The sequence below is a fragment of the Pseudoalteromonas lipolytica genome, assembly GCF_003515105.1.
GTDB lineage: Bacteria > Pseudomonadota > Gammaproteobacteria > Enterobacterales > Alteromonadaceae > Pseudoalteromonas > Pseudoalteromonas lipolytica.
Genome location: NZ_CP032090.1, coordinates 736,028 through 793,698 on the forward strand (window position 1 = coordinate 736,028; position 57,671 = coordinate 793,698).

Consider the following 57,671-nt stretch of genomic DNA (forward strand, 5'->3'; position numbering starts at 1 on the left):
CTGTGAACATCACAGCTTGAATACGCTCATCAGGTACAATTGTCTTACCTACTTCGCTACCACGTGCAATAACAGGCTGTACAACATGCTCAGGTAAGCCAACAGATAACATAAGGTCAATTGTACGAAGCGCAATTAAACTTGTTTGCTCAGCTGGTTTTGCAATCACCGTGTTACCCGTTACGATAGCAGCAGCAACTTGGCCTAAGAAGATAGCAAGCGGGAAGTTCCATGGGCTGATACATAAGATCACGCCACGCGCTTCAAAACGCTCATCTTCAGATAACTCTTCAGCACGAGCAGCGTAATAACGGCAGAAATCAACGGCTTCACGCACTTCATCAATGCCATCTTGCGCCACTTTACCCGCTTCTTTAATACAAAGAGCGACGAGTTCATCGTGGTGACGCTCTAAAATATCAGCGATGCGGCGAAGTAAGTTAGCACGTTCTTTAACCGGTGTTTGTGACCATGATTCAAACGCTTTTTCAGCATTTTCAAGAAGCGCAGTCATCTCGTCAGATGATTGTAGTTTCACATGACCAATGATTTCTTTGTGGTTCGCAGGGTTTTTAACTGCAATTGAACCTTCTGGTACATCATTTAACTCAATGCGATTTTCTGCAAACCAGGTGTCTAGGTTTTCTTTAAATGGTGTAATGGCATTGATGTCAGTTAAATCCATGCCTTTTGAGTTCGCTCGCTCGTCACCGTATAAATCGATAGGCATCTTGATTTGCGTGTTGTACTTATTACGCAGCCCTTGCAGTGTTTCAACTGGGTCAGGTAACAGTGCTTCAACTGGTTGAGTGGTATCAACAATCGCGTTAACAAACGATGAGTTAGCGCCGTTTTCTAATAAACGACGTACTAAGTATGCAAGTAAGTCTTCATGCTGACCTACGGGTGCGTATACACGACACTGAATTTTTTCTTGTTCAACGATTTGGTCGAACAGTGATTCACCCATACCGTGTAAACGTTGGAATTCGAAGCCTTCGTGATCGCCTTTTGCAACTTCTAAAATCGTCGCTGCTGTATAAGCATTGTGTGTTGCAAATTGCGGATATAGAACATCGCGTGCTTCAAGCAGTTTAATCGCACAGGCTTTGTATGATACGTCGGTAGTCGCTTTACGGGTAAATACAGGGTAGTGATCTAAACCATCTTGTTGTGTGGTTTTGATTTCGGTATCCCAGTATGCGCCTTTTACAAGACGAACCATTAATTTGCGGCCAACACGGCGTGCAAGGTCTGCAACCCACTCAACAACGAAAATAGCGCGTTTTTGGTAGGCTTGAACTGCTAAACCGAAACCTTGCCAGTTACCCAATTCTTCATCACTGAATACCGCTTCGATAATATCTAAAGAGATATCTAAACGGTCAGCTTCTTCAGCATCAACCGTAAAGCCGATATCGTAGCTTTTAGCTGCAAGTGCTAGTTCTTTTAGTTTTGGTACGATTTCAGCCATAACACGTTCACGATGCGTGAACTCGTAACGTGGATGAATCGCAGAAATTTTCACTGAAATACCCGGGCTCTTTATTGGGCCACGACCATTTGCAGCTTTACCAATTGCGTGAATGGCTGTCATGTAGCTTTGGAAATAACGCTCAGCATCTTTCATGGTGCGCGCGCCTTCACCTAGCATATCGTATGAGTATACGTAGCCTTTTTGTTCTTTATCAGCAGCACGTTCAATTGCTTCGTCAATGGTACGACCCATTACGAACTGCTTACCCATGATCTTCATCGCGAAGTTCACAGATTTACGAATAACCGGTTCACCTAAACGACCAATGGTTTTCTTAAGCACACCAAATTGTTGCTCTTTAGATTTGTCGCTGTAGTTAACCATTTTACCCGTTACTAACAGACCCCAAGATGAGGCGTTTACGAATAAAGAGTCACTGCTACCTAAATGCGAACTCCAATCACCCTTGGCAAGCTTGTCACGGATAAGCGAGTCTTGCGTTGCCTTATCAGGAACACGTAGTAATGCTTCTGCTAAACACATTAAAACAACGCCTTCTTCACTCGATAGTGAGAATTCGTTTAACAGTGCATCGACACCGCTTTGACCATCTTGGTCGCGACGGATATTTAAAACCATTTGACGAGCACGTTCCCACGCTCGGCTACGGGCTTTAACGCCTACTTCAGCCAAAGGCAAAATGTGATCGATAACCGCATTTTCATCTATACGGTAAAAGTCGCGGATCTTTTGTCTAATTGGACATTCAGTTGTCAAATCGCCATTAAATAGCATATGTAACCCTCTGGTATGTGGAGTCTAGAAATAAACTAAAAGTATTTCTTACCATTGATATAATCCGTGCATTCTAATTAAAATCCAGCAGAATATGCTGGTTATATTTTTCGATTTACGATAATTTACAGGGCATACCGTTAACTTAGCCGCATAAAATTCTGTTATGACTAACCCGAATAGATTACGCATGTTAGATCGTATCGATTTAGCAATTTTAGACGCTCTGCAAAAAAATGGCAGAATATCGAACGTAAACCTGGCAAAACAGGTCAATTTGAGTCCGAGTCCATGCCTTGACCGTGTTAAGCGCTTAGAGCAAGAGGGCTACATTGAGGGGTATTATGCAAAGTTAAGCGAAGCCAAGCTTAATCAAAGTTTGTTGGCTCATGTGCAAGTGTCGTTAGTGACCTCAAATACCTCAGTGTTTAAAGTGTTCAGAGAATATATTTTAAATATTCCACAAGTGGTCGAGTGCGACATGGTGGCAGGCGGATACGATTACCTATTAAAAGTGCGAGTCTCTGATATGGACGAATATCGCCAAGTTTTGGGTGATTTGGTTGATATTCCCGGTGTTGGTACGCACCACACCTATATGGTGATCGAAAAGATAAAACAAGATAGCGGTTTAAGATTCGATATCTAAACAAAAAAAGCACCAAACGGTGCTTTTTTTATGAAGATTTTTTGCTGGGTTATACCCACTCGCTTAATTAATCCCTAAAAATGATTAACTATTATTGCGAGTTGCTATTATTACGCCCAACCATCATAACGTTTACGGCGTGAAAGCATAATCGTTAAAATAATACCAAGTAATAAACCAATAAATGCAATAGCGCCGCCGTAAGTTAATAGTTGGCGTTTTTCTTTGGCACTGGCTAATTGTTTCACGTTGCGCTCAGATTCTATGGTACTTTTTAGTTTTTCAATTTGTTCGCTTAGCGCTTGGTTTTGCTCAGTGAGGGTTCTGTTTTGTTCTTGTAATTGCGGTAGTTCAATTTCTGCTTGGCGTAATTGCTCTTGCATCAAGGTCATGTCGTTATTCAGAGCTTGAAATTGCTGATGGATACCGGCGTTCTCGCTGATAAACTTCGTTTCTACCCAGCCTTCGCGGTCTTTGTCGTCGCGAATTTTAAAATAACCATTATCTTCTTCTGATAACAAGGTAATTTGAGTACCTGCATCAACTGACCCCAAAATACGGTAGTTTTTACTCGGGCCTGAATGCATAAAGGTATAGAGGTTGTCGACTATGTATGCGGTGTTTCCGTTGTCGCTTGTAGGCGCTTCTTCTGCATAGCTAATGAAAGTGGCGGCTGATAGGAGCAGCCCAAAAATACACTGTTTTAACATCAATCTACCTTGTTAATGTAACCTTGCCCAAAAATGGTCAAATTTTTAAATACGTAATGTATAGAGATAGTAGGGATTTCAACTATTAATAGCAAGGCTGATATTGTAATCCAAGACAGGGTTTGAGGGTAAAAATCAGGAAAAAGTTTGCATTAAGTAGCTGCTTTGTTTATTTTGAGCACTTATTTATTTTAAATGTACTCCGCAAAACGAATGGATACTGAGATAGAACTGAAGTTTTTGGTGTCAGATGCCGTTGTTCCACTGATCCCCGCATTAATTACTCAATTTGCAAAAACCGTTACAAATAAACCGTCACGCAGCTTACAAAATGCTTACTATGATACGCCAAGTCGTGAGTTACGCGCACTGGATATTGGTTTGCGTACCCGCTGCTGTGATAACCAGTGCGAGCAAACGATTAAACTCGCTGGCGAAGTTGTAGGTGGATTACATCAACGCCCAGAATATAACTTACCTTTAGAAGGTGGTCGCCCAGATTTAATGGCTTTTGATGCCACAATTTGGCCGCATGGCATGCAAGTTAATGCGATTGCCGACAACCTGTATCCTATTTTTAGTACTAACTTTATTCGTCGCACGTGGTTAATCGAAACCAACAGTGGAGCTAAAATTGAGGTTGTACTTGATAAAGGTGAAATTGCAGCGTCAGGTAAAGTTGAGCTGATCTCTGAGCTTGAAGTGGAATTAATTGAAGGCAGTCGCCACGAGTTATTTGCCCTTGCAGATAAACTGGTTAGCGAATGTAATGTGCGTCTTGGGCTATATTCGAAAGCTGCACGAGGTTATGGCTTAGCTGATAACATCCCACTAAAAGCAAGTAAATCGATTGGGTTTGTGCCTCTTAAAAAAGAGGCCACACAAGAACAAGCTTTGGTCGCAGGGATAAATTACGCGATTCGCTTTGTACAAAAGCATGAAGCCTGTTACTTCATCAAGCCGAGCTTAAAAACCTTAAAACGAGTCACTGATGGCATTCGATTAATTCGCCACACCTTTTGGCTGTTCGATGATATTGTTAGTAAGGATGATACAGAGTCATTACGTACTGAGTTAAAGTGGTTGCTGAGTGAGTTGGCGTGGGTAGAAAACGCCATTCAGTTAAAAACCTATACCTCAAAACGTCACGCCTATTATAAAAAAATTAATAGCGCACCAGAGCTAACTCAAGTGATTAACGACCTAAAAGAGCTTCAGCCGAGTATTGACGATGTAAAAGCGTTATTTCACAGCACCCGTTACAACCGTTTGCTGTTGCAATTGACCACCTGGTTGATTGAAAAGCAATGGCGTAAGTCGTGGGGGCAGGCAGAGTTCCAAGCTGCAGAAAAACCAGTAGCAGATATAGCCAAGCGCTTATTTGCAAAAGATTGGCACGATATGCATGAGCTTATTCCTGAACAACAAGCACTGAGTGATAAAGACTATTTATCGTTGCGTACTCGTCTAGAAAACTCTCTTTTAAGTGGTAACTGTTTGGGGGCATTATTCAATAAAGACGACAGAAGCGAGTTTCGTATTCCTTGGTTAGATATTTCGCATGGTATTTACGAGCTCAGTACTCTTGAGTATTTAAAGCAGTTGTGTGCAGGACAAGACGATCAGGAATTAGCAAAGATTCAAACGTGGCTTGAGCAAAAGTCAGAATTTTTAGTGAGCGCCATGGAACAAAGTCGTCATGCCTCATTCAATACTGATCCCTACTGGTTATAAATTTGTGAATCGTTGGCTATTCATTGGGTTAGCGTGGTTTAGTTGTTCAACTGTCGCGACCCCAATAGAATGGCATACTTACAAGCAGCAAGAAGGTATAAAGGTCACGTATCAAAAACATGACAGTGGCATTATCGAAATTAATGCATCTGTGGTTGTTGAAGATACCAAGGCAGATGACTTTATGGCCTTACTTAGCGATACCGACAACGCGCCAAATTGGCTCGAAAATGTTCAAAGTGTAACCTTAATAGAGCGGCTTAGCCCCGCAGAGACGCTCGTTTATACGCGCTTTAACTCGCCTTGGCCGGTTTCTGATCGTGATTTAGTGAGCTACTCTTGCTATCACACCTTAAGCGATAATAAAACCGAGCTTAAAATTACCAGCCAGCCCTACGTTAAACCTTTGGTAAAAGGGGTGGTGCGTATTAAAGAGCTCGCCGCTTATTGGCGCTTAGAGCAACAGCAAAATAACTTATTGATTACTCACCAAGCGTATGCAGACCCAAGCGGTGCTATTCCGCATTGGTTAAGTAATAAAGTATCTTTAAAAAGTGTGTTTAAGTCATTACAAGCATTGCGTGAACAGCTAAAAAAGAATGCGTTTTCACGGACAAATCCCCCAAGTGTGCCAGGAAAGTGCTTATCTTAGTAAAGCGAAGATGACATTTTAGGTATTTATGAATATTATCTGCGAAGTTTATTCGTACTAGGAACAGCATGAAAGAACCCAAAATCCCCTTGGTCAATAAACCCAACGGCATTGGTATTGGACGTATTTTAAAAGCCACAAGGTGCTCAATTAAAGGTTTTAAGGCCGCATTTAAAGAAGAGTCAGCTTTTCGCTCAGAAATTTATTTAGGGGTGTGTTTATTACCGTTATCGGTTTTTCTGGCGCAGTCACTGACTCATTGGCTCGTGTTGTTTATTCCGTATTTATTACTGTTGATTGTTGAACTACTCAATTCGGCCATCGAAGCGCTGACTGACAGAGTGGGGATTGAATATCATGTACTGTCTGGGCGCGCAAAGGATATGGCCTCGGCAGCGGTGACCTTGTCATTGGTTATTTTAGCACTGGTTTGGCTGGTGGCGATGTATGAAAAGATAATGACGTTACTGTAATTAATACCAATCGCAATAATACTTAATCATTTTGAGTGATGAAACCAGTCGCTATCTGCGTTAATAATATCTGATTTACGACTGCATGGATGCAGGAGGTAGAGCAATGCAGGAGCAATTGCAGAGAACAACTAAATAACTAAATTTTTGCCTTGTTATCAACGCGGTTTTATTGCCTTAAAGTAGATCCCTTAATTAAGCGCAATGGTATAAAAATTTAGAGTAAAAAATTAAACACAAAAAAAGCGCCAAAATGGCGCTTTTTCAGTCTGTATACCCTATTACAGGCCAGCAGCTGCGCGAAGTGCGTCTGCTTTGTCTGTACGCTCCCAAGGGAACTCTTCACGACCGAAGTGACCATAAGCGGCAGTCGGTTGATAGATAGGACGCTCAAGATCAAGCATTTGGATTAAGCCGTAAGGGCGTAGGTCGAAGTGCTCACGCACTAATTCGATTAGACGTGCTTCTTCTAATTTACCTGTACCAAATGTCTCGATGCTGATAGATGTTGGCTCTGCAACACCGATAGCGTAAGAAACTTGAAGTTCACACTTGTCAGCAAGACCCGCAGCAACCATGTTTTTAGCAACGTAACGTGCCGCGTATGCAGCGCTACGGTCAACTTTTGATGGATCTTTACCTGAGAAAGCACCACCACCGTGACGCGCCATACCACCGTATGTATCAACGATGATTTTACGGCCAGTCAGACCACAGTCACCCATTGGACCACCGATAACGAAACGGCCAGTTGGGTTGATGAAGAATTTCGTTGCGCTAGAGATAAGCTCTGCTGGAAGAACCGGCTTAATGATGGTTTCCATTACCGCTTCTACTAGGTCGTTTTGTGAGATTGAATCACAGTGTTGCGTTGAAAGAACAACAGCATCAATACCTACCGGCTTACCATTTTCATATGCAAATGTTACTTGTGATTTTGCATCTGGGCGTAACCAGTTAAGCTCACCGCTTTTACGAACTTGCGCTTGACGCTGAACTAAACGGTGTGAATACGTGATTGGTGCAGGCATTAAAACGTCTGTTTCGTTACATGCATAACCAAACATTAAACCTTGGTCACCCGCGCCTTGGTCTTCTGGACGTGCACGGTCAACACCTTGGTTGATGTCTGGAGATTGTTTACCGATAGTGTTTAGGATTGCGCACGAGTCAGCATCAAAACCCATGTCTGAATGCGTGTAACCGATTTCACGTACAGTTTTACGTGTAATTTCTTCGATATCAACCCACGCGCTAGTAGTGATTTCACCACCCACCATAACCATACCAGTTTTAACGTAAGTCTCACATGCAACACGGGCATGAGAATCTTGCTCTAAGATAGCATCTAGAACCGCGTCAGAGATTTGGTCCGCGATTTTATCCGGATGACCTTCAGATACAGATTCAGAAGTAAATAAATGTTTTGCCATTGTATTTCTGCTCACAAATATTGCGCTTCACTAACGTCGGTAATAGCGCTAAAAAATTAAGGGGCGTATTTTATCTAAAACAATTATGTTTGCATAGTTATTTTACGCCTAGACGTCTATTTTAAATTACTAATAACATTTCGTTCTTAATAAACAGTGGTAATAGACCCATTTAATACGGATTTTTAATTGCACTGCACCCATACAATAAGTAAGAATGGGGCTTAACAAACAACCAGCGCAAATACATTAAAGGTAGGAGAATTCATGCCATCTCGCAAAGAACTTGCAAATGCTATTCGCGTCTTATCAATGGACGCAGTACAACAGGCCAACTCTGGCCACCCTGGAGCCCCTATGGGCATGGCAGATATCGCAGAAGTACTATGGCGCGATTATCTAAAGCACAACCCGACGAACCCAGAGTGGGCAGACCGTGATCGCTTTATTCTTTCAAATGGCCACGGTTCGATGCTGATTTATTCTCTACTACATTTAAGTGGTTACGACTTACCACTTGAAGAAATTAAAAACTTCCGTCAAATGCATTCAAAAACACCAGGGCATCCAGAGTATGGCTATGCACCAGGTATTGAGACCACTACGGGCCCATTAGGCCAAGGGATCACAAATGCGGTAGGTATGGCAATTGCTGAAAAAGCGCTTGCTGCTCAATTTAACCGTGAAGGCCACGACATCGTTGATCACTTTACCTACGCGTTTATGGGTGATGGCTGTTTAATGGAAGGTATCTCTCACGAAGCCTGTTCATTAGCGGGCACATTAGGCCTGGGTAAACTTGTTGCGTTTTGGGATGACAATGGCATCTCTATCGACGGTGAAGTAGAAGGTTGGTTCAGCGACGACACACCTGCACGTTTTAAAGCATATGGCTGGCACGTGGTGAGTGATGTTGATGGCCATAACCCAGAGGCCATCCGCGCAGCAATAGAAGAAGCACGTAGTATTACCGACAAGCCATCATTAATTTGTTGTAAAACAGTGATTGGTTACGGTTCACCTAATAAGTCGGGTAGTCATGACTGTCATGGTGCTCCACTTGGTCATGATGAGATCAAAGCGGCACGTGAATTCTTAGGCTGGACAGGCGAAGCATTTGAAATCCCCGCTGATATCTACAGCGAATGGGACGCAAAAGAAAAGGGCCAACAGCTAGAATCAAACTGGGACGAAAAGTTTGCGGCATACGCAAATGCACACCCAGAGCTAGCAGCAGAATTTAAGCGTCGTACAAATGGCGAATTGCCAGCAGATTGGGCTGAAAAGTCACAAGCGTACATCGAAGAGCTGCAAGCAAACCCTGCAAACCCTGCAACACGTAAAGCTTCACAAAATGCACTGAATGCATTTGGTCCATTATTACCAGAGTTTATGGGCGGCTCAGCTGACCTTGCTGGTTCAAATTTAACAATTTGGGATGGTTCAAAAGGCGTAACAGCAGACGACGCAAGCGGTAACTACATCTACTACGGTGTACGTGAGTTTGGTATGTCGGCAATTATGAATGGTATTGCACTGCACAAAGGCTTTATTCCTTACGGCGCAACATTCTTAATGTTTATGGAATACGCGCGTAATGCGGTACGCATGGCTGCATTAATGAAGCAACCAAGCATTTTTGTATACACGCACGATTCAATTGGTCTGGGTGAAGATGGCCCTACGCACCAACCAGTAGAGCAAATTGCAAGCATGCGTTTAACGCCTAACCTTGTTAACTGGCGTCCGTGTGACCAAGTTGAGTCTGCAATTGCATGGCAACAAGCGATTGAGCGTAAAGATGGCCCAACGTCATTGATCTTCACACGTCAAGGTCTTGAGCAACAAACGCGTACTGCACAACAGTTAAGCGATGTGAAAAAAGGTGGTTACGTACTGAGTTGCGATGGTGAGCCTGAGCTTATCCTTATTGCAACGGGCTCAGAAGTACAGCTTGCACAAGACGCCGCTGCAGAGCTTCGTTCACAAGGCAAAAAAGTACGTGTGGTTTCTATGCCTTCAACTGACTTGTTTGATGAGCAAGACGCAGCCTACAAAGAAAGCGTATTACCAGCAAGCGTAACACGCCGCGTAGCTATCGAAGCGGGCATTACAGACTACTGGTACAAATACGTAGGCCTAAATGGCGCAGTAGTAGGTATGACGACATTTGGTGAGTCAGCACCTGCTGGTGAGTTATTCAAGCACTTTGGTTTCACGGTTGAAAACATCGTAAACAAAGCAAACGCTTTGTTCTAAGCTTTAGTCGCTAAAATTTAAAAGCCCGCGCGGTCTTAGCACTGCGCGGGCTTTTTTATGGATTTTTGCTGCCAGTCAAAAGATTCGATACATACCCGACAGATCAGCAATAATTATCACTGCTACTTGGGTACTTAATACCGTAGGGGGCGTTATTAGTGTTTTGGTGAACACATAGGCACTCTCTTTGTTTTTTTAATTGCTCAGTGTATAAAAGATAATAAAAAATCAGCTCACATATAGAGGTTAATTGAATAATCTTCAGTTGCTGCTTACTTAAAATTCGGGCAGGCTGAAATAAAGAAGATTATAAAACATAACAGGAGTGAGTATGACTCAGTTTGACAGTGTAAGTGTTGTAAAAAAAGCGAATGTCTATTTTGATGGTAAAGTTTCGAGCCGTGTTGTACTTTTTGCCGATGGCAGTACTAAAACATTAGGTTTTATGCAACCAGGAGAATTTGAGTTTGGCACAAATCAAAAAGAGCACATGGAGTTACTTGCGGGAGAGTGGCAAGTGTTACTGCCAGGCGAAACTGAGTGGCAAGCCATGAAGGCTGGAGATTCGTTTAATGTAGACGCCAATGTTACCTTTCGCGTAAAGGTAACTGACTTTGCTGATTATTGTTGCTCGTACACTTAATGAGCAGTTGATAACCTTTCTATAAAGCCCGTGTAATACGGGCTTTTGCATATTTTATCCGCAGAGCATGATCTAAATCATGTGTGGTTACAATCAATTACTAATTATCTTTGATTTTCGCTTGTGTTAATTCAAATCGCCCCCAATACTAACTATGAGGTAACAAGAAAAAAGGATACCCTATGAAGATTAATATTTCTGGTCATCATGTTGACGTTACTGAGGCTGTTAGAGCTCATATCAACGAGAAATTCTCAAAAATTGCTAGCCATTTTCCATCGTTAATATCTCTCGATATTATTCTTTCAAAAGAACATCACAAGTATCAAGCTGAGATCAGCACTATTTATGAAGGTGCACGTTTATCAGTTAAAGGAGAAGATGAAGTGATGTACCCAGCACTTGCAAATGCAGCTAAAAAACTCGATGCATCGCTAAAACATCGTAAAGGGCAAATGAAAGCTAAACTACATGAAAAACCGGTGAGCACAACGCCGGAAATCGCCCATGAGATTATTCAAGAAATGAATTTAAGCTAATAAATTAGACGCTAAGTGTTAGCCACAAAAATTTAGCGCAAAACCTCGAACAAGAGAAAGCCAAACATAAATATGTTTGGCTTTTTTGGTTTTATAAACTGACAACTTAATCTTAGAACTCAGAAGCGAGGAGTGTCTTCCAATCTCATCTAAAACGCTGTAAGTTGCTTGTAACTAAGAATAAAACACATAAAGCATATGCAATCAGCAGTATCACATTGGCAATCTAAACTTAATGCACTTGGCCCTGGCATATTAATGGCCACAGCGGCGATTGGTGGCTCACATTTGGTGGCGTCGACGCAGGCTGGCTCGTTATTTGGCTGGCAACTATTTTGGCTAATCATTGTTGTGAATGTACTTAAGTACCCATTCTTTCGATTTGGTATGGAATACACCCTTGCAACTAAACAAAGTTTAGTTGAGGGCTACAAGCAAAAAGGGCCGGGTTACTTTTACAGTTTTATTGCGTTAAATATTGTGGCAGCAATAGTGAATACCGCAGGGGTACTACTTTTAACAGCCAGCCTATTACATTACGCACTGCCGGTCACCATTTCGGTGACCTTGTTGTGTTGGATTATTTTGGCTGTCTGTTTACTTATTTTGTTGTTGGGGCATTTTAAGGCGCTCGATAACGTGTCTAAAATCATTATGGTGCTGCTTACTGTTACAACTGTGGCTGCTTTGGTGGTGGCAATTAATAATGGTCTTATGGCTCCAGTTGACTACGTGGGCCCGTCGCCGTATGAGCTTGCAATGCTAGGGTTTATGGTGGCGCTAATGGGCTGGATGCCAGCTCCTATTGAAATCTCAGCGATTAGTTCACTTTGGCTTAAAGAAAAGCAGCAGCAACAAGTTATTACTAAGCAGCAAGGTTTATTTGATTTTAATTTAGGCTACTGGCTTACCGCAGCCCTAGCTTTGGTGTTTTTTTCGCTAGGTGTATTAGTGCAATACGGACACGTACAAGCCGTGCAATTAGGCGGGGTGGCGTTTGCTAAACAGCTTATTGATATGTACGCCCTTACAATGGGGGAGTGGGCAAGGCCATTGGTGTCGGGTATCGCATTTTTATGTATGTTTGGCACCACGCTTACCGTGCTTGACGGCTACGCCAGAACCTTAAATGAATCGCACAAATTATTGCCTGTAAAACAGTCCAAACACAGTTTAAATATGTGGCTTTTACTGCAAGCATTTTCTGGCATGGCAATCATTTTATTCTTTAAATCGGCACTTGGCCCCATGCTTACGTTTGCCATGACTCTCGCCTTTGTTACCACCCCAGTATTTGCATGGCTTAACTTTAGTTTAGTGCGCTCAGAGCCAAGTATTGTGCATTCCCCCTTAATTCGCACTCTAAGCTGGCTGGGTTTGGTTTATTTAGTGGGTTTTGCGCTGGTGTTTTTGGTTTGGAAGTTTACCTAATTTGCCTGAGCGAAGTGAAATCCAGCATCATTGTGTGTCAGCAGTGGGTTTATCCCAAGTCAATTTTTAGTATTGCGCGATATAAAATCGCGCCTACAATCTAGGCTAACTCAATTCCCTAATCGCATTACTTATGCCATCTAAGGTGAGTGGATACATGCGGTTGTTCATTAACTGTTTTATAAAATCAATCGATTGATAGTAACGCCAGTGCTCAACCGGTTGTGGGTTGAGCCAAGCGACTTTATCAAAGTGATTTGTTATGCGGTTTAGCCAGGCGCTGCCGGGTTCCTCATTCCAATGTTCTATACTGCCACCAGGGTAGGCGATTTCGTAAGGACCCATGGTGGCATCGCCAACAAAAATGACCTTGTAGTCACTGGTGAACTTGTTAATCAAGGTCATGGTATCAATCACATTTGAGTGGCGGCGCTCGTTGTCTTGCCAAACACGCTCGTATAAACAATTATGAAAATAGTAAAACTCGAGGTGCTTAAATTCGCTGTGTGCAGCACTAAATAACTCCTCACAGGTATGAATGTAATCATCCATTGAGCCGCCAATATCAAACAACATCAGCACTTTTACAGCATTGTGGCGCTCGGGTGCCATTTTTACATCGAGCATGCCACCTTGCTTTGCAGTAGCACGAATGGTTTCGGTTAAATCGAGAGTGTCGCTAGCCCCGGTGCGGGCAAATTTACGCAGTTTTTTAAGCGCGAGCTTAATGGTGCGAGAGCCAATTTCGCGGTCACTGTCGAGGTTGCGGTATGTCCGTTTATCCCATACTTTTACAGCACGGCGGTTACGATTACCGTCTTGACCAATACGCACGCCTTCTGGGTTAAAGCCATACGCGCCAAACGGCGAGGTGCCGCCAGTGCCAACCCATTTGTTGCCGCCAGCATGGCGTTTTTGCTGTTCTTCAAGGCGCTGTTTCAGGACTTCCATAAGTTTATCGAGGCCACCCATCGCTTTTAACTGTGCTTTTTCTTCGTCTGTTAAGTGTTTTTCAAACTCTTTGCGCAACCAGTCGTTAGGCAGGTTATGCTGTTGTTTTAAGCTTTCGAGTAAATCAAGGTCAGCAACCCCGCTAAAGTAATCGGCAAAGGCTTTATCAAACCGGTCAAAGTGAGTTTCGTCTTTGACCATGATGGTACGCGCTAAGTAATAAAACGCGTCTACGTCGGCAAAAATGACCCCTTGCTTGAGCGCGTTGATCAAATCAAGTAACTCACGCAGACTCACGGGTAAGCGGTATTCACGTAACTTAAAGAAAAACGCAATTAACATCTTAACGACGACTCATAAAAGCAAGTTTTTCGATGAGGCTAATGTCTTGCTCGTTCTTTAATAGCGCACCAAACATTGGCATTAGGCCGCCTTTTTGGCTTTTATCATGCAGTGTTTTGGCATCGATATCTTCAGCCATCAATAATTTTAACCAATCGAGTAACTCGCTGGTTGAGGGCTTTTTCTTTATGCCATTTACATCGCGCAGGTTAAAGAATACTTCAAGTGCTTCGCGTACCAAGTCTTGCTTAACATGCGGGTGATGTACATCGATAATTTGCGCCATTTCGTCGCTCGATGGAAAGTCGATGTAGTGGAAAAAACAACGACGTAAAAAGGCATCAGGCAGCTCTTTTTCGTTGTTTGAGGTAATAATAACAATAGGGCGGTGCTTGGCAATAACGCGCTCACCGGTTTCATAAACATGAAACTCCATTTTATCGAGTTCTAACAATAAGTCGTTTGGAAACTCGATATCGGCTTTGTCGATTTCGTCAATCAGCAATACGGGGCGTTTATTATGTTGCTCTCCATAGGTGAAGGCTTGCCATAATTTACCTTTTACAATGTAGTTACTAATGTCGTGAACGCGCTCATCACCTAACTGGCTGTCGCGCAACCGTGACACTGCATCATATTCGTATAGGCCTTGCTGTGCTTTGGTGGTCGATTTGATATGCCATTGAATAAGCGTGGTGTCTAAGCTTTTTGCAAGCTCCTCGGCTAACATGGTTTTACCTGTGCCGGGCTCCCCTTTTATAAGCAGAGGTTTTTCGAGCAAGATGGCTGCGTTAACCGCTTGTTTTAATGAGTTACTGGCAATGTAGTTGTCGGTTGAATTAAAAAGCACGATGTCACCTTATCTGGTCTGAGCAGTGATTAATAATGCTATGATGCCATAGTTATTCTGCGTCTGAAAGGTATGCAAAGCGTGGGACTGTTTTGCCGTTTACCTCAACGGTTTCTAAAAACATGCTGAGTGGGCGTGCCCACATACCAAACTCACCATACAGTGCTTGGTAAATAACGAGTGGCTCTTCGGTTTCACTGTGAGTGGCGACATACTCTACTTTGTATTTTGGGCCTTTGTAATGCTGGTATATGCCTGATTTGAGAGGATGAGGTTTTATTGCTGTAGTCATGTTTTGATCTCTTGTATAATTACGTTTTGCACTTTTTAATGCTAAATAAACTGTCAACACTATGAATTATATTTCGTTAGATGAATACAAAAAAGCATGGGTTTTTCGCCATAAAGACATGCCAATTAACGCAGCAGATGCGCAGCAAATCAAACCAATGACCAGTGAACGTGCCGCTGTACTTTGGTCTACCATGGTGAGCCGCGAGCATGATCACCCAGATTTTTTCGATAAAACAGATTGGTGTGGCAAAGAAGACAGCTTTACCGAAACCATTAATTGGGAAAATGCGTGGGAAGCTGGTGAAGAACAACTCCCCGAGGCAATCTTGGCGCACCTTGATTGGGAAGCCAACACCACCGTGTATTTTTGTATGGCGCGCGACAATATTATTGAAACTAGCTTTGCAGTGTTTAAACGTTGCTGGCAAAACTTTATGTTTTTAGCCGATGGCAGTTTGTTAATGGGCAAAAAACGCGATGCAGTTGTGCAGTTTTTAGAAACGGGTAATGCTAAACTGGGTAAAAAAGGCGCAGTAAAGTAGCGCTCAATTAACGCTCTATGCTATAAAACAGTCAAGCAATTGTTTTATAAGAGCGGGCATTGTCTATTTCTAATCCACAGAGCGAACCGTCGCCACAAGCCGAAATTTGGCAAACTGATGCCGAACGGGCTTTGTATGCACAGTTATGTAATGCGTTTTATGCTCGAGAAATCCCGCGTTTGGTCGATGAACCTGATGCGGCAAGGCTTAGACGCTTATTGGCAAGTTTGCCTTATTACATAGAGCGACTAGCAATACGGATAGTCAGTGGTGATGCGCCTTTACAGCTTGATTCACAAAATGGCAGCTGGCTCGAAAAACAAAAAACTACGCCGCCTGTATATAGCAAAAGTGCATCAGAAGACTTTTATAGTCAATATGCTAAGCGTGGGTTAATTGTCCCCGTGCTAATTAATGACGGGCAATGTACCACCGTGCGCATAGACAGCTTAGATCAAGTAAGCGACAATAAGGTACATTGTAATGAGCTTGGTTGGTTTACGTTATCCGGTGAGTCATTAGAACACGCGCCAGCGCAGTTATTAAAACCGTCAAAAGCAGTGATGGCAGCAGCCTGTTGTGGCCATCAATGGCAACTTAATAAACGGATTACACCTAAGCGTTTGTCATTAAGAGAAATGCTACTAGCAAGCAATATAAATTGGCGTAATTTAAAACGCCCTTTGACTTAATTTAACCGCGAAGGAGTGTTCAATGCGGGTGTTTCAATTCGCCTTGTTATGTTTGGCTTTATTTATCCAGTATCGTTTATGGTTTGGCCATAATGGTGTGCAGGATTACACTCGTCTAAAACAAGCGGTCGCCTCTCATCAAGATACAAATGCTAAATTATTAAAACGTAACAAAGTGCTCAAAGCCGATATTAAAGATTTAAAACTCGGCCAAGAAGGCATAGAAGAACGTGCGCGTAATGAATTAGGAATGATTAAACCTGGTGAAACGTTTATTCGTGTATTGCCAGGCCAACAACAAAATGAAAACTAAACAGAAAATCACTGCAATAGTTCCCGCAGCCGGTGTTGGCAGCCGAATGCAACATTCTGCGCCAAAACAGTATATCGAACTGGCGGGTAAAACCATTTTAGAGCATACCCTTAGCAAGCTTGCTGAATTAGATTTTATTCACACGATAAAAGTAGCAATAAGTGACGACGATGGTTACTTTGACGTGATACCTCAAATCGATAGCCGCATAGAACGAGTGTCGGGCGGCACAGAGCGTGCCGACTCAGTCCTTAATGCTTTGCTGTCACTTGCTGATAACCCGCCAGACTGGGTACTGGTGCATGATGCAGCAAGACCGTTAGTGTGTTTAAGCGATATAACTCGTTTGGTCGATGAGTGCCTAGCAGCTAACGAGGGCGGTATTTTAGCCTCTAAAGTCAAAGATACTATTAAACGCGGCCATACTCATAGTGAGCAAACTGTGCCACGTGATGATTTATGGCAGGCGCTTACCCCTCAATTTTTCCCTTATCAGGCGCTTGTAGATGCACTTTCAAATGCCCTAGAGAACGGCGTGACTATCACCGATGAAGCTTCGGCGATTGAGTGGGCAAAGCAGCCAGTAAAATTAGTCGCTGGGCGCAGTGACAACATTAAAATAACCACCCCAGAAGATTTAGATTTAGCAGCGTTTCTACTGCAAAAACAACAAAACGAGAGAACCCCATGATTCGAATTGGCCATGGCTTTGATGTTCACAAATTTGGCGGCGAAGGCCCGTTGGTTATTTGTGGTGAAAAAATTGATTACCCACAAGGTTTTTTAGCGCATTCAGATGGCGATGTGGCTATTCATGCATTATGTGATGCTATATTAGGATCACTGGCAATGGGCGACATTGGTAAGCACTTCCCAGATACTGCGAGTGAATACGAAAACATCGACAGCCGTATATTATTGCGTCATGTGGTTAAGCTTGCAAAAGAGCAAGGCTATGAACTTGGCAATGCAGATGTAACCATTGTAGCTCAAGCACCAAAAATGCTGCCTCATATTCAAGCCATGCGTAAAAATTTAGCTGCTGATTTAGAAGCCGATATTTCGCAAGTGAATGTGAAAGCCACTACCACCGAAAAGCTGGGCTTTGAAGGTCGTAAAGAGGGCATTTCAAGCCACGCAGTGGTTATTATGAGTAAACAAAATTCATGAGTGAATTGAATTATTTATACGGAAAACCACTATCAAAAGCCGACTTTAAAACGTTTGCTGAAGACTTTATGGTTGACGAAGACCTCGGTATTGAATTCACTGGCAGCGGCGAGCATGTGTGCTTGCAGGTCGTCAAAAAAGGTGAAAACACCCAGTTTATAGCCAAGCGAATTGCCGAAAAAGCGGGCGTATCACCGCGTGATGTAAGCTATGCGGGTTTAAAAGATCGCCACGGTGTTTGTACACAATGGTTTAGTGTGCCTGTGCCGATTAAAAAGCACATTGAATTTAGTGAACTGAATAACGAGCAATTCTTTATTATCGCGCAGCAGCGCCACAACCGTAAATTAAGAACAGGCTGCCACAAGGGCAATCGATTTACGATTACCCTGCGTAATGTGACCGAGCCTTTAGATATTTTGTGTCGTATTAATGCAGTGCGTGCTGGGGTGCCAAATTACTTTGGCGAACAGCGATTTGGTCATGGAGGGCATAACCTTGAAATGGCTAAACGGATGTTTGCAGGAGAGCGTATTCGCGATAAAAAGCTGCGTGGTTTAGTGATTTCAGCGGCCCGTTCTTATGTGTTCAATGAAATAGTAAGTATGCGTGTAGCTGAGCATGGTCTTGCGAAAACCATGCACCGCGAAGTGTTTATGCTTAGCGGCAGTAATGCCTTTTTTGAAGACAATATAAGCGATGACAATATTGCACGTTTAGCCTCTGGCGATATTGTTATGTCGGCACCAATGGTGGGCAAAGGCGAAAAAGGCTTAACCGAAACCGAAAAGCAATGGTTGCTCCCTTATCAGTCTTGGATAGAGGGATTAGCTGAGCTTGGGCTTAAGAATGAGCGCAGAATGCTGCGCTTAATTCCCGAGTCTTTAACTGTTGAAACACTTGATGAGACAACGGTAAAACTGAGTTTTGGTTTACCAAAAGGCTGCTTTGCAACCGCGCTTTTGCGAGAGCTGGTGGACTATAAAGACGCCAGCCCAAGAGAACAAAAACAAAAGGATGCGTAAATGAAAATCTTATTAAGCAATGATGATGGAGTGCATGCAAAAGGGATTGCCGTTTTATATCATGCGTTAACGCAAATTGCCGATGTGACGCTGGTTGCCCCTGACCGTAACTGCAGTGGCGCCAGCAATTCATTAACCTTAATGAACCCGTTACGTGCGACCATGTTAGATAATGGCTTTATTTCTATTAATGGCACCCCCACGGATTGTGTTCACCTTGGCGTGAATGAGCTAACCGATGAGCAGCCTGACTTAGTTGTGGCTGGTATTAATCATGGGGCTAACTTAGGTGATGACACGCTCTATTCTGGTACGGTTGCAGCCGCAACCGAAGGCCGCCACTTAGGGCTGCCAGCGATCGCTGTCTCACTCTGTTCTAAAGAAGGGAATCATTTTGAAACGGCAGCAGCAGTGGCTGTCGGTATCATTAAAGAGCTTGCATCACACCCTCTACCGAAAGATCAGATCATTAACTTAAATGTGCCAGATATTCCTCTTTCAGAACTCAAAGGAGTAAAAGTAACACGCCTTGGCGCACGTCATAAAGCTGAAACCATGACCAAACAACAAGACCCGTGGGGGCGTGATATTTTTTGGTATGGCACGCTCGGCGCTGAAAGTGACGCAGGAGAAGGGACTGACTTTTACGCCATTAATAATGGGTATGCCTCAGTAACACCGTTAAGTGTTGATATGACAGCGAAGGAGAGTCTTCAAGCCGTCGATAGCTGGTTAGCGAAGATGGAGATTAATAGTGCTGACTAATTATAATCGCAGTGCGTTGGCATTGGCTGAATTATTAAAGCGGGATGGCGTAGAAGATGCCGCTGTACTTGAGGCGATTGCGACGACCCCGCGGCATGTGTTTGTTGATGATGTTTTACAGCATAAAGCGTATCAGAATACCGCTTTACCTATTGGTCAAGGGCAAACAATTTCGCAGCCTTATATCGTTGCGCGAATGACAGAGTTACTGCGACTTGCAGGAGTACGCGATAAGGTACTTGAAATTGGCACGGGATCAGGGTATCAAACCGCGATTCTTGCAAAAACGTTCACTAAAGTGTGTTCAGTTGAACGCATTAAAGCGTTGCAGTGGCAAGCAAAGCGCCGTTTACATAAGCTTGATTTATACAATGTAACGATGAAACATGGTGATGGATGGCAAGGGTGGCAATCGCAAGCACCATTTGAAGGGATTATCGTGACTGCTGCGGCAGCAACGATGCCGCAAGGGTTACTAGCACAACTTGCTGATGGCGGTGTGATGATAGCCCCCGTGGGCGAGCAAGATCAGCAATTAATGATGGTTGTCAGAAATGGCGACACATTCACAGAACATAAAGTTGCACCAGTACGATTTGTACCTTTAGTACCTGGTGATATTGAATAGGACGTTACACTTTGAAGTTGTTTACTAAGTTATATGATATGGCGCTTGTGTGGGCTAAGCATCGTCACGCAGAGCGTTATTTAGCAGGGATGAGCTTTGCTGAATCTGTTTTTTTCCCTGTTCCGCCAGATGTGATGTTAGCTCCTATGTCACTCGCTCAGCCAGATAAAGCATGGCGATTTGCCAGCTTTACTACTATTGCGTCTGTTATTGGTGGTATTTTAGGTTACTTGCTTGGCTTTTGGCTATTTGAGCCCGTCGTTGAGCCGCTAATTGCTCAAATGGGCTGGCAAGCAAAGTTTGATACTGCGCTAGGCTGGTTTGAAACATACGGCGTGTGGGTTGTATTTCTTGCTGGGTTTTCGCCTATCCCTTATAAAGTTTTTACTATTGGGGCAGGCTTAATGCAGATGGCATTTTTACCTTTCTTAATTGCGTCTGCAATTGGACGTGGGGCTCGGTTCTTTTTAGTGTCGGCTTTAATGAAGTGGGGGGGCGTGAAAATGGAGCAAAAATTACGTCAATATGTTGAAGCGCTTGGCTGGGGATTAGTTATTTTAGTTGTTGTTGCGTACTTTTTACTACGATAACCCCTAAAACTCACAGTTAGTATTATAAGGAGCATTTTACGATGAACAGACAGTTAGCAGTGTATGTTACTTTGTTTATTAGTATTTTGCTCTTTGGTTGCTCCTCCCGTAATGCTCCCGCTCCTGTTAGTAGTTTAGATAATCATACAAAACAAATTACCCGCAAAGTTAATATTTCTGGCTCAAGTTACAAGGTTAACAAAGGCGATACTTTATACTCAATCGCGTTTAGTGCTCAAAAAGACTTTCGTACTTTAGCAAAATTAAACGATATTCCAGCACCTTATACGATTTATCCTGGGCAACGCATTTTGCTCACAAAATCGGCACAAAAACAAAAAAAGACGAAAAAATATACGAATTCGAGTAAAAAGTCTACTGTTTTGATACAAAAAAATAACAAAAAATTAAAAAAAGAGCTTGATCAGCCAAAACAACGAGAGTATGTTCAAAAACAAGCCAACAAGAAAGTTAGTGCAAAAAATAGTAATCCTAATACAAAAGTCATATGGAGCTGGCCCGCTAAGGGTAAGGTCACGCGCCGTTTCTCTACAAAAGAAAATGGCTATAAAGGGTTACAAATCGCTAATAAACAGGGGGCATCTGTTTTAGCTGCTGCACAAGGAACTGTGGTATACGCGGGTAACGCATTGAGGGGCTACGGTAATTTAATCATACTGAAACATAATGATGATTACCTAAGTGCTTATGCACACAACTCAAAGTTGCTTGTAAAGGAAAAACAGGAAGTAAAGGCGGGGCAGAAAATAGCAGAAATTGGCAGTTCAGATTCGTCGGTTACGGCTTTAAGATTTGAAATTCGTTACCGAGGTCAAGCAGTCAATCCTGCTAAGTATCTACCTTAGCCAAAGGTATTGATAAAGTGATTTAGCTCAATCACATATTTGCTCGGGAGGACGCTTATGGGTCACACAGCAAAACTTGAGAAAACAACTGAAACAGTTGATGATAAATTTGATGACACGATGGTTGAAGATGATTCATCTGAGTTACTCGAAGAAGTCGACAACGATGATGAAATTTTTACAAAAGACGAAGTCGTCAAAAACCTAGACGCGACACAGTTATACCTGGGTGAAATTGGTTTTTCTCCTCTTTTAAGTGCAGAAGAAGAAGTATTTTTTGCGCGTAAAGCATTGAAAGGCTGTGAAGCCTCTCGCAAACGAATGATAGAAAGTAATTTACGTTTAGTGGTGAAAATTGCTCGCCGCTATAACAACCGAGGTCTTGCGCTGCTAGATCTTATCGAAGAAGGTAACCTTGGCCTGATTCGCGCTGTTGAAAAATTTGACCCAGAACGTGGTTTTCGTTTTTCAACTTATGCAACCTGGTGGATCCGTCAAACGATTGAACGTGCCATAATGAATCAAACACGAACAATTCGTTTACCTATTCATGTTGTAAAAGAACTGAATGTTTATCTAAGAACAGCTCGCGAACTAACACAAAAACTTGACCACGAACCAACCGCAGAAGAAATTGCAGAGTGTCTGGATAAACCCGTTGAAGACGTGACTAAAATGCTACGTTTAAACGAAAAAATCACGTCGGTTGATACGCCAATTGGAGGCGAAAACGACAAAGCCTTACTCGATATCATTGCTGACGAAAAAGGCTCTGGTCCTGAGGGCGAAGTACAAAATAATGACATCAACAAACACATTGTTGATTGGCTTGGTGAATTAAACCCAAAACAACGCGAAGTACTTGCACGTCGTTTCGGTTTACTTGGCTACGAGCCTTCAACGCTTGAAGATGTCGGTCGTGAAATTGGCTTAACACGTGAACGTGTAAGACAAATTCAAGTGGAAGCATTACGTCGTTTAAAAGATATTTTGCAACACGAAGGCTTAAGTACAGATAGCCTGTTTGACCAATTTACTTGAGTTGACAACAATATACCTGACTCAGGTATGAGGCCTTCGGGTCTCTAGAACACACAAAAAAGCTGACATATTGTCAGCTTTTTTTATGCACGCAATTAAAGTAAATCTTTTAATTGGTATAACAGCTGGTGTGCTTGTCTTGGTGTTAAACTGTCTGGGTCGAGCTGCTGTAAAGTTAGCTCAAGTTCAGAGGGTTCATTGTCAAACGCCAGTGCTTGCTGTTGTTGCACAGGGGCTGTAACAGGCTGATGATTTTCGAGCATTTTTAGTTTTTGCTTTGCTTGCTGAATAACGGCTTTTGGTACACCGGCAAGCGCGGCAACTTGTAAACCAAAGCTTTTACTTGCTGCACCTTCAAGCACGGTATGCATAAAGGCAATAGTGTCGTTATGCTCAATCGCATCTAGGTGAACATTAACCAATCCTTGCTGCTGCTCGGCCAGTTCAGTTAGCTCAAAATAATGGGTGGCGAATAAGGTTTTTGCGGCAATTTTTGAGGCTAAATAATCGGCCGTAGCATAGGCGAGAGACAGGCCATCATAGGTCGAAGTACCGCGTCCTATTTCATCCATCAAGACCAAAGATTGCGCCGTAGCATTGTTTAAAATGGTCGCTGTCTCTGTCATTTCAACCATAAAGGTTGAACGCCCTGATGCTAAATCATCACTTGCGCCAATACGCGTAAAAATGCGGTCAATATTGCCAATTTCTGCGCTGTCAGCAGGGACATAAGACCCAATATGTGCCATGAGTACAATTAACGCAGTTTGACGCATATAGGTTGATTTACCCCCCATGTTTGGCCCTGTGATGATCAACATCTTACGGTCGTTGCTTAACTCGACAGGGTTGGCAATAAAGGGGTCTTTCATTACTTGCTCAACAACGGGATGACGCCCTTGCTTTATGCTTATATTGTCGTTATCACACAGTGTTGGTTTGGCGTAGTTGAGCGCTTGCGCACGTTCAGCTAAATTATTAAGAACGTCTAAATCAGCCAGTACCGCAGCCATCGTTTGTAGCTGCTCAATATGCGGTGCTATAAATTCAAATAGTTGTTCATAAAGTTGTTTTTCGAGAGCCAACGCTTTTGATTGGCTACCGAGTACTTTGTCTTCATGCTCTTTTAACTCAGGAATGATATAGCGTTCGTTATTTTTTAATGTTTGACGACGAATATAATCAGCAGGGACTAAGTGTGAATTAGCACGGCTAACTTCAATGAAGAAGCCATGCACCTTGTTGTAGCCAATTTTTAAGGTGCTGATGCCTGTGCGTTCACGCTCGCGCTCTTCCAGTTTTTCAAGGATATCGGTTGCGCCTTGGCTAAGCGCACGCCATTCATCTAACTCACTATTATAGCCTGGGGCAATAACTCCCCCATCACGAATAAGTACCGGTGGTGTTTCAATGACTGCGTGTTCTAGGAGATCTTGCAGCGCTGGTAATTCTTGTGACTGTGCGATGATCTGGTTAATGCGTGGATCGCTGGCATCATTAAGTAGCTCATGCAGTGGTGCCAGCGCTTGTAATGCACTACGTAAACGCGTTAAGTCACGAGGTCTGGCTGTGCACAATGCAAGGCGCGCGATAACTCGCTCAATATCACCAATTTGTTTTAATGATTCGTGCAGTTCGCCGCACAGTTGAGCATCGATGATCGCACTAATCGCATTTAGGCGTGAGTTAAGCTCATCTTTACTGCGCACAGGGGTATGAATTCGGCGTTTTAATAAACGAGACCCCATTGCTGTAGCGGTTTTATCAAGCACCTGTGCCAAGGTGTTTTCATAGCCTCCAGAGAGGTTAACAGTGAGCTCTAAGTTTTTACGGGTTGCAGCATCTAAGATCACTGCGTGTTCGTTTTGCTCAAGGGTAATGGCGCGAATATGTGGCAGAGCAATGCGTTGAGTGTCTTTTACATATTGCATTAAACAGCCCGCGGCAATCAGAGCGCAATGGGCTTTATCAACCCCAAAACCAACTAGATCTTTGGTGCCAAATTGATCGCATAAGAGGTGTTGTGCGGTGTCTAAATCGAACTCCCATTCTGGGCGACGGCGAGCCCCTTTAATATGTTCGATTAAGTGAATATTGGCAAACGTTTCACTGTAAAGCAGTTCGGCTGGCGCGAGGCGTTGCAGTGTTGAGCTAAATGCTTCGTCAGTATTCACTTCAAGTACATTAAAACGGCCTGAGTTAATATCGAGGTAGGCAATGCCGTAAACACCGTGTTTATTTTGCCACACACTTGTGAGTAAGTTATCTTGGCGCTCTTGCAGTAAGGCTTCATCGGAAATAGTACCGGGTGTTACAATGCGCACGACTTTACGTTCTACCGGACCTTTACTGGTTGCTGGGTCGCCTATTTGTTCGCAAATAGCAACCGATTCACCCATTTGTACAAGGCGTGCTAGGTAATTTTCTACTGCGTGATAAGGTACGCCGGCCATTGGAATAGGATCGCCACCGGCTTTACCGCGATGAGTTTGAGAAATATCAAGAAGTTGAGCTGCACGTTTAGCATCATCAAAAAAGAGTTCGTAAAAATCACCCATACGATAAAACAATAAAATATCACGATGCTCGGCTTTTATTTTTAGATACTGCTGCATCATCGGTGTTTGTTGTTTTATAGTGTGTGGAGCATAAAGATCAAACGACATGTATTTACCCAAAGGCTGAATATGGAATTACATCAAGAGATTAAAACACTTGCTGCGAAATTAGGAGCTATTTTAACGGATAAACGCTTATGGATCACTACCGCTGAATCATGCACGGGCGGGGGCGTGAGCTATGCGCTAACAGATACACCAGGAAGTTCTCATTATATTGACCGTGCTTTTGTTACATACAGCAACCAAGCAAAGCATGAATTAATTGGTGTGAGTAACGAGACTTTACAGAACTTTGGCGCTGTCAGTGAGCAAACTGTTTTAGAAATGGCGTCAGGTGCTGCGAAGGCTGCAAAGGCAGATATTGCGATTGCTATTTCGGGTATTGCGGGCCCCGGTGGGGCAACCCGGGATAAACCGGTTGGTTTGGTGTGGTTTTGCGTGCATTTTGCAGGAAAAAATTACCCAAGCAAACATGTTTTTACCGGTGATAGAGCCAGTGTTAGAGCTCAAGCTATTGTTTATTCAATAGAAAAAGTTATCGAGATAATAAAATCAGAAAATTAGCTTGATACTGTGATTTCATACAGTATACTGTCTGCATTAGCCGGATTTGGAGAACAGAATGAACGATAACAAACAAAAAGCGTTGGACGCTGCTTTATCACAAATTGAACGTCAATTTGGTAAAGGTTCAATTATGAAATTGGGCGACAACAAAGCCCTTGATATTGAAGCTATCTCAACAGGTTCACTGGGGATTGATATTGCATTAGGTATAGGTGGTTTACCAGCAGGACGTATCGTTGAAGTATACGGCCCTGAATCATCAGGTAAAACAACGCTAACGCTACAAGTTATCGCTGAAGCTCAGAAGCAAGGCAAAACGTGTGCATTCGTTGATGCTGAGCATGCTCTCGATCCTGTATACGCACAAAAGCTAGGTGTAAACATTGATGAGTTACTTGTTTCTCAGCCTGATACTGGTGAGCAAGCATTAGAAATTTGTGACATGCTTGTTCGTTCAAGTGCGGTTGACGTGGTTATTGTTGACTCGGTTGCTGCATTAACACCAAAGGCTGAAATTGAAGGCGACATGGGTGACTCACACATGGGTCTTCAAGCTCGTTTAATGTCGCAAGCCCTTCGTAAATTAACGGGTAATATTAAGCGCTCGAACACCTTGTGTATTTTCATCAACCAAATCCGTATGAAAATAGGTGTCATGTTTGGTAACCCAGAAACAACAACGGGTGGTAACGCACTTAAATTCTACGCATCGGTACGTATTGATATTCGTCGTATTGGTTCGGTGAAAGAGGGTGATGAAGTTGTGGGTAACGAAACCCGCGTTAAAATTGTTAAAAACAAAGTTGCACCGCCGTTTAAACAAGCTGAGTTCATCATTATGTATGGTGAAGGTATCTCTAAACACGGTGAATTAATTGACTTAGGTGTTAAACATAAGATTGTTGAAAAGTCAGGTGCTTGGTATAGCTACAACGGTAATAAAGTAGGCCAAGGTAAAGCAAATTCAATTAAGTTCTTAAAAGACAACCCAGAGATCGCAGATGAGATTGAAGGTAAGTTACGTGAAATGCTATTACTTCAAGCAACTATTAAGCCTGAAGACGGTGTAGATGTTGGCCTGATAGCTGAAGACGAGCTATAAAACACCTTTACTGTGTATCGTTAAGCGTGATTTGACCCGCCCTTAACACAAAAAGACCGCTACTTAGTTAGCGGTTTTTTTATGGGCGAATAATAGTCGCACTGAGCCGTTTTTATAGGTGAAAAGTTGCGCTGGCTGTAGCGACTATTTTACAGGGACGGGCCTATACCAGTTCACTTAATTAATACCATTTTGCAAAAATACTTGATCATTTTGAGTGATTTAACCAGTCGCTACCTTCGTTAAAAATTTCTGATTTAGAATAACTAAATAACTAAATAACTAAATAACTAAATAACTAAATAACTAAATTTTTGCCTTGTTATCAACGCGGTTTTATTGCCTCAAAATAGACCACTTAATTAAGCGGAATGCTATAAGTGAACAATTTTAGGAATTAAGGTAAGGGGATATAAGGGATTCAATCTGTCAACGCGGGATAAACCAGCTGCAACGAGTAGATATATAAAAGCCGCACAGTGTGCGGCTTTTAAATTCTTAAAGTTTAGAGCTTATCGTTTCAAACTTGGCACTCATTAAAGCTGCCAGTTGAATGAAACAGCATAGCTACGTGGCGCACCATAGTAACCTTGTGCCCAGAATAGGCTATGAAGGTACTTTTCGTTGGTGACGTTATTAATATTTAAGTTAACACTAACATTGTCGTTAATATCGTAAGTGGCCATTAAGCTTAATAAACCATAGGCATCTTGCTGAGTGGTTATTTGCGGTGCATTAGTATCAGCATCGCGGACCTGTACGCGTTGCGTATCGTCTTGCCATTGGTAATTTAGGCCAAAGGTTAAGCCATCAACTTCAGGCACTTTGTGAGTTAGCGCAAGTTTAAATTGATTTTCTGGCGTGTAGTCTTTTACCAGCTCATCACCATCGATGTTTAAGTTGCTATAGCTAAAACTTGCACTCAATGTTTCATTGATTTGACCGCTAAGTTCTAGTTCAAAACCATCGCTATTAATGCCGTCTGCGCCATAGTAGCGTGTATCATCCGGTAAGGATCCTGGTACTGCTACAGCAAGACCCACTTGCTCTGCATCAAAGTAGGCAACAGTGACAAACAGGTTGTCATCAAGTAATTGTGCTTTTAAACCCACTTCACTACTTTTACCAGTAATAGGGTTGAGATAGTCACCATTTATGTCACGCTCAGTTTGCGGCACAAATGTTTCTGTGTAGCTTGCATAAGTTGAAAAGCGCTCGTTGATATCATAAACAACACCGTAGTAGGGCACGGTTTGATCGCTGTCTTTATCTTTCGCTTTCCCGTATGACTCACCTTCAGTTTCCCAATTTACTTGGCTGACACCTGCTAAGAAGCTAAGTGAATCGGTGGCTCTAATGCGTGTTGAAATATAAGCTGAACGTTGACGGCTAGTCAGATCTGCTCCTGTTAAACCATCAGTGAGTGTTGGAATTGGTGCAACTCCGTTCCAACCACCCAGTTCAGGCATTTTAGGGAAACCATTGCCTGTGGTGCGGTCATAAAGAGATTTATCATTATAATCCATGTCTGCTTGGTTAACACCAAACGATAGGTCATGCTCCATACCAAATAAATTAAATTTACCCGTTGCATAGATATCTAAAATGTCGTGCTTATCTTTATGATCGTATTCACTTGCGTAACCTGTTAAGCCTAAACCTGTTTCTCTATCAGGCGTGCCATAAACATAGAAAAGCTCAGAGTCTTGCTCATTTTCTAAGTGTGCATAGCTGGCTTTTAAAAACCAAGTATTAGTGATTGCTTGCTCAATGGATAAAAATAACTGCTCGGTGGTGTTGTTCCAGTATGACCAATCGGATGCAGTGCTAGTTGATACATCGAAGTTAGTCGCAGTACCATCGCTATAATAAAGTGGTAACGCCCCCCAAAGAGGGCTGTCTGCGTCTTTATTTTGTTTAATATAGTTAGCTGTTACGACTGTGCTGTTAGTCAGTTGGCCTTCATATGCTAAGTAATAAATTGTTTTATCTTGCTCGTAGCGATCAAGATAAGAGTCTGTTTTATGCTTTGTAAATACGGCACGCACTGCGTGGTTATCGTTGATAGCCGTTGATGCGTCAAGTTCAAGACGTTTATTATCCCATGAGCCATATGACACTGATGCATTGACCTGTGTTTGATATGTTGGGCGTTTTAATACCATGTTGACCGTTGCCGATGGATTACCAGCACCAGTCATTAAGCCATTAGCACCACGAACAATTTCGACACTATCGTATATAGAGGTATCAAGTGTGCCTTGAATAGAGCCATTATCTTGGGGTAAACCCATGCCATTAACTTGAAAGTTGGTAATTTCAAAGCCGCGAGCTTTAAAGTAGGTGCGATCGGTTTCAATTTGCTCAACAGTCACACCCGGGGTGCTTTCAAGTACTGAGTTTAAATCATCAAGTGAGAAGTCATCCATCAACGCACGAGACACAACAGAGATAGACTGAGGTGTTTCTTTTATGGTTAAGCCCAATTTGGTCGCTGATTGAGCTTGTTCGGTAATATAGTTTTTGTGATGTTGACCGTAGACAGCAATTTTTTCGATCGCAGGTTCTTCTTTTGGTTGTTCTGCTAAAGCGTAGCCACTAAGAAGAGCTGAAGTCACTATGCTTAATTGTGACAAGCGCAAAAATTTAGTTGATGACATGCAAATTTCCAAATAGTTCAATGATGATTTAAATTAATGCGTAATTTAATCTAAATGAAAATGATTTGCAATTTGCTTTTTGGGGCTTTAATAAAAAAAGCGGCCGGAGCCGCTCAGGAAGTAAAACTATTTTTATACTTAAAAAACGTATTTTGCAGAAAATTGAAGGCGGTCCATATCACCATCAGCGCCACTTTCTAATTCTCGTTCAGCATGTTTCAGTTCAACACCAAATGTGAGTTTCTTTACTGGCGAGTATAAAATATTCGCGCTGTAGCTTTGACTTGTTTTAGTAGGATCACCCGAAATAGCTAACAGATCTGTGTTGTTATCTGCTGAGAAAAATGAATAAAGGAAAGTTGAACGCCACTGACTATTCCAGTGTTGTTGATAACCAATGAAGCCTGAAGTTGAGTCGATGGCATCTAGTTCATCACCATTAAGTACTGCACCATGTGCTACGTTTAAACCAACATATCGACCTAAGCCTGAACCTTGTGTCAGCATGAATTTGAGGTTGTTTTGACCAAAATTAACTTTACCCGATGCACTAATACCAAAGGATGTTTCGTCTGCATCGACGCCATTCTTTTTATAGGTTAGTTGACGCGCTAAACCTGTAAAAACTAATTCACCCCAGTCTGCTTTATGAGCATAACGCGCGGTAAAATCAGGTAAAGATGCATCATCCGTTGCAACGCGTGCGCCACCTTGGGTCGTAATTGTACTTTCTGGGTTTTCAACAGAGAACGACCAGTTGCCCGTTGAGTAACGAATTTGTGATTGGCGGGCAAAAACGGTCCCTTCTGCAGGGCCTACGAAGTCTAGCGTTTCTGGCAGTGCGCCTACGTTTTGAAAGTTTGACCACGCTTGACCAAATAACCAGCCATCATACGTGATAAAAGCTTGGCGAATACGCGGAGCATAGGAGTTGGTAACACGTTCATTACCACCCGGTGCGGAGGCTAAAAAGTCAATTTCGATTTTAGTGTTAACAGTTTTACCATTGTCTAACTTTGTTGCAGTGCCAAAATTAAAACGCGATTGGCGGGCATGCATATCAAAGACTGCATCGCTGTCAACGTCAGGTCCCACGGGAGTTGTACTCGGTACATAAAAATCACGACCAATGCTGGTACCATCTGGAACACCTGATGAATAGTCACTCCACATCGCATCTAGCTTTACATAACCGCCATAAGTGATATCGGTATTACCTAAAGTGGCAGCACTTGCAGTGCCTGTTAGTGCGCATAACACGGCCGATGCCGTGAGGGTCTTTAAAGCGGTTATTTTTGTTGTTGTCATAATGTCTATTCCTGTTGAAGCTATTTGTGTGTTGTTGTATCACTGTTGTTTAAGAAATGACTTCTCTCAATTATCTATTGGTCTATTAGACTAAGGTGTTACATAGCGATAAATCGCTTACATCAACATATTGGAGTAGATTATAGGTGGCTATTACGAAGTTTTTAGCTATTTGGCGAGATATACAACTAAGGTCTAATACTTTAAGGGGCGTTGCTGAGTGATCCTTGAAGCAGGCCGAAGGCAAGTAATTAAAATGGAGACGACAACAATGTCACAAAGTATCTATCCAGTTCCCGCGCATATCAAGAATGCCGCATTAGTTGATAACGATAAATATAATACACTGTACAAGCAATCTATCGATGACCCTGAAGGATTTTGGCGAGAGCATGGTAAGCGTCTTGATTGGTCAACTCCTTATACTAAAGTTAAAAACACATCATTTGACAAAGGCCATATCAATATTCGTTGGTTTGAAGATGGCCAACTTAATGCCTCATATAACTGTATCGACCGTCATCTCGCTGCTAAAGCAAACAAAACAGCCCTTATCTGGGAAGGAGACAACCCAGAGCAAAGCGAAAATATTACCTACCAACAATTGCACGATGAAGTTGCAAAATTAGCAAATGGTCTTAAAAAGCTGGGTGTTACAAAAGGTGACCGCGTAGCGATTTATATGCCAATGACTCCGCAGGCTGTTTATGCCATGCAAGCGTGTGCTCGTATTGGCGCGATTCACTCTGTTGTGTTTGGTGGTTTTTCTCCATCAGCAATCGCTGACCGTATTAATGACTCAGGTGCAAAAGTCGTGATCACATCTGATGAAGGTCGTCGCGCTGGTAACTGCGTGCCATTAAAAGCAAATGTTGATGAAGCGGTATCACAAGATTCAGTAACCACAGTTGAGCATGTGATTGTTCACCAGTTAACTGGCGGTGAAGTAGAGTGGAACAGCCACGACGTATGGTGGCATGATTTAGTGGCAGATTTACCGGCAGAATGTGAACCAGAGCCAATGAATGCTGAAGATCCACTTTTCATTCTTTATACATCGGGCTCTACTGGTCAGCCTAAAGGTGTTGTTCACACCACGGGTGGCTACCTTGTTTACGCATCAATGACCCATGAATATGTATTTGATTTAAAAGAAGACGATATTTTCTGGTGTAGTGCTGATGTTGGTTGGATCACGGGTCACAGTTATATTGCGTATGGCCCATTAGTTAACGGCTGTACACAAGTGGTATTTGAAGGTGTACCCACTTACCCAACTGCAGGTCGTATGGGTGAAGTAATCGACAAACACAATGTCACTATTCTTTACACTGCACCAACCGCTATTCGCGCGTTGATGGCAAAAGGTGATGAGCCAACAGCGACATCAAAACGCACAAGTCTGCGTATTATGGGCTCTGTGGGTGAACCTATTAACCCAGAAGCATGGGCATGGTACTACGAGCATATCGGTAATGAGAATTGCCCAATTGTTGATACTTGGTGGCAAACAGAAACGGGTGGCATCATGATCACACCATTGCCGGGTGCAACAGACATGAAGCCTGGTTCTGCAACTCGTCCATTCTTTGGTATTGCACCTGCGCTTTATGATGCAGAAGGCAATACACTTGAAGGTGCGGTTGACGGTAACTTGGTTATTTTAGATAGCTGGCCTTCACAAGCACGTACCGTGTATGGTGACCATGAGCGTTTTGAACAAACTTACTTCTCTGCTTACCCTGGTGTTTATTTCACGGGGGATGGTTGTCGCCGTGATGAAGATGGTTATTACTGGATCACTGGGCGTGTTGATGACGTACTGAATGTATCGGGCCACCGCTTAGGTACGGCTGAGATTGAAAGTGCCTTAGTTGCTCATGAAGCCGTTGCTGAGGCTGCCGTGGTGGGTTACCCGCACGACATCAAAGGCCAAGGTATTTACGTGTATATCACGCCAAATGAAGGCGTCACAGTGAGCGATGAATTAACCGCAGAAGTGCGTAACTGGGTTCGTAAAGAGCTAAGTCCTATTGCATCACCAGATATGATTCAATGGTCGCCAGGTTTACCAAAAACACGTTCAGGTAAGATTATGCGTCGAATTTTACGTAAAATTGCCGCTAATGAGCACCAACAGTTGGGTGATACTTCAACACTGGCCGATCCGAGTGTGGTTGATGAGCTAATCGAGAATAGATTAAATCGTTAAAAACGCGTTAAAAACTTGATTAGAAGTTGATTCTAAACGTAGTATATCGGCTGTCACTTAGAAATAGGTGTCAGCCGAATTTATTAGGAGTGAACCATGAGTCAGTTTTTAATAGCGGATGATCATCCGTTATTTCGTGAAGCGCTGAAAGGGGCATTGAGTACTAAGTTTACGGATTTGGAAGTATTTGAATCGGAAAACTTCGATACCACATTGCAATTGCTAAGCGAACAAGAAGATCTTGATATCTTACTACTAGACCTTCACATGCCAGGAAATGGCGATTTATACGGCCTTATTCGTATTCGCGAAGATTACCCAAGCTTACCGATTGCAGTTGTGTCGGGGAGTGAAGACATTAATATTGTGTCGAAAGTAATGGGATACGGTGCGATGGGATTTATTCCTAAATCATCATCATCGGATGATATCGCAATGGCGATTAATCATATTCTAGAAGGCGATGTGTGGTTACCAGCAGAGCTTAAAGATAAAGTAGCAGCCGTTGATGGCGAAGACAAAGAAATTGCAGCTCAGGTGGCATCACTAACCCCACAACAATATAAAGTGCTGCAGTACCTGCATGAAGGTTTGTTAAATAAGCAAATCGCTTATGAGTTACATATCTCTGAAGCGACAGTAAAAGCACATATTACGGCCATTTTCAGAAAACTTGGCGTATACAACCGTACTCAAGCCGTGCTTATTGCCTCAAAACTTCAACTTGATCCTATTGAATCGAACTAGTTATTAGATAATAAAAATAATAAAGAGGCGAGCAGCCTCTTCATTCATTACTTAAGCAAACACCACTGTTCGATTACCGTTTATAAACAGTTTATGTTCAGAGGCCAACTGTAAGGCTTTGCAAAATACTGTTTTTTCAACATCTTTACCCATTTTTGCCATCATCTCTGCGGTATCCGCATGACTAACATGCGTCACATCTTGCAAAATAATTGGCCCTTCATCGAGTTCGTTATTAACAAAATGAGCGGTTGCACCAATGATTTTTACCCCACGTTCAAAGGCTTGGTGGTAGGGTTTTGCACCAATAAAGGCAGGTAAAAATGAATGGTGAATATTAATAATTTTACCTTCAAAGCGTGCCACAAACTCAGGGCTTAAAATACGCATGTATTTGGCAAGGCCGATAATATCAGGCTGGTAGCTGGCAATTAAATCACCCACTTTTTGGTCATGCTCAGTACGGCTTAAGCCTTCGTGTGAAACAACATGAAACGGCACGCCAAAACCTGCTGCCAATGGCGCTAAGTCTGCATAGTTAGCAATTACAGCTAATACCTCTATATTCAACGCTTTTTCAAATTGTTTAAGTAATACTCCCCCTAAACAATGCGCTTCTTTTGTGGCCAATAAGACGATTTTGGTTTTTTCGCTGCTGTGTAAGGCAAGCTCTGCGCCATCAGGAAGTAGCTCAGCAAGGCTTGGTAAAAAGTCATCTGAAATAACCCCGCTTAATTCGGTGCGCATGAAAAAGCGTTGGGCATCTTTGTCTACAAATTCGTTATTACGGGTAATATTCAAATTATGTTGATGACAAAGACCGGTGATCTTGGCAATTAGACCCACATCATCATCGCATTGTGTTGTTAAAATCGTGTTCATAGTCCTCATTCTAATCCCATTTGTGTGAACGTTATTATTTGCTAATTTTTTAGCGCTGCATAGCGCAATTTCGACTATCTAATAATTAATTTTAAACAGACTAGTCTAGCTTTATAACAGTCAAAGCGCTGAAACTATTGATATTACATGCAATAGTGTTGAGGTTTAACCCGATGAGCCAACAACACGTTGTTGTGAATGAAGTGCACGCATCTTATGTGATACGTGAACACAGCCGACAGAGCGTCGTTTTTAAGCAACGTAACTCGGTAAGGGCGAAAATAGCGAGGATAGAGCATGATGGTATAACTTAAACTATAAAATGATGTTTGAGCGAATGGGAGCTGACCCTCGCTAATAGAAAAATACGCGAAACGACCATCGCTTTACTCTTACTAAGTGTTTATTGTATAAACAATGAACGCTTTTATGTTGTTAAAGCAGAGACAAGGATTGGGTATGGATGAAGGTATTGCGTTATTAATATTGCTTGTTTTAGTGGTATTCGGCGGTTCTGTTGCAGGAATAATTGCTTTATTTCAGCTATCTGTTTTAAAAAAAGAAGTCGCGTTATTAAGAGAGAAGCTTGCTGAACCAAGGCCCGATAAGCCGCAAACGGATACTGAATTTCAACAGCATGTACCAAGAACCTCATCACAATCAACAAACACAGCTTCGCATTCAACAATAACAGCAACGATTGATTCGTTGCACGTTGAGCCAATGCTCTCTGCAGCACGGCAGCCTCAGGGGGCGTCTCATGAGCCAATACTTACCCAAGAGAAAGCCGCTCCGTTTGAGTTTATCACTTCTCTTATTTCAGTGTTTAAAACTAATTGGCTGACCTGGGTTGGGGCTATTGCACTTGCTTTTGGCGGAATCTTTTTAGCCCGTTATTCGCTAGAAGCAGGGCTCTTGTCAGAAACGATGCGATTAACTTTAGGCGCTGTTTTTGGGGTAAGTTTAATTGTGGCAGCAGAGTACTTGCACCGTAAAGGAATAGTGTTTGAAGGCTTTAATAACTATATACCGGCAGCGCTTGCCAGTGGCGGCTTTATCAGTTGTTTTGCTTTAACATTACTTGCTTATACCCACTATGCATTATTAGCGCCTTTGCCTGCCTTCGCTATTTTGACATTGGTGTCGTTGGCTGCCAGTTGGATGGCATTGCGCTTTGGTCCTCTGCTTGCGGCTATTGGTATTATTGGTGCTTACAGTGTGCCGGTCTGGGTGAATACAGGGAGTAACGACTTTGTTGGTTTGTTGACCTATGTTGGCTTTGTGAGTGTTTCGGCCTCTTTGGTGGCTCATTATGTGAAACGTCAGTGGCTTTGGTATTTGCTCTGGACTGGACACCTTGGTTGGTATTGGTTAGTGGCAGTAAGCGCTTCACATAATATTCTGTGGTTTATTAACGTATACGCTGTGTTCAGTATCTTTCTACTGATTGCGATTGTGCGTTTGGGTCTTAAGTTTATTCAAATAGAACACCGCCCTCAGCGTTTCATAAAGCAGCTTAAGCAACTACCCGATAATCCATTGCTTATAGCGATTTTAGCGCCGCTTGGTTTTTTGATGTTTAGCAATAATGCGTTACTCACTTGGCAACTTAGTAGTCTGTTAATGGTCAGTGTGCTGTTGTTTTTAGTGCTTAAAAACAGCGCGTGGGATAGTTGGTTAGCGATTGCAGTCGGCTGTGTTGTGCTGTTATTAATTAGCCAGCGTAATAGCGTTGATTTTACCGAGCAGCTTTTTGTGTTTAGGCAAAACTACGGAGTCGGGCTGTTTTTTATCGCGCTGTTTATTAGTTATGGTTTGCTGTTCGCACGCAAATATCCACAGCGGTTAGGATTCTCGCTGATAGCTTCGCTGTCGAGCTTTGTGATTATTGGTTGCTTGTATGCTATTACGCCAAATAATGCGCTTACAGATGCTTATCCGCTCTGGTGTACGGTGTTATTGGGGGTCAGTGCACTGTTATTTAAATTAGCGGTGCGTAGCAAGCAGCCCTTACAGGTTTTTTGTTTTTGGTTAGGTGGCAATGGCAACATCAGCTTAGCGCTCACAATGTTGCTTGAAGGAAGTAGTTTGACGCTTGCATTAGCTATGCAGGTTGTATTAATTAGCTTTTATATTAATAAGCATGCACTGCGTTTACCAATGTGGCCATTAAAAGCGTTAATAGCGTGTTTGTTGGTACGCTTAAGCTTAGCACCTTGGACACCAAGTTACAGTGATGCAGTATTGCTTGGCGTTCATTGGAGTATTGTTGTCTATCCTTTGTGTGCTGGGTTATTTTATTGGGCTGCAAGGTTTTGGCAACAGCAGCCATTGAGGGTTTGGTTAGAAGGCGCAGGCTTACACTGTATTGCTTTATTTGTTACCACAGAGACCAGTTATCAATTGGTTGGGCATTATCCTGATTTTAATAACCTGTCAGTGTACGAGCACATCTTGCTTACGTGTAATTGGGGGGTATTAGGGTGTGTATATTTACTGCGTGCTCGGTATACGCAGCAAATGGTAAAACTTTACCAACTAGCGGGGTTAGGATTACTGACACTTGCAGGGTTACTCGCTGCTACTTTATTCATGGAGTTAAATCCTTTCTTTGCACAGATACGCATTGGTCAAATGCCTGTTTTTAACTGGTTACTGCTTGTGTGGTTAGTGCCTGCATTAATATGTGTATGGGCAGGTCAATTAACTAGGTCTATTAATTCCCGTTTACTGAAGCCATTTTATATTTTAGCGGGTGCTTTCACCGCACTGTATATTAATGCAGAAATACGCCATAACTGGCAAGGTGAGTTTATTAACTTAGCGCAGCCTACCTCAGATGCTGAGCTTTATAGCTATTCATTAGTGTGGTTGATCATAGGTGCTTTAGTGGTAGTGATGGGTCATTTAAAGTCATTGGCTACGGTGCAAAAGCTAGGGCTTGGTTTATTAGCGCTGGTGGTATTAAAGGTATTTTTGATTGATATGGCAAATTTAACAGGGCTGTTAAGAGCCGTCTCGTTTATAGGGCTGGGATTATCTTTAGTGGCACTGAGCTGGTTATTTCAAAAGTTTAAGGCAAAGCCCGTTGCTTTGCCTTAATAATGGGGTCATTTAAGTGCTGTGATTAAGCAGCGCTTTTAATTTTGCCGGTTTCACTGGTTTGCTCAAGTAGTGAATATTATCGGCTTTGGTTTGCTGTTTTAGGGCTTCGTCACGCACTGCGGTAATTAAAATGGCAGGAACAGGACTTTGCCAAATCTCTCGAAGTGTTTTTATTAAGGTAATGCCGTCGCAATCATGGCCAAGCTGATAATCCATTAGAATCACGTCGGGTGCGCGATGTTCTTTGGCATACGCAAGTACGGTGTCGACATTTTCAAATAGCTTATAATTTGCTTGCCATTTTTGTAATAAACTTGCCATTGCATGCAGGTTTTCGGGGTCATCATCAACAGCCACAATATTCATGGCTGTACGATTCTCAACGCCTTTTTTCGGTGTCTCTTTTTGTTGTATAAATTGACTGTCTCCGTAGGGTACTTCAATACTAAAGCGACTTCCTTTGCCGGGTGTTGAGCTTACATCGAGACGCAAAGACAAAAGGTCGACCATTCTTTTTACGACCCCAAGACCTAGGCCAACACCTTTATTATCGCCCGCTTCAATGCGGTAAAAGTCATTAAAGATTTTCGCTTGTTCTAGCTCTGAAATGCCAGGGCCGGTATCCCATACCTCGATTCTTAAATGATGTTTTCGTTTGCGACACGCAATCAAAACTTGGCCGCTATTAGTGTATTTAACAGCATTTGAAACAAGATTTTGAACAATACGACGTAAGTAAGTGATGTCGCTATGTACAATAACACCGGTTGATCGCACTTTAAGCTTAAGACCTTTTTCGCTCGACATGATGGCGTATTCATTTTTCAACGGGGCTAAAATGTCATCAATGCTAAAGTGGCGAGGCGTTGGGGTCATTGCGCCTTGTTCTAACTTGGCTATTTCAAGCAGTGCCGACATTAAGTGGACAGTTGAATCGAGGCTTGCCCCCAGTTTTTCAAAGTTATTTAAATTGTTACTTGAAAGCGTCTTATCATCAATTGCCGCCAAGTACAGGCGGGCAGCATTTAGCGGTTGAAGTATGTCGTGACTTGCGAGTGCTAAAAATCGGGTTTTACTGTCGTTAGCTTGCTCGGCCTCTTTTTTAGCTAAAGTAAGTGCTTGCTCAGTTTGTACTCGGCTGTCTATTTGTGCTTGTAGATCTCTATTGATTGTTCGGATTTCTTGCGTGCGTGCTTCAATCCGATTTTCAAGATCCATATTCACTTCTTCAAGGGCATTTTGTGTTTCGATATGCGCTGTAATATCAGAGAAGCTGGTCACAAAGCCGCCATCAGGTAATGGGTTACCTATCATTTCAAATACTTGGCCATTTCGGCGATGACGAATAAAGTGATGTGGACTGCCATTTTTAAGGTGTTGTACACGTTTTTCTACGTGTCGCTCTATTTCACCGGGGCCGCATTCACCGCGTTCGGCGTTGTAGCGAATCACTTCTTCAATGGCTTGACCCACCTCTAAGAACCCTTCGGGGTAGTTAAACATTTCGGCATAACGCTTGTTCCACGCGACTAAATTGAGTTCTTTGTCGACAACCGAAATACCATGGCTGAGGTTTTCAAGTGATGTGAATAATAAGTTTTGATTAAATTGCAGAGCTTGTGTTGTTTCGTCAAAGAAGTTTACCACTTCTTCAAAGGCCATTCGTTTACCAGAAGCGACAGTATGAATAAGCGCTTGCGCCGATGACGCGCCCAATACACCCGTTAAAGCGCGTTCGCAATAGGCGATAAATTCAGGGGCAGGGTGGGCATTATTATCATCTAGCTTGTGCGTTAAAGCGAAATGCGCCAGTACTTGCTGACTGCGTTGAATACCTAAAAAGGTCTGTAGCAGTACTTTAAAGTCGTACACAGTGGCCTTTACATTTTTATTTAAACGCCGTGCAAACACCGCTTGTTCTTTTGGGTTAACAAATGCAGCCGCTTGAATTTTATCAATTAAACGCTCATCAGCCCCTAACGAGAAACTTATATAGCAACCAATATTGGCAAACAACGCAATGAGTGTTCCGCGCGTAATAAGGGTTTGTTGTAGTTCTGCATTTAGGCTATTACCGGCATCTAAAATCGGTAACATGAGGAATAACACCCAACATATAAAGCCTGCAAGTAACCCTGCATATACCCCGTAAGCATGACCTTTACGCCAATATAAGCCACCGACAATGGCAGGGAGTAGTTGAGATACAAGCGAAAATGCAACTAAGCCCATACTGGCGAGGGCTTTGCCATGGCCAAACCACTGTTGATAAAAATAAGACAGGATCAGAATACCGGCAATAGTAAAACGTCTCACCAGTAATATTTGTGATTTGTAGCTACTGGTGATGAGGTTACGTTTAAATTTGCGACGCAACATTAATGGCAACACCACATCATTTGAGATCATAGTACTGAGTGTGAGTGTCGCGACGACAATCATCGCGGTGGCTGCCGATAATCCACCGATAAATACAAAGGTGGTTAAAAACGCATTTTCGTGCATTAAAGGCAGGGCTAATACAAAGCTGTCGGGTGAAAAACCACTGCCGATACCAGGATGGATTGCTGCTGTGGCAATAGGGAAAATCATTGCAGCGGTAAGCAATAAATAAAGCGGAAAAGCCCAGCGGGCGGTATAAAGATGGCGTTTATCTTGGTTATCAACAACGGTTACATGGAATTGTCTTGGTAAACAGATTATTGCCGCCGCGGCCATTAACGATTGACCGATAAAATTAAAGCTAAAAAAGTCAAAATTATGCCAGTGCTGCCACAATGACCCAGTTAACTGCTCGCTTTGTACGGTGTTTAAGTTAAATAACGTGTATAAGGCAAGCCCAGCCACTGCAGCTAAAGCTAATAGTTTCACCATCGATTCGAACGCAACAGCCAGCATTAACCCAGAGCGATATTCAGTAACATCGACCTTACGGGTCCCAAAAAATATTGCAAACATGGCCATAATTAGTGTTGCTGACAGCGCTAACATTGACCCTGAGATACGGTTGTCGTTTTGTAATAATAAAAAGCTACTACTAAGGGCTTTTAATTGCAGCGCGATATAAGGAATGGTCGCCAACAGTGCAATAACTGTGACCATGATTGCTGTTGTTTGTCTTTTTCCATACCGAGCAGAAATAAAATCGGCAATGGTCGTAATATTTTGTTTTTTACTAACAAGTACCAGTTTTCGTAAAAAGCCTTGGCCAAAGAAAAATAACAGCGCAGGACCAATTAAAATAGGAAGGTAATTCCAACTGCTGGTGGCGGCAGTACCGACTGAGCCATAGTAAGTCCACGATGTACAGTAAATCCCTAATGAAAACGAATAAACAAAAGGGTGATGGCTAATGCGTTTAGCCAGAGGCGTGGTTTTATCCCCCCAGTTTGCTAACCAAAACAATACACCAATGTAGGCAAGAGCAACAAAAATAAGCGCAGCAGTCATGTTCAAATTCAGTCATTATTGTAATACCACTACCTTACCAGAATTAAAGCTGATTTCGATGTGTTGATTTTGATTTGTTAAAAATCAATTTTTACAAGTTTATGATATTTAATGCTTAATTTTATTTTGGCCTTTTTATTAGACTAATGTCGCAGATCATTCGTTTTTACTATTTTGGTTATTTCTCTCATTTATATTTGTAGGTTAACTTATTGTTAAATATAGTTTTTTACTATTGATTAACAAAAGGTGCTTTGCAGTTTACGTAAACGTAAACTGGCTGTTACGACTATGGTCTCAATTCCATAATGCCGAACCGTTGCTAACTTAGTTAATGACAACTAATACCACTCATTACTTTTAAGTGATGCATAAGGGGATAAAAATGGCTTTTAAAGATGAAGAACAAGCAAAAGCTTACTGGGCGGAAAACATTTCGCTGCTATTTAAACTGTTAGCAGTGTGGTTTATCGTTTCATTTGGTTTTGGCATTTTATTGGTAGATGTACTGAATGAAGTACGTTTTTTTGGGTTTAAACTCGGCTTCTGGTTCTCCCAGCAAGGCGCAATTTACACCTTTGTAGCTTTGATTTTTGTGTACGTTTTCAAAATGAATACGTTAGATAAAAAATATGGCGTAGACGAATAGGAGCTAAGCAATGGATGTTCAAACACTCACGTTTATTATCGTCGGTTTAAGCTTCGCGCTTTATATCGGCATCGCAATTTGGGCTCGTGCAGGGTCTACTAATGAATTCTATGTTGCAGGTGGTGGCGTTCCTCCTCTTGCAAATGGTATGGCAACAGCAGCTGACTGGATGAGTGCAGCATCGTTTATCTCAATGGCGGGTATTATCTCGTTTGCGGGTTACGATGGGGGTGTTTACCTCATGGGCTGGACGGGTGGTTACGTATTACTGGCGCTGTGTTTAGCACCTTACTTACGTAAGTTTGGTAAGTTCACTGTCCCTGATTTCATTGGTGACCGTTATTACTCACAAACAGCACGTGTGGTTGCAATTTTATGTGCAATCTTTATCTGTTTCACGTACATCGCGGGTCAAATGCGGGGTGTTGGTGTTGTATTCTCTCGCTTCTTAGAAGTGGATATTGAGACCGGTGTTTACATTGGTATGGTGATTGTATTCTTCTATGCTGTTCTTGGCGGCATGAAGGGCATTACTTACACGCAAGTTGCGCAATACTGCGTACTGGTATTTGCTTACCTTGTTCCAGCAATCTTCATTTCAATGATGATGACAGGTCACTTTTTCCCACAAACTGGTTTTGGTGCCACGCTTGCAGATGGTTCTGGTCAATACGTGCTTGATAAATTAGATGGACTGAGTACCGAACTCGGTTTTGCGCAGTACACCGAAGGCTCTAAGAGTATGATCGATGTATTCGCAATCACGGGTGCGCTTATGGTGGGTACTGCGGGTCTACCTCATGTTATCGTACGTTTCTTCACGGTTCCACGTGTTAAAGACACGCGTATCTCTGCGGCATGGACATTAGTATTTATTGCTATCGTTTATACAACTGCACCTGCTGTTGCGTCGTTTGCACGTGTAAACATGATTGATACTATTAACGGTAAAGATGGTAACGGTACAGAGTATGCTGAAGCACCTGCATGGGTTAAAAATTGGGAAAGAACAGGCCTAATCACTTTTAACGATAAAAACGGTGATGGCAAAATGTTCTACTCAGCTGGCAAGATTGATGATCCAAATAGCGCCAACGAAGTGAATGTTGACCGCGACATCATGGTACTTGCTAACCCAGAGATTGCCGACTTACCAGCATGGGTAGTAGCCCTTGTTGCAGCAGGTGGTATTGCGGCAGCACTGTCAACCACTGCGGGTTTGTTATTGGTTATTTCGACCTCGGTATCGCATGACTTGTTAAAACGTACCTTGAAACCAGATATTAGTGATAAGCAAGAACTACTTGCAGCGCGACTTGCTGCGATGGTCGCCATTGTTATCTCAGCGTACTTTGGTATTAACCCGCCTGGATTTGTGGCGTCGGTGGTGGCATTTGCATTCGGTTTAGCGGCTGCAAGTTTCTTCCCGGCGATTATCATGGGTATCTTCTCTAAGAAGATGAACAAAGAAGGTGCGATCGCAGGTATGGTTACAGGTATTACATTCACCGCGGCGTACATTATTTACTTCAAGTTTGTTAGCCCTGAATTAAATGGCCCAGCTAACTGGTTATTTGGTATTTCACCTGAGGGGATTGGTTTAGTGGGTATGATTATTAACTTTGCAGTAGCAGGTATCGTACTTAAACTAACAGCTGAAACACCTGTTGAAATTCAAGAAATGGTGGAAGGCATTCGTAACCCTAAAGGGTCAAGTGCAGCGCACGCACACTAACAAAGTGGTACTAAAAGAACACACTTTTGATAAACCCAAAGCCCGACTTAAGTCGGGCTTTTTATTTTTTTAAAACAGGGGTAGTGTAGTTATTAGCCTCACTTAATTTCGAGAATAGCTATGAATGCAGAGCAACAGGAAGTCGCCCAATTTGTAATTAATCAAACCCCGTTTAATCAGCTCGATTCGGCGGCAAGCGAGTATTTTGTTAATCACCTCGATATTATTTACCTCACACGAGAAAACCAAAATAAATGGTTATGCTCTGACAATCCGAGATTATTTCTAATTCGCTCAGGAGATTATGACCTAGTCGATGCAAAAGGGGATGTGATCACGAAGCTCTCTGCAGGGGATTATTTTGGCTTTCCCTCTTTGCTAACGGGGGAGGCTATTCAAAATAGTCTCTCGGTGCAAAAAGAAGGCATTGTTTATATGCTGGACCAAGCGTCTTTTGATTATTTACGCCGCGAGTACAAAGTGTTTGAGCAATACTTTGTCCGTGCTCATAAGAATCGTTTGTTGTCATCGCATTATAAGAGTCAAAACGACAGTTGGTCTGAGAAGAAAATAGCAGAGTTAATGAACCGCAAAGCGGTAACTCTTTCGCCTGATGCGAGTATTCGCCAAACAGCCAAAAAAATGAAGCAGCAGGGTGTTTCATCAATAATGTTGACTGAGAACGAGCGCTTAGTAGGGGTGGTAACAGACCGAGATCTTCGTAATCGCGTGCTTGCTGATGAGGTTGACCCACACGAGTCTGTGAGCACGATTATGACTTGTAAGCCAAAGTTTATTTTTGAGAATAATCGGGTGTTCTCAGCGCTGCACTTAATGCTCAAACACAATATTCATCATTTACCTGTGCTCGATGAATATCATAAGCCCTTAGGCATGTTGACCAGTACTGATTTACTGCGTCAGCAAAAAAGCGACCCAGTGCAATTAATTGGACGCATATATAAAGCCCACTCTGTGGTTGATTTAAAGCGCTATTCGCAAGAGATCCCCAGCTTATTAAAAGGCTTTTCGAATAATATTGATGATATATCGCTTATCGGTAAGTTATTAAGTGGTTTAACCGATGCGTTAACTTCGCGCTTAATTCATTTATTTCAAGAAGATAACGGCGCTGCCCCCAGTCACTTTAGTTTTATTTGTTTTGGCTCACAAGCCCGTGAAGAGCAAACCCTGCATTCTGACCAAGATAATGGTTTACTTTTACCTGAAGATTTAACAACAGAGCAGCAAGACTACTTTAAACGCATGGGGGAGTTTGTGTGTGAGCAGTTGGTTGAATGCGGTATTAAACGTTGTCCAGGTAACATTATGGCCAGTAATGCACAGTGTCGAATGGGCATCAGTGAGTGGTGTGAACGCTTTTATAAATGGATCACATCGCCGACTCCAGAAGCCATGTTAAATTGTAAAATCTACTTTGATTTACGCTTTATTGAGGGCTCAATGTCGCTGTACACGCGTTTTTATGAGCAATTAAAACGTATCTCTAAAAATGATTTATTTTATGCTGCTATGGCGAGTGATATTAAAAATACTCATGTGCCCATTGGGTTATTTAACCAATTTAAATTAGAAAAAGATGCGAAACAGCACAAGTACCTTGATTTAAAAAAACGCGGCGTGGTGATTATTAACGATATAGTGCGTTTGTATTCACTCAAAGCGGGTATTCAGCGGGCGAATACCCAAGAGCGTTTGGATGCACTGCTGAAGTATTCTTTACTTAATAAAGACGATGTTTATAACTTAAAAGATTGTTGGCGTTTCTTAACGCAGCTGCGCTTACGCACACAAATAAATGAAGAAGGCTTACCGAGCAATTGTATTAACCCCAATACCTTGAATTCTTTAGAACGCCATCAATTAAAAGAAGCCTTTTATTTAGTTAAACAAGCTCAGCAAGCCGCCGCTTTTAAGTTTGCGCGTGGCAGCTTATGAGGATAACTGATGGTTAAACGTTGGCTCAGTCGTTATATGGCTCGCAAACAATTATTGGCAGCTGATGCCTATAAAGAACGTTACGTTGTGATAGATATGGAACTAACGGGGCTTGATCCCCGCCAACATGAAATTGTCTCGGTGGCATGGGTGATGATAGAAGACCAGTGCATTAAAATGAGTGGGGCACAGCACATAATTAATAAAGACGTACAGAGCCTAGAGCAAAGCCCTATTTATCACGGCATTGCCAAGCAAGATATCGATAGCGGTGAAAGCCTTGAAGCAATTCTTGCTAAGCTTCACCAACACGTTGATGACTGTATTTTAGTTTTTCATAACGCGACGCTTGATTGGGGGTTTTTAAAACAAGCGTGCCGTAAACTAGGCTTAGAAGCTAAAGCGCGGTTAATTCTTGATACGTTCGTTATTGAAAAAAAGCGTCTCCATCAGCAAGGCCATGAAATAGGCCACGATGACCTAACATTAAGCGAGTGCCGTAAACGCTATGGCTTACCTCATTACAGCTCTCACCATGCTTTAACCGATGCCATGGCCACCGCCGAGCTTTTTTTAGCGCAGTGCCATCAAATCAGTCGGGGTAAAGCCTTAAAAGTGGGGGAGTTGCTGTAATGTGTTATGCTCATCGCTAAGTTAGACAACAAACGGAATTGGTATGGATAAATTAGAATTAACAGTGCCGCCAATTATTCAAGTCGTGATATTCGCTGCCATAATGTGGATGTTAGCTGATGTGTTGGCACCTTTTAGTATGACGCTTGCCGTTTTGTTACCTGTGGCAGTGATCACCGCGTTAATTGGGGTCGCTTTCTCTTTATGGGGTGTTTATGAGTTTCACTCTGCTGGCACGACGGTCGATCCGAGATTGCCTGAGGAGTCGGCAAGCCTTGTCACTCATGGAGCCTATAAAGTTAGTCGAAACCCGATGTATGTCGGTTTCTTACTTATTTTAATTGGGTGGGGTATTTATTTGGGGAATATCGTAAATATTATGCTGCCTGTGGTGTTTGTCCTTTACATGAATCGATTTCAAATAGTGCCTGAAGAGAGGTACATGCAGCAAAAGTTTGGGCATGAATATAGTGAATATAAAAAAGCAGTTCGTCGATGGATATAACAATCAAAGCTGAATAAGACTAGGGACTGCTGAAGACTGTATTTTTCAATTATCGCCACCACGACTTTACACCACTTTATTTAAGTGCTCCCTCTTATAAAAAAGAGTAAGGTCGATTACCAAAACCAGGGTCATCTAAAACACCTAAAACCACTTTATTTTATCTTGCCCTTTTATAAAAAAGTGTAAGGTCGATTACCAAAACCAGCGTCATCTAAAACACCTAAAACCACTTTATTTAAGCGCACCCTCTTATAAAAAAGTGTAAGGTCGATTACTAAAACCAGGGTCATCTAAAACACCTAAAACCACTTTATTTAAGCACACCCTCTTATAAAAAAGTGTAAGGTCGATTACCAAAACCAGCGTCATCTAAAACACCTAAAACCACTTTATTTTAGCTTGCCCTCTTATAAAAAAGTGTAAGGTCGATTACAATACCGTCATCTAAAAGGCAGCTGTCTTTATCTGCAAGCAAATAGAGTGGATTTTCTTCTTCATGGCAATCAAACTTGCAATCAATGGTTTTGGTCGTATTGGGCGTAATATTGTCCGAGCCCTTTATGAATCAGGGCTTGAAGATCAAATCAAAATTGTCGCTATTAACGAATTAGCTGACCCTAAGGGCATTGCCCATCTCCTTAAGTACGATACATCCCACGGTCGTTTTTCGTTTCCTGTTAATTTAGGTGAAGATACGCTAACAGTCGCAGGTGACTCTATTGCGCTATTTGCCGAAGAGAATCCGGCAGAATTGCCCTGGCAAACCCTTGATGTCGATGTTGTACTTGAATGCACGGGTGTTTATCACTCGCGTGAACATGCTAAGTTACATTTAAATGCAGGGGCTAAAAAAGTACTTTTTTCGCAACCTGCAGATGCCGACGTTGATGCAACCATTGTGTATGGTATCAACGACGATGAATTAAAAGCAGCGCATACAATTGTTTCTAATGGCTCATGTACAACTAACTGTATTGTGCCTGTGATTAAAGTATTAGATGATGCATTTTCTATTGAATCTGGGGCAATCACGACAATTCATGCCTCGATGCATGATCAACAAGTGATCGACGCTTATCATCATGATTTACGTCGTACCCGTGCGGCAAGCCAGTCTATTATTCCTGTAGATACAAAACTTGCCCGTGGTATCGAACGTATTTTACCTAAGTTTCATGGCCGCTTTGAAGCCATTGCCGTGCGTGTACCGACGATTAACGTCACCGCGATGGACTTAAGCGTCACGGTAAACACTGATGTTGATTTAGGCGACGTTAATCAAGCACTTAAGTTAGCAGCAAAAGATCGCCTTGAAGGGATTTTAAGTTACACTGAAGAGCCGCTGGTGTCGGTAGATTTTAATCATGACTCACATTCTTGTATCATAGATGGCACTCAGACACGTGTTAGTCATAAACGACTGATAAAGTTGTTAGTGTGGTGCGATAATGAGTGGGGATTTGCGAATCGTATGCTCGATACAGCGCGTGCGATGATGGCTGTAAGCCAATAACTTATAACTATAATTTAGTATCGTTAACAAAGGAGAAGTCCATGTCGGTCATTAAAATGGCAGATTTAGATTTAAACGGCAAACGCGTGTTAATTCGTGAAGATTTAAATGTGCCTGTAAAAGAAGGTAAAGTGACCTCTGATGCACGTATTCGTGCAGCATTACCTACTATTAAATTAGCGTTAGAAAAAGGCGCAAAAGTAATGGTGATGTCACACCTTGGCCGCCCTACGGAAGGGGAATATGATGAAGCGTTTTCACTCGCCCCTGTCGTTAATTATTTAAATGATGCGCTTGAGCAAACGGTTCGTCTTGAAAAAGATTACCTTGATGGCGTTGACGTGGCAGATAATGAAGTGGTTGTTTTTGAAAACGTACGTTTTAACGTAGGTGAAAAGAAAAATGATGAAGCATTATCTAAAAAGCTAGCTGCATTATGTGATGTTTACGTGATGGATGCATTTGGTACGGCTCACCGTGCACAAGCATCAACGCACGGTGTTGGTTTATTTGCCGATGTAGCGTGTGCAGGCCCACTTTTAGCCGCAGAGCTAGACGCTTTGGGTAAAGCGCTTGATAACCCTGCGCGTCCTTTAGTGGCTATCGTTGGTGGCTCTAAAGTGTCGACTAAGTTAACCGTACTTGATTCACTATCAACAGTGGTTGATCAACTTGTTACGGGTGGAGGTATTGCAAATACTTTCATCGCAGCAGCTGGTCACCCTGTAGGCAAGTCTTTATTTGAAGCTGACTTAATTGACGAAGCAAATAAATTAAGTGCCGCTGCAAAAGCAAATAATGGTGAAATTCCAGTGCCAACTGATGTTGTTGTTGGTAATGAGTTCTCAGAATCGGCTGTTGCGACATTGAAAGATGTGAATGAAGTAACCGATGAAGATATGATTTTCGATATTGGCCCAGATACAGCGAAACAGCTTGCAGATATTATTGCAAAAGCAGGCACGGTTGTGTGGAATGGTCCAGTTGGCGTATTTGAATTTGACCAATTTGGTAATGGCACGCGTGCGATTGCTGAAGCTATCGCAAATTCAAGCGCATTCTCAATTGCGGGCGGCGGTGATACGCTTGCTGCGATTGATAAATACGGCATTGCCGATAAAGTGTCTTACATTTCAACAGGTGGTGGTGCTTTCCTTGAATTTTTAGAAGGGAAAAAATTACCAGCAGTTGCTATGCTAGAAGAGCGTGCTAAGTAATTAGTACGAACACCAGCGTGGTTATTTAATTACGCTGGTTTGGCTGTTTATAAAATACCTCTCACCCTTATTTTATAGACAGTTTTTGCGGTAAGCGATGGCTTCTCGTGATGCAGTGATGCATCAAAAAATAATTTATCCGTTCAAACTAGATGGTAGGAAACTACTGTCGATACAATTTGGAGAATACCAAATGGCTTTAATCAGTATGCGACAACTTCTTGATCATGCAGCTGAACATGGTTATGGCGTACCAGCGTTTAACGTTAATAACCAAGAGCAAATGCGTGCAATTATGGAAGCAGCTGACAAAACTAACAGCCCAGTAATCGTACAAGGCTCAGCTGGCGCACGTGCATATGCTGGCGCCCCTTTTATTCGTCATATGATTTTAGCAGCTGTTGAAGAATGGCCACATATCCCTGTCGTTATGCACCAAGACCACGGTACGTCACCTGGTGTGTGTCAACGTTCTATTCAATTAGGCTTTTCATCAGTCATGATGGATGGTTCATTGATGTCTGATGGTAAAACACCTTCAAGCTATGAGTACAACGTAGAAGTTACTCGTCAAACAGTTGAAATGGCGCACGCGTGTGGCGTATCAGTTGAAGGCGAGCTAGGTGTACTCGGTTCTCTTGAAACTGGTGAAGCGGGTGAAGAAGATGGCGTAGGCGCAGAAGGCAAGCTTACAACAGATCAAATGCTAACAGATCCTGAAGAAGCGGCTGACTTCGTTCGTAAAACTCACGTTGATGCACTGGCAATTGCGTGTGGTACATCACATGGTGCATACAAGTTCACGCGTCCACCAACAGACGATATTTTAGCGATTGATCGCATCAAAGAAATTCACGCGCGTATTCCTAACACACACTTAGTTATGCATGGTTCGTCTTCAGTGCCGCAAGAATGGTTAGAAGTAATTAACCAATACGGTGGTGAGATCCCTGAAACTTATGGTGTGCCAGTTGAGCAGATCATCGAAGGTATCAAGTATGGCGTGCGTAAAGTGAATATCGATACCGATTTACGTTTAGCATCAACAGGTGCCATTCGTCGTCACCTTGCACTAAACCCTGCGAATTTCGATCCGCGTAAATATTTAGCTGAAGCAACGAAAGCGATGACAGAAATTTGTGTTGCTCGCTATGAAGCATTTGGCACAGCAGGTCAAGCAGGTAAGATCAAACCTATCTCATTAGATGATATGCACCTGAAATACTTATCAGGTGAACTTGATCCTAAAATCAAGTAATTGATACTAATATAAAAAACCGGCTTTAATTGCCGGTTTTTTATTGCCTCGATCTTAACGGATCAGTGTTTTACTTACTGTTTATTTTAAGATCATTGTTTTACTAACCATAAATAGCCCGGATCATTATTTTACTAGTTTTAGGATGATCATTGCCTATTTTTGTTTAACTTTTAAACAAGCGGGTAACGTGTTGAGCATTAAATCAAAGAGTTAGTAGACTAACTTAGTAAGATCATGATCCGAAATAGATCGGCTTGGTAAAAATCTGATCCTGACTCGCCGAAGTTAGTAGATCAGTGATCTGAAATGTTTATCTTAAATATACTGTTTAGAACTTGACCAATATGGCTTTATGTTCGATTTTTAAGTTATTGCTTACATTAAGGATCGCTACCATGAAAAAAACCGCCATTATGTTCTCGAGCTTTGCAATGTGCCTACTTTCTTTTAATAGTGTTGCTGAAGCCGTTGATATATATGGTCGGGCGCATTTAGGGGTTGCCAATAGTGACACCAATGAAGGAAGTAAAACATCAGTTGAAAGCTACAGCTCGCGGATTGGAATTAAAGGCAGCGGTGAAATAAATGAGGGTCTGAAAGCGGTTTATAAGTTTGAGTTTGCTGTAAATGCAGCAGATCAAGATAGCGATGGTAAAACCGAAGAAAATATCTCTGCGCGTAATCAGTATGTCGGTTTACAAGGCAGTTATGGTCAAATTGTTTTAGGCCGTCATGATACTGCCCTTAAAATATCACAAGGCAAGATTGACCAAATGAATGACTTTAATGGGGACGTTAAAGCATTGTTTAATGGTGAAAATCGTTTAGGTGATGTCGTACATTACAGCTCACCAATTGTCGGAAACTTACAATTTGTTGTGACGTATATTGCTGAAGACAATTCAAAGCAAGATGATGAAACAGGCATCTCTGCTGCCTTTATATACGGTGATAGCAAACTTAAAAACACACCTTATTTTGTAAGTGTTGCACATGACAGTCAGGTTGCGGGTTACGACATCACGCGGTTTACTGCACAAAGCAAAATAGGTGATCTTGTGATTGGGGGCATGTATCAACAAAGTGAAAAAGTATCAGGCTCAGATACTGAAGATGGTTTTTTGCTTAGTGCCTCTTATAAAATTGATAAGTATAAGTTACTTGCTCAATATCAAGACTCAGAAGGAGACTTTGGTAAATTAAAAGACTCTGGCACCGGAACATCGGTCGGCGTTGAGAGAAGCCTTTCGAAACAAGCACGTATGTATATGTGGTATACGCAGTTTTCACTCGATAATAAAGCTGATGAAGATCACCTTGCTGTAACATTAAGGTATGACTTTTAAGGTGTAAAAAAGCATATTTAAGCGGAAAACCATTCATTTTTACTGAGTTTTTTTGGTGCTTTTTGAATTACTCGTTAGACTTTCATAAAAATGTCATACTTAGTCATAATAATGAAACCAGTTCGCTAACGAAAGAGATAAATTGGAATGTCACGTAAAGTACTAGTCGTCGATGACGAAGCGCCTATCAGAGAGATGCTGGTTTTTGTTTTAGAGCAAAATGGTTTTCAAGCAATTGAAGCCGAAGATTATGATTCTGCAATTGAGGCAATGGTTGAGCCATACCCCGATATGGTTTTATTAGACTGGATGCTACCCGGTGGAAGCGGAATTCAGATTGCGAAGAAATTTAAGCAAAGCGAATATACACGTCAAATCCCTATTATTATGCTAACAGCCCGCGGTGAAGAAGAAGATAAAGTACGCGGTCTTGAAGTGGGTGCTGATGATTATGTTACTAAACCATTTTCGCCAAAAGAATTAATGGCCCGTATTAAAGCGGTTATCCGCCGTGTATCGCCGACTTCACTCGAAGAGGCTATTGAAGTACATGGTTTGCGCCTTGACCCTATTTCACATCGTGTCACCTCTGAGGGAAGCGAATTAGATATGGGACCTACTGAATTTAGACTACTGCATTTTTTCATGACTCACCCTGAACGTGTTTACAGCCGTGAACAATTACTTGATCATGTATGGGGAACAAACGTTTACGTTGAAGACCGTACTGTTGATGTACATATTCGTCGTTTACGTAAAGCGATAGCACCCCTTGGACATGACAGGCTCGTACAAACTGTGCGTGGTGCAGGTTATCGTTTTTCAAGTAAATTATAAGTGCGTTGGCTGACTATATTCAGCTAATTTACATTCTTAAGGTAAAGTGAGTGTATGTATCGAGTAGTCAATAAACAGGCGTTAGCAAAACGCCTGTTTATGTATTTCTTACCTTTGTTATTAGTTGGCGTGCTTGTAGGTGCGCCATTTTTGCTTTTATTTTTAGGCTCCTTTGCACTACTGATTTGGCATTATCATCAACTCTATCGCCTTAGTGATTGGCTCCTTAATCAGCGTAGCTTCAACCCACCTGAAGGTGAGGGAGCTTGGGAGCAAGTTTTTGAAGGGATCTACCATTTACAGCATCGTAATCGTAAAAAGCGTAATGAACTGGCTGATTTAATTCGCCGTTTTCGTGATGGTGCAGAGGCGGTACCTGATGCGGTTGTGGTGTTGCAAAAAGATCTGAGTATTATTTGGTGTAATCAACTCGCGCTTAAAGTATTGGGCTTACAATGGCCAACGGATCATGGACAGCGACTCGATAACCTTATTCGTGATCCTAAATTTGCTAAATATATGCACCAAGCCAGTTTTGATGAGCCACTGGAGCTGGATGGTGGTCACAGTTATGAACAAATACTCGAATTTAGGGTCATGCCCTATGCAAGCTCGCAGTTAATGATGGTTGTTCGTGATGTCACGCGACTAAAGCAATTAGAGCAAATGCGTAAAGACTTTGTGGCCAATGTATCACACGAATTGAGAACACCACTTACGGTCGTGACTGGTTATTTAGAAATGCTTGATGGCGATAACATGCCACCGCCAAGTATGTGGAATAAAGCGCAAACAACGATGCTCGAACAATGCAAACGCATGGACAGTCTAGTAAACCAACTCTTGTCATTGTCTCGCATTGAAGGCGCTCGCCGTCAAGACAACGACAAGCCTGTGAATGTGCCAAAGTTACTCACCTATATTCACACAGAAGCACAATCGCTGAATCAAGATAAAGGCCATGAGCTTATTTTTAATGTCGATAGCCATTTAGATATTAAAGGTGCTGAGGATGAGTTACGCAGTGCATTTTCTAATTTGGTATTTAACGCCATTCATTACACTAAGCCTGGCGGTAAAATTGTGGTCGATTGGCAGCTTAAAAATAATCAGGCTGCGTTTAGTGTCACTGATAACGGTGATGGTATTGCCAGCGAACATATTAATCGCCTAACAGAGCGTTTTTATCGAGTAGATAAAGCACGTAGTCGCACAACGGGTGGCTCTGGCTTAGGTTTAGCGATAACAAAACATGTACTTACACGTCACGATAGTCATTTGAATATTAAGAGTAAAGTTGGTGAAGGATCGACATTTTCGTTTGCCTTTAGCAGCGATAAAGTCGTTCGCTTACCAGACTCTTTAGAAATTAATGCAAAGTCATAAAACTGTCATTTTAGGGTAATCTAACTGTCATCTAGTGTCTTTAGAGTAGACTGCAGTTAGGAAATGGGACGAACAAATCGGAGTAACCCCTATGAAATTTAAAAATCTCGTTGCCGCAATGGGTGTGGCTGTAACAACATTTGTATCAGCTCAAGCAGCTGCAGTTGATAAAGATATGCCTGAGTACCAAAAAACAAGTGGTATTTCTGGTAACTTTTCATCTGTGGGCTCTGACACACTTGCCAATATGATGACCTTTTGGGCGGAAGAATATAAACGCTTTTACCCAAATGTAAACATCCAAATCCAAGCAGCGGGTTCTTCAACTGCGCCTCCAGCACTGACAGAGGGGACTGCAAACTTCGGCCCTATGAGCCGACGTATGAAGTCTAAAGAAATTGAAGCTTTCGAGAAACGTTATGGTTACAAGCCTACAGAAGTTCGCGTTGCAATTGATGCGCTAGCGGTTTTTGTACATAAAGATAACCCAATCGAAGGTTTACGTATTGACCAAGTGGATGCTATTTTCTCTTCAACTCGCAAGTGTGGTGCTGATGCTCAAGTAAATCGTTGGAGTGATGTAGGTTTAACAGGTGATTGGGCTGCAAAAGATATCCAACTTTATGGTCGTAACTCAGTATCAGGGACCTACGGTTACTTCAAGAAAAAAGCATTGTGTAAAGGTGACTTCCGTAACAATGTAAATGAGCAACCAGGTTCTGCATCGGTTGTTCAGTCAATCTCTTCGTCAGTGAATGCGATTGGTTACTCAGGTATCGGTTATAAGACATCGGGTGTACGTACTGTGCCACTTGCTAAGAAAGGTGATAACTTTGTTGATGCGACATTAGAAAACGTTGCAACGGGCAAATACCCACTTTCTCGTTTCTTATACGTATACGTTAACAAACACCCTAATAAGCCACTTGCACCTATTGATGCAGAGTTCTTAAAAATGGTGTTATCAGTAGATGGTCAAAAAATTGTTGAGAAAGATGGTTATGTGCCGCTTTCAGGCAAGATGGCAATGGCTGAACTTAAAAAGCTAGATCTTCTGTAACAATCAATACAGACAGTGATAAAAGAACCGCTCAATGAGCGGTTCTTTTCGTTTTAGCTTTTAGCAAAGAGTTTTGCTTTTATGCGTTGCTGAGCAAGGCGAACTTGTTTGCGCTTTTTGCCAGGCTTAGCTTTAAAGCTTTGGATTGGCATCACCGTTGGGGTCTCGGTTGGTAATGCGGGAATGTTAAAATTAGCGTGCTCGTCTTTAGGAAGACCAATCTCTTGCTGATGCACACGAAGTGCTGCCAGAGTGTCATCGTTTTGCACTTCGCTTGGGCATAAGAATAAGCCCAATTTACGCATTTTTATGCCTAATCCTATACTACTTGAGTAACGTACAATCGGGGCTGCTAAAATCAGTCCAACTAAAATAGGTGATAACCACCAAAAGAAAGTCGGGGTATAGTAATAAGCTACACCACCCCAAATAATAGCGGTGATGGTTGAAAATAGAGTATACCCAATTGCTTCTTGCCACGGCACCATGCGTCCTTCACGAGGCTGCGCATCCCAGCTAACTTTCTTACCAAGAAATACACACACTACAAAGTAGCTATGAAACACCATCATGAGTGGCGCGATTACAATAGCAAATACGCTCTCAATGAGTGAGCCTGCGATCAATTTTACACTGCCACCAAAGGCTTTATTGCGATGCACTAAAGTCACTATCAATCCCATAAGTTTTGGTAAAAGTAGTAATACCGCAGTGATAAATAGCAGTGAATCAATTAAATCAGTTTTAGCAATTTGCCAAGTAGGAAATAGCTGGTACGCATGGTTAAAATACACATCACTATTCAGTGCACGCGTAACTGCATCCAAGGTACTTAATGCCAGCATAGATAACCAAATAAGTGATGAGATATACGCTGTGGCACCAAATAAAAAGTGCATTTTACTCATCAGTTTCAAACCTGATTTTGGCAATAAACCGAGATGCTGAATATTACCTTGCACCCATCGTCTGTCGCGAATTGCGTAGTCTAGAATGTTGCTCGGTACTTCTTCATAGCTGCCTTCAATATCGCTGAGTAATAATACATCCCAACCAGAACGGTGTAGCAGTGATGCTTCAACAAAATCGTGACTTAAAATCTCTCCACCAAAAGGGGCATTGCCTTTTAATACAGGAAGACCGCAACATTGCGTGAAGGCTTCAACACGAATAATTGCGTTGTGTCCCCAGTAATTTGCTTGATTGGTTTGCCAAAATGCAGAACCTGTCGCCAGCATAGGGCTGTATAAGATTGAGGCGAATTGTAAAAATCGACCAAAAAAAGTATCTTGGCGAACCGGAATCGGAATCGTTTGAATAAGGCCTGATTTTGGATTACTGATCATGCTTGTGGTTAACTCAAGCATACATTTTCCTGTCATGATGCTGTCAGCATCAAGTACAATCATGTGCTCGTATTGACTTCCCCAGCGTTCACAAAAATCAGTGAGGTTACCCACTTTACGGTGTTTATTATCTTCACGACGACGATAAAAAGTATGCTGAGCTAAGTCACCTAAACGTGCCGTTAATGCATTCCATGCTTTTAGTTCATTGCGCGCAATCTCTGGATCTTGTGTATCACTAAGTAAATAGAAATCGAAGTTCGGCATTTGGCCCGTTTTAGCGAGCGATCGAAGACTCACTTCAAAACCAGCGATCACACGCTCGGTATCTTCGTTATAAATTGGCATCACGACAGCTGTTTTAGTCTGGCTTAGTGCATGTTCGTTAATTTCAATGGGCTTTTGACGTTTAAGCGTCAGTGGGTCAATACGCAGCAGTTGTAAAATAAAGCCCATACAGCCACTACAAAAGGCTGTTACGATCCACGCGAAGGTCACTGAAAATAAAAACAGCAATGCGTACTCAAGCGGTGTCATGCCGTTAGAATTTAAAATATCGAACATGATCCACACACCATATGCAGTAATCGCTAGCGCAAGGCATGAAAATAGCCAAACGCGAGTTTTCTTAAATGGCATTGCGGTTGGTGTTAATGTTTTGCTATTGGACGTCATTTGGATACCAGACATAGCTCCATACCTC

At 42.3% G+C, this 57,671-nt stretch carries 49 protein-coding genes (2 of these 49 running past the window's edge); 36 read left to right on the forward strand and 13 right to left on the reverse strand.

From position 1 onward, the window contains the following. A protein-coding gene (gene putA, locus D0907_RS03450; protein ID WP_036970837.1) for a bifunctional proline dehydrogenase/L-glutamate gamma-semialdehyde dehydrogenase PutA crosses the window boundary here: on the reverse strand, positions 1–2,272 show its 5' portion. It extends 1,532 nt beyond the left edge of the window; only the first 2,272 of its 3,804 coding nucleotides appear in the window; it begins with the start codon at positions 2,270–2,272; its stop codon lies beyond the left edge, outside the window. Between the two features lie 166 nt (positions 2,273–2,438). Here putA and D0907_RS03455 point away from each other — a divergent pair, with 166 nt between their 5' ends. Continuing rightward, positions 2,439–2,921 (forward strand): winged helix-turn-helix transcriptional regulator, encoded by a 483-nt coding sequence (locus D0907_RS03455; protein WP_036970835.1) that lies wholly within the window; start codon positions 2,439–2,441, stop codon positions 2,919–2,921. Positions 2,922–3,031: 110 nt separating this feature from the next. Here D0907_RS03455 and D0907_RS03460 read toward each other — a convergent pair whose 3' ends face one another. Continuing rightward, a complete protein-coding gene (locus D0907_RS03460) occupies positions 3,032–3,631 on the reverse strand; it encodes a TIGR04211 family SH3 domain-containing protein (RefSeq protein WP_036970833.1) in 600 nt (199 codons plus the stop codon). Between the two features lie 213 nt (positions 3,632–3,844). On the opposite strand from D0907_RS03460, the gene D0907_RS03465 reads away from it, so the two are divergent. The 3 genes from D0907_RS03465 to D0907_RS03475 all read left to right on the forward strand — a co-directional run bounded on the left by D0907_RS03465 (position 3,845) and on the right by D0907_RS03475 (position 6,490). Further along, on the forward strand, positions 3,845–5,365 hold the full coding sequence (locus tag D0907_RS03465) for a CYTH and CHAD domain-containing protein (protein ID WP_118844017.1): 1,521 nt from the start codon (positions 3,845–3,847) through the stop codon (positions 5,363–5,365). Further along, on the forward strand, positions 5,331–6,017 hold the full coding sequence (locus D0907_RS03470; protein WP_051501826.1) for an START domain-containing protein: 687 nt from the start codon (positions 5,331–5,333) through the stop codon (positions 6,015–6,017). The genes D0907_RS03465 and D0907_RS03470 overlap by 35 nt, the downstream gene beginning before the upstream one ends. Before the next feature lie 68 nt (positions 6,018–6,085). Next, positions 6,086–6,490, forward strand: a complete 405-nt coding sequence (locus tag D0907_RS03475; RefSeq protein ID WP_036970830.1) for a diacylglycerol kinase — start codon at positions 6,086–6,088, stop codon at positions 6,488–6,490. Between the two features lie 281 nt (positions 6,491–6,771). On the opposite strand, the gene metK is transcribed toward D0907_RS03475, so the two are convergent. Further along, entirely contained in the window at positions 6,772–7,923 is a 1,152-nt protein-coding gene (metK, locus tag D0907_RS03480) for a methionine adenosyltransferase (protein WP_036970829.1), read from the reverse strand. 267 nt (positions 7,924–8,190) lie between these two features. Here metK and tkt point away from each other — a divergent pair, with 267 nt between their 5' ends. From tkt to D0907_RS03500, 4 genes are all read left to right on the forward strand, one after another. After that, positions 8,191–10,182 (forward strand): transketolase, encoded by a 1,992-nt coding sequence (gene tkt, locus D0907_RS03485; RefSeq protein WP_118844018.1) that lies wholly within the window; start codon positions 8,191–8,193, stop codon positions 10,180–10,182. Between the two features lie 331 nt (positions 10,183–10,513). Further along, positions 10,514–10,825 (forward strand): pyrimidine/purine nucleoside phosphorylase, encoded by a 312-nt coding sequence (ppnP, locus tag D0907_RS03490; RefSeq protein WP_036970827.1) that lies wholly within the window; start codon positions 10,514–10,516, stop codon positions 10,823–10,825. Between the two features lie 182 nt (positions 10,826–11,007). After that, positions 11,008–11,364 carry a ribosome hibernation-promoting factor, HPF/YfiA family gene (gene hpf, locus D0907_RS03495; protein ID WP_036970825.1) on the forward strand — a complete coding sequence of 119 codons (357 nt, stop codon included), beginning with the start codon at positions 11,008–11,010 and terminating at the stop codon, positions 11,362–11,364. A gap of 258 nt (positions 11,365–11,622) precedes the next feature. Further along, a complete protein-coding gene (locus tag D0907_RS03500) occupies positions 11,623–12,795 on the forward strand; it encodes an NRAMP family divalent metal transporter (protein WP_118844780.1) in 1,173 nt (390 codons plus the stop codon). A 105-nt stretch (positions 12,796–12,900) separates the two neighbouring features. Here D0907_RS03500 and D0907_RS03505 read toward each other — a convergent pair whose 3' ends face one another. From D0907_RS03505 to D0907_RS03515, 3 genes are read right to left on the reverse strand one after another with little or no spacing between them, the layout of a single operon-like run. Further along, positions 12,901–14,088: a vWA domain-containing protein gene (locus D0907_RS03505; RefSeq protein WP_065978033.1), complete on the reverse strand. Its 1,188-nt coding sequence runs from the start codon at positions 14,086–14,088 to the stop codon at positions 12,901–12,903. A gap of 1 nt (position 14,089) precedes the next feature. After that, on the reverse strand, positions 14,090–14,938 hold the full coding sequence (locus D0907_RS03510; protein ID WP_036970821.1) for an AAA family ATPase: 849 nt from the start codon (positions 14,936–14,938) through the stop codon (positions 14,090–14,092). A gap of 52 nt (positions 14,939–14,990) precedes the next feature. Beyond that, a complete protein-coding gene (locus D0907_RS03515; protein ID WP_065978071.1) occupies positions 14,991–15,230 on the reverse strand; it encodes a DUF1653 domain-containing protein in 240 nt (79 codons plus the stop codon). A gap of 61 nt (positions 15,231–15,291) precedes the next feature. Here D0907_RS03515 and D0907_RS03520 point away from each other — a divergent pair, with 61 nt between their 5' ends. Genes D0907_RS03520 through rpoS form a run of 11 tightly spaced genes read left to right on the forward strand, consistent with a single transcriptional unit; the run spans position 15,292 to position 22,864 of the window. Next, entirely contained in the window at positions 15,292–15,774 is a 483-nt protein-coding gene (locus tag D0907_RS03520; protein ID WP_036970820.1) for a DUF2947 domain-containing protein, read from the forward strand. 59 nt (positions 15,775–15,833) lie between these two features. Further along, complete coding sequence (locus tag D0907_RS03525; RefSeq protein WP_065978034.1) at positions 15,834–16,466, forward strand: hypothetical protein; 633 nt, start codon at positions 15,834–15,836, stop codon at positions 16,464–16,466. 22 nt (positions 16,467–16,488) lie between these two features. Then, entirely contained in the window at positions 16,489–16,779 is a 291-nt protein-coding gene (gene ftsB, locus D0907_RS03530) for a cell division protein FtsB (RefSeq protein WP_036970819.1), read from the forward strand. Next, positions 16,769–17,470 carry a 2-C-methyl-D-erythritol 4-phosphate cytidylyltransferase gene (ispD, locus tag D0907_RS03535; protein ID WP_065978035.1) on the forward strand — a complete coding sequence of 234 codons (702 nt, stop codon included), beginning with the start codon at positions 16,769–16,771 and terminating at the stop codon, positions 17,468–17,470. Before ftsB ends, ispD begins: the two co-directional genes overlap by 11 nt. After that, positions 17,467–17,949 (forward strand): 2-C-methyl-D-erythritol 2,4-cyclodiphosphate synthase, encoded by a 483-nt coding sequence (gene ispF, locus D0907_RS03540; RefSeq protein ID WP_036970817.1) that lies wholly within the window; start codon positions 17,467–17,469, stop codon positions 17,947–17,949. Before ispD ends, ispF begins: the two co-directional genes overlap by 4 nt. Continuing rightward, the gene (truD, locus tag D0907_RS03545; RefSeq protein WP_118844019.1) at positions 17,946–18,974 is read left to right on the forward strand and encodes a tRNA pseudouridine(13) synthase TruD; all 1,029 of its coding nucleotides are present in this window, start codon (positions 17,946–17,948) and stop codon (positions 18,972–18,974) included. Before ispF ends, truD begins: the two co-directional genes overlap by 4 nt. Next, entirely contained in the window at positions 18,975–19,739 is a 765-nt protein-coding gene (gene surE, locus D0907_RS03550; protein ID WP_118844020.1) for a 5'/3'-nucleotidase SurE, read from the forward strand. Then, a complete protein-coding gene (locus D0907_RS03555) occupies positions 19,729–20,367 on the forward strand; it encodes a protein-L-isoaspartate(D-aspartate) O-methyltransferase (RefSeq protein WP_036970812.1) in 639 nt (212 codons plus the stop codon). The genes surE and D0907_RS03555 overlap by 11 nt, the downstream gene beginning before the upstream one ends. An 11-nt stretch (positions 20,368–20,378) precedes the next feature. Next, positions 20,379–20,957 carry a YqaA family protein gene (locus D0907_RS03560; RefSeq protein WP_065978037.1) on the forward strand — a complete coding sequence of 193 codons (579 nt, stop codon included), beginning with the start codon at positions 20,379–20,381 and terminating at the stop codon, positions 20,955–20,957. A 41-nt stretch (positions 20,958–20,998) separates the two neighbouring features. Beyond that, positions 20,999–21,823 (forward strand): peptidoglycan DD-metalloendopeptidase family protein, encoded by an 825-nt coding sequence (locus D0907_RS03565; RefSeq protein WP_036970808.1) that lies wholly within the window; start codon positions 20,999–21,001, stop codon positions 21,821–21,823. A 57-nt stretch (positions 21,824–21,880) separates the two neighbouring features. Next, positions 21,881–22,864, forward strand: a complete 984-nt coding sequence (gene rpoS / locus D0907_RS03570; protein ID WP_036970803.1) for an RNA polymerase sigma factor RpoS — start codon at positions 21,881–21,883, stop codon at positions 22,862–22,864. Positions 22,865–22,959: 95 nt separating this feature from the next. Here rpoS and mutS read toward each other — a convergent pair whose 3' ends face one another. Beyond that, entirely contained in the window at positions 22,960–25,530 is a 2,571-nt protein-coding gene (gene mutS / locus D0907_RS03575; protein WP_118844021.1) for a DNA mismatch repair protein MutS, read from the reverse strand. 21 nt (positions 25,531–25,551) lie between these two features. Between mutS and D0907_RS03580 the strand changes: the two genes are divergently transcribed. Beyond that, a complete protein-coding gene (locus D0907_RS03580) occupies positions 25,552–26,049 on the forward strand; it encodes a CinA family protein (RefSeq protein WP_036970798.1) in 498 nt (165 codons plus the stop codon). A gap of 58 nt (positions 26,050–26,107) precedes the next feature. Continuing rightward, positions 26,108–27,154, forward strand: a complete 1,047-nt coding sequence (recA, locus tag D0907_RS03585; RefSeq protein WP_036970796.1) for a recombinase RecA — start codon at positions 26,108–26,110, stop codon at positions 27,152–27,154. 536 nt (positions 27,155–27,690) lie between these two features. Here the strand turns inward: recA and D0907_RS03590 are convergent. Together D0907_RS03590 and D0907_RS03595 are read right to left on the reverse strand one after the other, a co-directional pair. Beyond that, positions 27,691–29,814, reverse strand: a complete 2,124-nt coding sequence (locus D0907_RS03590) for a TonB-dependent siderophore receptor (RefSeq protein WP_118844022.1) — start codon at positions 29,812–29,814, stop codon at positions 27,691–27,693. Between the two features lie 138 nt (positions 29,815–29,952). Beyond that, complete coding sequence (locus D0907_RS03595) at positions 29,953–31,122, reverse strand: DcaP family trimeric outer membrane transporter (protein ID WP_036970793.1); 1,170 nt, start codon at positions 31,120–31,122, stop codon at positions 29,953–29,955. A gap of 271 nt (positions 31,123–31,393) precedes the next feature. On the opposite strand from D0907_RS03595, the gene acs reads away from it, so the two are divergent. Then, a complete protein-coding gene (gene acs, locus D0907_RS03600; RefSeq protein WP_118844023.1) occupies positions 31,394–33,334 on the forward strand; it encodes an acetate--CoA ligase in 1,941 nt (646 codons plus the stop codon). A gap of 96 nt (positions 33,335–33,430) precedes the next feature. Further along, positions 33,431–34,081, forward strand: a complete 651-nt coding sequence (locus D0907_RS03605) for a response regulator transcription factor (RefSeq protein WP_118844024.1) — start codon at positions 33,431–33,433, stop codon at positions 34,079–34,081. 51 nt (positions 34,082–34,132) lie between these two features. Here D0907_RS03605 and purU read toward each other — a convergent pair whose 3' ends face one another. Beyond that, positions 34,133–34,963 carry a formyltetrahydrofolate deformylase gene (purU, locus tag D0907_RS03610; RefSeq protein WP_118844025.1) on the reverse strand — a complete coding sequence of 277 codons (831 nt, stop codon included), beginning with the start codon at positions 34,961–34,963 and terminating at the stop codon, positions 34,133–34,135. 459 nt (positions 34,964–35,422) lie between these two features. Between purU and D0907_RS03615 the strand changes: the two genes are divergently transcribed. After that, on the forward strand, positions 35,423–38,065 hold the full coding sequence (locus D0907_RS03615) for a DUF2339 domain-containing protein (protein WP_118844026.1): 2,643 nt from the start codon (positions 35,423–35,425) through the stop codon (positions 38,063–38,065). A gap of 12 nt (positions 38,066–38,077) precedes the next feature. Here D0907_RS03615 and D0907_RS03620 read toward each other — a convergent pair whose 3' ends face one another. After that, positions 38,078–41,518 carry a PAS domain-containing hybrid sensor histidine kinase/response regulator gene (locus D0907_RS03620; protein WP_065978042.1) on the reverse strand — a complete coding sequence of 1,147 codons (3,441 nt, stop codon included), beginning with the start codon at positions 41,516–41,518 and terminating at the stop codon, positions 38,078–38,080. Positions 41,519–41,903: 385 nt separating this feature from the next. On the opposite strand from D0907_RS03620, the gene D0907_RS03625 reads away from it, so the two are divergent. The 12 genes from D0907_RS03625 (at position 41,904) to D0907_RS03680 (ending at position 55,622) form a co-directional block, all read left to right on the forward strand. Continuing rightward, complete coding sequence (locus D0907_RS03625) at positions 41,904–42,167, forward strand: DUF4212 domain-containing protein (RefSeq protein WP_036970763.1); 264 nt, start codon at positions 41,904–41,906, stop codon at positions 42,165–42,167. A gap of 10 nt (positions 42,168–42,177) precedes the next feature. Beyond that, complete coding sequence (locus tag D0907_RS03630; RefSeq protein ID WP_036970761.1) at positions 42,178–43,902, forward strand: sodium:solute symporter family protein; 1,725 nt, start codon at positions 42,178–42,180, stop codon at positions 43,900–43,902. A gap of 120 nt (positions 43,903–44,022) precedes the next feature. Further along, the gene (locus D0907_RS03635) at positions 44,023–45,861 is read left to right on the forward strand and encodes a DUF294 nucleotidyltransferase-like domain-containing protein (RefSeq protein WP_118844027.1); all 1,839 of its coding nucleotides are present in this window, start codon (positions 44,023–44,025) and stop codon (positions 45,859–45,861) included. 9 nt (positions 45,862–45,870) lie between these two features. Continuing rightward, on the forward strand, positions 45,871–46,494 hold the full coding sequence (locus D0907_RS03640; RefSeq protein ID WP_036970755.1) for a 3'-5' exonuclease: 624 nt from the start codon (positions 45,871–45,873) through the stop codon (positions 46,492–46,494). A 43-nt stretch (positions 46,495–46,537) separates the two neighbouring features. Then, positions 46,538–46,999: a methyltransferase family protein gene (locus tag D0907_RS03645; protein ID WP_118844028.1), complete on the forward strand. Its 462-nt coding sequence runs from the start codon at positions 46,538–46,540 to the stop codon at positions 46,997–46,999. 499 nt (positions 47,000–47,498) lie between these two features. Next, positions 47,499–48,515, forward strand: coding sequence for an erythrose-4-phosphate dehydrogenase (gene epd / locus D0907_RS03650; protein ID WP_118844029.1), 1,017 nt, complete (start codon positions 47,499–47,501; stop codon positions 48,513–48,515). 41 nt (positions 48,516–48,556) lie between these two features. Further along, positions 48,557–49,732, forward strand: coding sequence for a phosphoglycerate kinase (locus D0907_RS03655; RefSeq protein ID WP_036970748.1), 1,176 nt, complete (start codon positions 48,557–48,559; stop codon positions 49,730–49,732). 193 nt (positions 49,733–49,925) lie between these two features. After that, on the forward strand, positions 49,926–50,990 hold the full coding sequence (fba, locus tag D0907_RS03660; RefSeq protein WP_036970746.1) for a class II fructose-bisphosphate aldolase: 1,065 nt from the start codon (positions 49,926–49,928) through the stop codon (positions 50,988–50,990). Positions 50,991–51,388: 398 nt separating this feature from the next. After that, the gene (locus tag D0907_RS03665) at positions 51,389–52,339 is read left to right on the forward strand and encodes a porin (RefSeq protein WP_075593156.1); all 951 of its coding nucleotides are present in this window, start codon (positions 51,389–51,391) and stop codon (positions 52,337–52,339) included. Between the two features lie 147 nt (positions 52,340–52,486). Continuing rightward, positions 52,487–53,176, forward strand: a complete 690-nt coding sequence (gene phoB, locus D0907_RS03670; RefSeq protein ID WP_036970740.1) for a phosphate regulon transcriptional regulator PhoB — start codon at positions 52,487–52,489, stop codon at positions 53,174–53,176. 54 nt (positions 53,177–53,230) lie between these two features. Continuing rightward, complete coding sequence (gene phoR, locus D0907_RS03675) at positions 53,231–54,562, forward strand: phosphate regulon sensor histidine kinase PhoR (RefSeq protein ID WP_036970737.1); 1,332 nt, start codon at positions 53,231–53,233, stop codon at positions 54,560–54,562. 91 nt (positions 54,563–54,653) lie between these two features. Next, on the forward strand, positions 54,654–55,622 hold the full coding sequence (locus D0907_RS03680; RefSeq protein ID WP_065978046.1) for a PstS family phosphate ABC transporter substrate-binding protein: 969 nt from the start codon (positions 54,654–54,656) through the stop codon (positions 55,620–55,622). Positions 55,623–55,675: 53 nt separating this feature from the next. Here the strand turns inward: D0907_RS03680 and mdoH are convergent, their stop codons facing one another. Next, positions 55,676–57,658, reverse strand: a complete 1,983-nt coding sequence (gene mdoH / locus D0907_RS03685; protein ID WP_036970731.1) for a glucans biosynthesis glucosyltransferase MdoH — start codon at positions 57,656–57,658, stop codon at positions 55,676–55,678. Beyond that, positions 57,630–57,671 carry the final stretch of an OpgD/OpgG family glucan biosynthesis protein gene (locus tag D0907_RS03690; RefSeq protein ID WP_075593157.1) on the reverse strand. It continues 1,623 nt past the right edge of the window, so 42 of the gene's 1,665 nt are visible here — the last part of the coding sequence; the start codon falls outside the window, past its right edge; its stop codon occupies positions 57,630–57,632. The genes mdoH and D0907_RS03690 overlap by 29 nt, the downstream gene beginning before the upstream one ends.

What these genes read in the sequence shown, in the direction of transcription:
- acs (WP_118844023.1), top strand. Translation starts at nt 31,394, where the DNA reads ATGTCACAAAGTATCTATCCAGTTCCCGCGCATATCAAGAATGCCGCA.
- D0907_RS03620 (WP_065978042.1), bottom strand. Translation starts at nt 41,518, where the DNA reads ATGACTGCTGCGCTTATTTTTGTTGCTCTTGCCTACATTGGTGTATTG.
- mutS (WP_118844021.1), bottom strand. Translation starts at nt 25,530, where the DNA reads ATGTCGTTTGATCTTTATGCTCCACACACTATAAAACAACAAACACCG.
- hpf (WP_036970825.1), top strand. Translation starts at nt 11,008, where the DNA reads ATGAAGATTAATATTTCTGGTCATCATGTTGACGTTACTGAGGCTGTT.
- D0907_RS03625 (WP_036970763.1), top strand. Translation starts at nt 41,904, where the DNA reads ATGGCTTTTAAAGATGAAGAACAAGCAAAAGCTTACTGGGCGGAAAAC.
- surE (WP_118844020.1), top strand. Translation starts at nt 18,975, where the DNA reads ATGAAAATCTTATTAAGCAATGATGATGGAGTGCATGCAAAAGGGATT.
- D0907_RS03635 (WP_118844027.1), top strand. Translation starts at nt 44,023, where the DNA reads ATGAATGCAGAGCAACAGGAAGTCGCCCAATTTGTAATTAATCAAACC.
- purU (WP_118844025.1), bottom strand. Translation starts at nt 34,963, where the DNA reads ATGAACACGATTTTAACAACACAATGCGATGATGATGTGGGTCTAATT.
- D0907_RS03645 (WP_118844028.1), top strand. Translation starts at nt 46,538, where the DNA reads ATGGATAAATTAGAATTAACAGTGCCGCCAATTATTCAAGTCGTGATA.
- D0907_RS03475 (WP_036970830.1), top strand. Translation starts at nt 6,086, where the DNA reads ATGAAAGAACCCAAAATCCCCTTGGTCAATAAACCCAACGGCATTGGT.
- D0907_RS03615 (WP_118844026.1), top strand. Translation starts at nt 35,423, where the DNA reads ATGGATGAAGGTATTGCGTTATTAATATTGCTTGTTTTAGTGGTATTC.
- mdoH (WP_036970731.1), bottom strand. Translation starts at nt 57,658, where the DNA reads ATGTCTGGTATCCAAATGACGTCCAATAGCAAAACATTAACACCAACC.
- D0907_RS03630 (WP_036970761.1), top strand. Translation starts at nt 42,178, where the DNA reads ATGGATGTTCAAACACTCACGTTTATTATCGTCGGTTTAAGCTTCGCG.
- ispF (WP_036970817.1), top strand. Translation starts at nt 17,467, where the DNA reads ATGATTCGAATTGGCCATGGCTTTGATGTTCACAAATTTGGCGGCGAA.
- D0907_RS03500 (WP_118844780.1), top strand. Translation starts at nt 11,623, where the DNA reads ATGGCCACAGCGGCGATTGGTGGCTCACATTTGGTGGCGTCGACGCAG.
- D0907_RS03465 (WP_118844017.1), top strand. Translation starts at nt 3,845, where the DNA reads ATGGATACTGAGATAGAACTGAAGTTTTTGGTGTCAGATGCCGTTGTT.
- D0907_RS03505 (WP_065978033.1), bottom strand. Translation starts at nt 14,088, where the DNA reads ATGTTAATTGCGTTTTTCTTTAAGTTACGTGAATACCGCTTACCCGTG.
- D0907_RS03455 (WP_036970835.1), top strand. Translation starts at nt 2,439, where the DNA reads ATGACTAACCCGAATAGATTACGCATGTTAGATCGTATCGATTTAGCA.
- D0907_RS03470 (WP_051501826.1), top strand. Translation starts at nt 5,331, where the DNA reads ATGCCTCATTCAATACTGATCCCTACTGGTTATAAATTTGTGAATCGT.
- D0907_RS03595 (WP_036970793.1), bottom strand. Translation starts at nt 31,122, where the DNA reads ATGACAACAACAAAAATAACCGCTTTAAAGACCCTCACGGCATCGGCC.
- rpoS (WP_036970803.1), top strand. Translation starts at nt 21,881, where the DNA reads ATGGGTCACACAGCAAAACTTGAGAAAACAACTGAAACAGTTGATGAT.
- ppnP (WP_036970827.1), top strand. Translation starts at nt 10,514, where the DNA reads ATGACTCAGTTTGACAGTGTAAGTGTTGTAAAAAAAGCGAATGTCTAT.
- D0907_RS03515 (WP_065978071.1), bottom strand. Translation starts at nt 15,230, where the DNA reads ATGACTACAGCAATAAAACCTCATCCTCTCAAATCAGGCATATACCAG.
- fba (WP_036970746.1), top strand. Translation starts at nt 49,926, where the DNA reads ATGGCTTTAATCAGTATGCGACAACTTCTTGATCATGCAGCTGAACAT.
- D0907_RS03605 (WP_118844024.1), top strand. Translation starts at nt 33,431, where the DNA reads ATGAGTCAGTTTTTAATAGCGGATGATCATCCGTTATTTCGTGAAGCG.
- ispD (WP_065978035.1), top strand. Translation starts at nt 16,769, where the DNA reads ATGAAAACTAAACAGAAAATCACTGCAATAGTTCCCGCAGCCGGTGTT.
- recA (WP_036970796.1), top strand. Translation starts at nt 26,108, where the DNA reads ATGAACGATAACAAACAAAAAGCGTTGGACGCTGCTTTATCACAAATT.
- phoR (WP_036970737.1), top strand. Translation starts at nt 53,231, where the DNA reads ATGTATCGAGTAGTCAATAAACAGGCGTTAGCAAAACGCCTGTTTATG.
- D0907_RS03520 (WP_036970820.1), top strand. Translation starts at nt 15,292, where the DNA reads ATGAATTATATTTCGTTAGATGAATACAAAAAAGCATGGGTTTTTCGC.
- tkt (WP_118844018.1), top strand. Translation starts at nt 8,191, where the DNA reads ATGCCATCTCGCAAAGAACTTGCAAATGCTATTCGCGTCTTATCAATG.
- ftsB (WP_036970819.1), top strand. Translation starts at nt 16,489, where the DNA reads ATGCGGGTGTTTCAATTCGCCTTGTTATGTTTGGCTTTATTTATCCAG.
- metK (WP_036970829.1), bottom strand. Translation starts at nt 7,923, where the DNA reads ATGGCAAAACATTTATTTACTTCTGAATCTGTATCTGAAGGTCATCCG.
- D0907_RS03565 (WP_036970808.1), top strand. Translation starts at nt 20,999, where the DNA reads ATGAACAGACAGTTAGCAGTGTATGTTACTTTGTTTATTAGTATTTTG.
- D0907_RS03640 (WP_036970755.1), top strand. Translation starts at nt 45,871, where the DNA reads ATGGTTAAACGTTGGCTCAGTCGTTATATGGCTCGCAAACAATTATTG.
- epd (WP_118844029.1), top strand. Translation starts at nt 47,499, where the DNA reads ATGGCAATCAAACTTGCAATCAATGGTTTTGGTCGTATTGGGCGTAAT.
- D0907_RS03680 (WP_065978046.1), top strand. Translation starts at nt 54,654, where the DNA reads ATGAAATTTAAAAATCTCGTTGCCGCAATGGGTGTGGCTGTAACAACA.
- D0907_RS03460 (WP_036970833.1), bottom strand. Translation starts at nt 3,631, where the DNA reads ATGTTAAAACAGTGTATTTTTGGGCTGCTCCTATCAGCCGCCACTTTC.
- D0907_RS03665 (WP_075593156.1), top strand. Translation starts at nt 51,389, where the DNA reads ATGAAAAAAACCGCCATTATGTTCTCGAGCTTTGCAATGTGCCTACTT.
- D0907_RS03590 (WP_118844022.1), bottom strand. Translation starts at nt 29,814, where the DNA reads ATGTCATCAACTAAATTTTTGCGCTTGTCACAATTAAGCATAGTGACT.
- D0907_RS03580 (WP_036970798.1), top strand. Translation starts at nt 25,552, where the DNA reads ATGGAATTACATCAAGAGATTAAAACACTTGCTGCGAAATTAGGAGCT.
- D0907_RS03655 (WP_036970748.1), top strand. Translation starts at nt 48,557, where the DNA reads ATGTCGGTCATTAAAATGGCAGATTTAGATTTAAACGGCAAACGCGTG.
- truD (WP_118844019.1), top strand. Translation starts at nt 17,946, where the DNA reads ATGAGTGAATTGAATTATTTATACGGAAAACCACTATCAAAAGCCGAC.
- phoB (WP_036970740.1), top strand. Translation starts at nt 52,487, where the DNA reads ATGTCACGTAAAGTACTAGTCGTCGATGACGAAGCGCCTATCAGAGAG.